40 protein-coding genes and 7 tRNA genes are annotated in these 47079 nt (G+C 68.0%); 15 read left to right on the top strand and 32 right to left on the bottom strand.

Annotated features, from left to right (window positions below):
• From VEC57_09405 to rlmB, 6 genes are all read right to left on the bottom strand, one after another.
• A partial coding sequence (locus VEC57_09405) for a GTP-binding protein (protein ID HYB99330.1) occupies positions 1-138 on the bottom strand: 138 nt, incomplete at its 3' end.
• 40 nt (positions 139-178) lie between these two features.
• Positions 179-254: transfer RNA gene (locus VEC57_09400), tRNA-Thr, on the bottom strand.
• Between the two features lie 49 nt (positions 255-303).
• A tRNA-Gly gene (locus VEC57_09395) sits at positions 304-377 on the bottom strand.
• A gap of 73 nt (positions 378-450) precedes the next feature.
• A tRNA-Tyr gene (locus VEC57_09390) sits at positions 451-536 on the bottom strand.
• A gap of 31 nt (positions 537-567) precedes the next feature.
• Positions 568-640, bottom strand: a tRNA-Thr gene (locus VEC57_09385).
• Between the two features lie 166 nt (positions 641-806).
• Entirely contained in the window at positions 807-1637 is an 831-nt protein-coding gene (gene rlmB / locus VEC57_09380) for a 23S rRNA (guanosine(2251)-2'-O)-methyltransferase RlmB (GenBank protein ID HYB99329.1), read from the bottom strand.
• 205 nt (positions 1638-1842) lie between these two features.
• Here rlmB and lptF point away from each other — a divergent pair, with 205 nt between their 5' ends.
• The 5 genes from lptF to VEC57_09355 all read left to right on the top strand — a co-directional run bounded on the left by lptF (position 1843) and on the right by VEC57_09355 (position 6768).
• Entirely contained in the window at positions 1843-2994 is a 1152-nt protein-coding gene (gene lptF / locus VEC57_09375) for an LPS export ABC transporter permease LptF (GenBank protein ID HYB99328.1), read from the top strand.
• Positions 2994-4073, top strand: coding sequence for an LPS export ABC transporter permease LptG (gene lptG / locus VEC57_09370; protein HYB99327.1), 1080 nt, complete (start codon positions 2994-2996; stop codon positions 4071-4073). The genes lptF and lptG overlap by 1 nt, the downstream gene beginning before the upstream one ends.
• Positions 4074-4107: 34 nt before the next feature.
• Entirely contained in the window at positions 4108-4992 is an 885-nt protein-coding gene (locus VEC57_09365; protein ID HYB99326.1) for a phytanoyl-CoA dioxygenase family protein, read from the top strand.
• A 266-nt stretch (positions 4993-5258) separates the two neighbouring features.
• On the top strand, positions 5259-6140 hold the full coding sequence (locus tag VEC57_09360; protein ID HYB99325.1) for a hypothetical protein: 882 nt from the start codon (positions 5259-5261) through the stop codon (positions 6138-6140).
• Positions 6115-6768 (top strand): exopolysaccharide biosynthesis protein, encoded by a 654-nt coding sequence (locus VEC57_09355; protein HYB99324.1) that lies wholly within the window; start codon positions 6115-6117, stop codon positions 6766-6768. Before VEC57_09360 ends, VEC57_09355 begins: the two co-directional genes overlap by 26 nt.
• 27 nt (positions 6769-6795) lie before the next feature.
• Here the strand turns inward: VEC57_09355 and argC are convergent, their stop codons facing one another.
• From argC to VEC57_09335, 4 genes are all read right to left on the bottom strand, one after another.
• Complete coding sequence (gene argC / locus VEC57_09350) at positions 6796-7827, bottom strand: N-acetyl-gamma-glutamyl-phosphate reductase (protein ID HYB99323.1); 1032 nt, start codon at positions 7825-7827, stop codon at positions 6796-6798.
• A 4-nt stretch (positions 7828-7831) separates the two neighbouring features.
• Positions 7832-8230, bottom strand: a complete 399-nt coding sequence (gene rpsI, locus VEC57_09345) for a 30S ribosomal protein S9 (GenBank protein HYB99322.1) — start codon at positions 8228-8230, stop codon at positions 7832-7834.
• Between the two features lie 23 nt (positions 8231-8253).
• A complete protein-coding gene (gene rplM / locus VEC57_09340; GenBank protein HYB99321.1) occupies positions 8254-8694 on the bottom strand; it encodes a 50S ribosomal protein L13 in 441 nt (146 codons plus the stop codon).
• A gap of 37 nt (positions 8695-8731) precedes the next feature.
• Positions 8732-8808: transfer RNA gene (locus VEC57_09335), tRNA-Asp, on the bottom strand.
• A gap of 158 nt (positions 8809-8966) precedes the next feature.
• Between VEC57_09335 and VEC57_09330 the strand changes: the two genes are divergently transcribed.
• Together VEC57_09330 and recQ are read left to right on the top strand one after the other, a co-directional pair.
• Positions 8967-10592 (top strand): AMP-binding protein, encoded by a 1626-nt coding sequence (locus VEC57_09330; GenBank protein ID HYB99320.1) that lies wholly within the window; start codon positions 8967-8969, stop codon positions 10590-10592.
• 267 nt (positions 10593-10859) lie between these two features.
• Entirely contained in the window at positions 10860-12689 is a 1830-nt protein-coding gene (gene recQ / locus VEC57_09325) for a DNA helicase RecQ (protein HYB99319.1), read from the top strand.
• Positions 12690-12774: 85 nt separating this feature from the next.
• Here recQ and VEC57_09320 read toward each other — a convergent pair.
• The 15 genes from VEC57_09320 to aceE form a co-directional block, all read right to left on the bottom strand.
• Positions 12775-12847 (bottom strand) — tRNA-Val (locus VEC57_09320).
• A 124-nt stretch (positions 12848-12971) separates the two neighbouring features.
• On the bottom strand, positions 12972-15494 hold the full coding sequence (lon, locus tag VEC57_09315; protein HYB99318.1) for an endopeptidase La: 2523 nt from the start codon (positions 15492-15494) through the stop codon (positions 12972-12974).
• 80 nt (positions 15495-15574) lie between these two features.
• Positions 15575-16828, bottom strand: a complete 1254-nt coding sequence (gene clpX / locus VEC57_09310) for an ATP-dependent Clp protease ATP-binding subunit ClpX (protein HYB99317.1) — start codon at positions 16826-16828, stop codon at positions 15575-15577.
• Between the two features lie 16 nt (positions 16829-16844).
• Complete coding sequence (gene clpP, locus VEC57_09305) at positions 16845-17438, bottom strand: ATP-dependent Clp endopeptidase proteolytic subunit ClpP (protein ID HYB99316.1); 594 nt, start codon at positions 17436-17438, stop codon at positions 16845-16847.
• A 49-nt stretch (positions 17439-17487) separates the two neighbouring features.
• The gene (tig, locus tag VEC57_09300; protein ID HYB99315.1) at positions 17488-18798 is read right to left on the bottom strand and encodes a trigger factor; all 1311 of its coding nucleotides are present in this window, start codon (positions 18796-18798) and stop codon (positions 17488-17490) included.
• A gap of 58 nt (positions 18799-18856) precedes the next feature.
• Positions 18857-18940, bottom strand: a tRNA-Leu gene (locus VEC57_09295).
• 64 nt (positions 18941-19004) lie between these two features.
• On the bottom strand, positions 19005-20087 hold the full coding sequence (locus tag VEC57_09290; protein ID HYB99314.1) for a GDSL-type esterase/lipase family protein: 1083 nt from the start codon (positions 20085-20087) through the stop codon (positions 19005-19007).
• A gap of 22 nt (positions 20088-20109) precedes the next feature.
• A complete protein-coding gene (locus VEC57_09285) occupies positions 20110-20325 on the bottom strand; it encodes a DUF5989 family protein (protein HYB99313.1) in 216 nt (71 codons plus the stop codon).
• Between the two features lie 14 nt (positions 20326-20339).
• Positions 20340-20753 carry an SxtJ family membrane protein gene (locus VEC57_09280; GenBank protein ID HYB99312.1) on the bottom strand — a complete coding sequence of 138 codons (414 nt, stop codon included), beginning with the start codon at positions 20751-20753 and terminating at the stop codon, positions 20340-20342.
• 12 nt (positions 20754-20765) lie between these two features.
• Entirely contained in the window at positions 20766-22604 is a 1839-nt protein-coding gene (locus VEC57_09275; protein HYB99311.1) for a carbamoyltransferase, read from the bottom strand.
• A 98-nt stretch (positions 22605-22702) separates the two neighbouring features.
• A complete protein-coding gene (locus VEC57_09270; GenBank protein ID HYB99310.1) occupies positions 22703-23353 on the bottom strand; it encodes an HAD family hydrolase in 651 nt (216 codons plus the stop codon).
• A 63-nt stretch (positions 23354-23416) separates the two neighbouring features.
• Positions 23417-24085, bottom strand: a complete 669-nt coding sequence (locus VEC57_09265) for a TetR/AcrR family transcriptional regulator (protein ID HYB99309.1) — start codon at positions 24083-24085, stop codon at positions 23417-23419.
• 216 nt (positions 24086-24301) lie between these two features.
• Positions 24302-25744, bottom strand: coding sequence for a dihydrolipoyl dehydrogenase (lpdA, locus tag VEC57_09260; protein ID HYB99308.1), 1443 nt, complete (start codon positions 25742-25744; stop codon positions 24302-24304).
• A gap of 3 nt (positions 25745-25747) precedes the next feature.
• Entirely contained in the window at positions 25748-27235 is a 1488-nt protein-coding gene (locus tag VEC57_09255) for a 2-oxo acid dehydrogenase subunit E2 (protein HYB99307.1), read from the bottom strand.
• Between the two features lie 8 nt (positions 27236-27243).
• Positions 27244-29916, bottom strand: a complete 2673-nt coding sequence (aceE, locus tag VEC57_09250; GenBank protein HYB99306.1) for a pyruvate dehydrogenase (acetyl-transferring), homodimeric type — start codon at positions 29914-29916, stop codon at positions 27244-27246.
• A gap of 133 nt (positions 29917-30049) precedes the next feature.
• Between aceE and VEC57_09245 the strand changes: the two genes are divergently transcribed.
• On the top strand, positions 30050-31189 hold the full coding sequence (locus tag VEC57_09245; protein ID HYB99305.1) for an L-dopachrome tautomerase-related protein: 1140 nt from the start codon (positions 30050-30052) through the stop codon (positions 31187-31189).
• A 126-nt stretch (positions 31190-31315) separates the two neighbouring features.
• Here VEC57_09245 and VEC57_09240 read toward each other — a convergent pair whose 3' ends face one another.
• Positions 31316-32224, bottom strand: coding sequence for a fibronectin type III domain-containing protein (locus VEC57_09240; GenBank protein HYB99304.1), 909 nt, complete (start codon positions 32222-32224; stop codon positions 31316-31318).
• A 265-nt stretch (positions 32225-32489) separates the two neighbouring features.
• Here VEC57_09240 and VEC57_09235 point away from each other — a divergent pair, with 265 nt between their 5' ends.
• Positions 32490-34040 carry an acyl-CoA synthetase gene (locus VEC57_09235; GenBank protein ID HYB99303.1) on the top strand — a complete coding sequence of 517 codons (1551 nt, stop codon included), beginning with the start codon at positions 32490-32492 and terminating at the stop codon, positions 34038-34040.
• A 139-nt stretch (positions 34041-34179) separates the two neighbouring features.
• Here the strand turns inward: VEC57_09235 and VEC57_09230 are convergent, their stop codons facing one another.
• Complete coding sequence (locus VEC57_09230; protein ID HYB99302.1) at positions 34180-34770, bottom strand: hypothetical protein; 591 nt, start codon at positions 34768-34770, stop codon at positions 34180-34182.
• A 317-nt stretch (positions 34771-35087) separates the two neighbouring features.
• On the opposite strand from VEC57_09230, the gene VEC57_09225 reads away from it, so the two are divergent.
• Positions 35088-35579 (top strand): SHOCT domain-containing protein, encoded by a 492-nt coding sequence (locus tag VEC57_09225; GenBank protein ID HYB99301.1) that lies wholly within the window; start codon positions 35088-35090, stop codon positions 35577-35579.
• A gap of 11 nt (positions 35580-35590) precedes the next feature.
• On the top strand, positions 35591-36922 hold the full coding sequence (locus VEC57_09220; GenBank protein ID HYB99300.1) for a GH1 family beta-glucosidase: 1332 nt from the start codon (positions 35591-35593) through the stop codon (positions 36920-36922).
• 21 nt (positions 36923-36943) lie between these two features.
• Here the strand turns inward: VEC57_09220 and VEC57_09215 are convergent, their stop codons facing one another.
• Both VEC57_09215 and VEC57_09210 read right to left on the bottom strand, forming a co-directional pair.
• Positions 36944-38290 (bottom strand): FAD-dependent oxidoreductase, encoded by a 1347-nt coding sequence (locus tag VEC57_09215; protein HYB99299.1) that lies wholly within the window; start codon positions 38288-38290, stop codon positions 36944-36946.
• Positions 38287-38448, bottom strand: coding sequence for a hypothetical protein (locus VEC57_09210; protein HYB99298.1), 162 nt, complete (start codon positions 38446-38448; stop codon positions 38287-38289). Before VEC57_09210 ends, VEC57_09215 begins: the two co-directional genes overlap by 4 nt.
• Before the next feature lie 581 nt (positions 38449-39029).
• Here VEC57_09210 and VEC57_09205 point away from each other — a divergent pair.
• Together VEC57_09205 and VEC57_09200 are read left to right on the top strand one after the other, a co-directional pair.
• Positions 39030-41246 (top strand): CHASE domain-containing protein, encoded by a 2217-nt coding sequence (locus tag VEC57_09205; protein HYB99297.1) that lies wholly within the window; start codon positions 39030-39032, stop codon positions 41244-41246.
• 19 nt (positions 41247-41265) lie between these two features.
• Positions 41266-41712: a response regulator gene (locus tag VEC57_09200; protein HYB99296.1), complete on the top strand. Its 447-nt coding sequence runs from the start codon at positions 41266-41268 to the stop codon at positions 41710-41712.
• Between the two features lie 21 nt (positions 41713-41733).
• Here the strand turns inward: VEC57_09200 and VEC57_09195 are convergent, their stop codons facing one another.
• Positions 41734-42345, bottom strand: a complete 612-nt coding sequence (locus VEC57_09195) for a TetR/AcrR family transcriptional regulator (protein HYB99295.1) — start codon at positions 42343-42345, stop codon at positions 41734-41736.
• A gap of 163 nt (positions 42346-42508) precedes the next feature.
• Between VEC57_09195 and VEC57_09190 the strand changes: the two genes are divergently transcribed.
• Positions 42509-43141 (top strand): helix-turn-helix domain-containing protein, encoded by a 633-nt coding sequence (locus VEC57_09190; GenBank protein HYB99294.1) that lies wholly within the window; start codon positions 42509-42511, stop codon positions 43139-43141.
• Positions 43142-43143: 2 nt separating this feature from the next.
• Positions 43144-44277 (top strand): ferritin-like domain-containing protein, encoded by a 1134-nt coding sequence (locus tag VEC57_09185; protein HYB99293.1) that lies wholly within the window; start codon positions 43144-43146, stop codon positions 44275-44277.
• On the opposite strand, the gene VEC57_09180 is transcribed toward VEC57_09185, so the two are convergent.
• Together VEC57_09180 and VEC57_09175 are read right to left on the bottom strand one after the other, a co-directional pair.
• Entirely contained in the window at positions 44249-44989 is a 741-nt protein-coding gene (locus tag VEC57_09180; protein ID HYB99292.1) for an HAD family hydrolase, read from the bottom strand. The genes VEC57_09185 and VEC57_09180 overlap by 29 nt on opposite strands.
• A partial coding sequence (locus VEC57_09175; protein ID HYB99291.1) for a DUF4215 domain-containing protein occupies positions 44986-47079 on the bottom strand: 2094 nt, incomplete at its 5' end. The genes VEC57_09180 and VEC57_09175, both read right to left, overlap by 4 nt.

The following is a 47079-nucleotide window of genomic DNA, read 5'->3' as shown; positions in this document are numbered from 1 at the left end:
GGCCACGTAGCTGCCGAACCCCTTCTTCGACTGCACCAGCGTGATCGCCGCCGTCAGCGTGGTCTTGCCGTGGTCGACGTGGCCGATCGTGCCCACGTTGACGTGCGGTTTGGTGCGCTTGAATTGCTCCTTGGCCATTGCTTCTCCGAACTCCCTTGCGGTCCAGTACCTCTTGTTCTGGAGCCCACGACCGGACTTGAACCGGTGACCTCGTCCTTACCAAGGACGTGCTCTACCGACTGAGCTACGTGGGCTTCTGCCTGGTTCTATCGTCGTGTAACGCGCGCCCTTCTCACTGCAGAAAGCGGGAGACGAGAATCGAACTCGCGACCCTCAGCTTGGAAGGCTGATGCTCTAACCATCTGAGCTACTCCCGCGTAAAACCTTCGGTTCGAGCAGCCCTTCCTCGTGTTCGCGCATCCGTTCGAAGCTCGGTCCAGGACATGGAGATGGTGGAGAGGGGAGGATTCGAACCTCCGTAGGCGTTCGCCGGCAGATTTACAGTCTGCTCCCTTTGGCCACTCGGGTACCTCTCCCCGAACCCAGATCATCTCCCGTACATCTGAAAGCCGATGGCCAGACTCGAACTGGCAACCTACTGATTACAAATCAGTTGCTCTGCCAGTTGAGCTACATCGGCACTCGTTGTTCCTAGCTTCGAAACCGGGCGCGCACATTCCGAGAAGGTGGTCGCTCGACCGATCCCGCCGGCCCGATCCCGCGCCGCAGTGTTGCTACGCCGGTGTCTTCGTGCCGTGTCGGGACCAAACGCAAACGCGAGTGGCTATCAACCATTACGCACGGTGTCAACCTGACTTGCCGCCCCTCGAAGACGAAAAAAGTCGCTGGTCGAGCAGCCGGTAGATGGCCAGCGCCGCGGCCACCGACGCGTTGAGCGACTCCACCCGTCCGCGCATCGGCAGGCGCACCAGCTCGTCGCAGTTCTCGGCCACCAGGCGGTGCATTCCCTCGCCCTCCCCGCCCACGACCAGGCCGACTCTGTCGCCAAGCCGCGGGTCCTCGGCGCTGCCGCGCGGCAGCGCGGCCGACGCCGAGGCGGCCAGGCCCAGAAGGAAAAAGCCGGCCTCGCGCGCGCTCTGCATGGCCCGGACCAGGTTCGTGACGCGTGCCACGGGCAGATAGATGGCCGCGCCGGCCGACACGCGCATGACCGTGGCCGTGACGTGGGCCGCGCGCCGCTCGGGCAACACGACCCCGATGGCGCCGGCGGCCTCGGCCGTGCGCAGGATGGCACCGAGGTTGTGCGGGTCGGCGATCGAATCGAGGAACACGAGCAGGCCCTGCCGGGCCAGGAGGTCGTCGAGATCCGCGTAGGCGTAGCCGACCTCGGCGGCGATGCCCTGGCATCGAGCGCCGGCCAGACGATCGCATTCTCCCGCTCCCATCGTCGAGACCGGTATGCCGCTTTCGCGTGCCTGGTGCGCCAGGGCGTGCGCCCGGCGCGGCGCCGGCTCCTCCAGAAAGACCCGGAAGACCCTGGCGACGCTCGAGGCGCCCCTGGCCGACAGCGCGGCTTCGACCGCGTTAGGACCGGCAACGGCGATGCGGGAGCCGTCGTCGCCGGAGTGCGAAGGACCGCGGCGCGCGCCGCTGCGGTTGCGTTCACGACGAGGCATGAGGGCCGCTGCTATAGCGTACGAGGTCGCACGTACCAACGTACCCGCCCGATCGCCGGCGCCGCCGTGGCCGCGAGCCGCGGACTTGCGGAGGCCTGCGCCGCCGCAGACGCAGCGGACGCCGGCGCCGCGAGGCCGCGCGGGCGCTGGCCTGTGCGTCGCTGCGCGCTTTGTGCGGGGGGATGCTCGTGTACGCTCGCGCTCCGTGGGCCGTACGCTGCGCAGATACCTCCTCGGCGAGATCGGCACAGCATTCCTTGCCGGCATCCTCATCTTCTCCTTCGTGCTGTTCGCCGCGCGGGTCGTCGACCTGATCGAGATGATCGTGGCGCGTGGAGTGCCGGGAAGCCTGGTGCTGCGGCTGCTCGTCTGCATCGTGCCGACCTTTCTCGAAGCCACGCTGCCGATGTCGTTCCTGCTCGGCGTCGTCGTTGCCTTCGGTCGCCTCGGCGCCGACTGCGAGCTGGTGGCGCTGCGAGCGGCGGGCATCTCGCTCTACGACATGCTGCGGCCGGTGCTGGCCTTGTCGCTGGCGGTGGCTGCCGCGACGCTCGCGCTGGCGATGACGGCACGCCCGTGGGGACACCGCGAGCTCGAGCGCACCGTCTTCGAGATCGCCAAGACGCGCGCCACCGCCGCCTTGCGGCCGCGCTTCTTCAACACGGATTTCGAGCGCATGGTCGTCTACGTCGATCGTGTCGACGGCAGCACCGGCACCATCTCCGGCGTCATGCTGGCCGACGAGCGCACGCCCGACAGCCGCACCACCGTCTTCGCTCAAGCTGGCCGCGTCGGCGCCAACGAGCACAACGGCTCGCTCTTCCTGCAGCTGCTCGACGGCACCAGCGTCGTCGCTCACGAGAACGCCAACGACTACGACGTCACCGACTTCCGCTCGCTCGAGGTGCAGCTGGAGCTTCGCACCGTGACCGGCGGCAACGCGGCGAGCGACGAGCCCGGCAGCATGAGCTGGGAAGAGCTGATGGCCGAGCGGCGCGGCGGCGATCGCCGGCGCGCCGTCGATGCGGGCATCGAGATTCATCGCCGGTTCGCGCTCTCGTCCGTTCCCGTCGTCCTGGCACTGATCGGCGCCGCACTCGGCGCGCAGCCGACGCGCTCGGCGCGCGGACGCGGAGCGGCGGTCAGCGTCGTCGTCATCCTGGTCTACTATGCGCTGCTGAGCATGGCGGTGGCAGCCTCTCGCGCCGGCGCGATGCCGCCGGCGCTGGCGATGTGGCTGCCCAACGCGGCGATGGCGGCGGCCGGCCTGTGGATGCTCCTGCGTGCGGCGCGTGACCGCCTGATCCTGCCGCGCCTTTCGCTGCGCCGCGCGCAGCCCGCGTCGAGCGGTCTCTGATGTCGATCCTGTCGCGCTACCTCATCCTTCAGTACCTGCGGGTGTTCGTCCTCGGCATGGCGGCGGCGTGCGGCCTCTACCTGATCATCGACGTCTTCGATCGCGTCGGCGAGGTCGTACCGTTCGCGCCCTCCTGGTCGCGCGTGGTGCTCTACTTCCTGGCCAAGCTGCCGAAGATCCTCTACGACATCTTCCCCGCAGCCAGCCTGCTCGCCGCGCTGCTGTCGCTGGCGCTGCTGACGCGCAATCGCGAGATCCTCGCGCTCAAGGCCTGCGGTCTGAGCTCCTGGCAGCTGGCTCTTCCGATCCTGGCGGTCTCGGCGGTTCTGAGTATCGCCGCGTTGTTCTGGAACGAGAACGTGGTGCCGGTGGCGGCGTCACGCTCACGCTGGATCTGGGACGTGGAGCTCAAGCAGAAGGCGTACCGGGGAGTCTTCGACAGCGCCTCGATCTGGTATCAGAGCGATCGCGGCTTCGTGCACATCCGACGCTACGATGCCGGCAAGCGCGAGATCTCCGGCCTGACCATCTACGAATCGGATGCCGCCTTTCGTCTCCATCGCATCATCGACGTCGGATCCATGCGCTGGCACGACGGTCGCTGGCAGGGCGCGGCCGGCGTGGTCAAGGATCTGCTCTCGCCCGGCAACGTCCAGGTGCGGCCGCTGACTGCGGGCGAATTCGAGCTGCACGAAGATCCCGACAACCTGGCCGCGCGCAAGCGGCGCTCCGAAGAGTTCAGCTTCCGCCAGCTCCGCGAGCAGATCGCGCAGCTTCAGGCGCGCGGATTGGGCGCCGACGAGTTCCTGGTGGATCTGCATCACAAGCTCGCATGGCCGTTCGCGGGTCTGGTGGTGACGCTGATGGGCCTTCCGCTGGCGTTGCGCAGCGGGCCGCGCAGCGGCGTTGCCTCCAGTCTGGGGCTCGGCCTCGTCATCGGCTTCGCCTACTGGATCCTGACCGGCCTGGCTCTTTCCGCCGGACGCACCGGAGCGATGTCGCCAGTGGTCGCGGCCTGGATCGCCAACGCGGTGTTCGGCGTCATCGCCGCCTTCCTCTACATCGGTCGCGATGCTTGAAGCGGCGGCGAGGCGGCGGCCGCGCACGCCGCGCTTGGCCGTCGACGCCCTCCTCGGCTACATCTCGTGCATGCGTCGCGCCGTCGAGGAATGGCTCCAGGCGATCTCGGATCACGGCTACGTCGTGCTCCCCGAGGTGCTGTCGGCAGGCGAGATCGCGCAGATCCGACGGCAGCTCGCGCCGCACCTGAGCGACGACGACATCGGCCGCAACAACTTCGAAGGCCATCTGACGCAGCGGGTCTACAGCCTGGTCGGCGTCGGCCCGGCCCTGGAGGCGCTTGCGGAGCACGCCGCGATCATGGCGCTTTGCGAGGCGCTGCTGGAGCCGAACTTCCTGCTGACCGCCTCACAGGCGATCCGCATCCTGCCGGGCGAAACCTCCCAGCCTCTGCACACCGACGATGCCTTCTACCGCATCGCCCGCCCGCGAAAGGCGATCAGCGTCAGCACGATCTGGGCGATCGATGCCTTCACCGAGGAGAACGGCGGCACGCAGATCATTCCCGGCAGCCATCGCTGGAGCGATGAAGAGGTCGGCGATCTGCTGGCCCGCATCGACTTCCAGACGCGCACCGGCGGCAAGCCGGTGGAACCGGAGCTGCCCGAGGCCGTGCAGCGGCAGCTCATGCCGGTGACGATGCCGCCGGGGTCGGTCGTCGTCTTCCTCGGCACGCTCGTCCATCGCGGCGGCGCGAACCGCAGCCGGGAGCCGCGTCTGGCGCTGTCGAACCAGTACTGCGAGCCGTGGGCACGCCCGCAGGAGAACTACTTCCTGTCGATCTCGCCGCAGCGAGCGCGCGCGATGTCGGAGCGTGTGCAGAGCCTGCTCGGCTACAGCATCCATCCACCGTTCATGGGGCACGCGCTCGGGCAGCACCCTCGAAAGATGCTCGAGGACGGAGCGCAGCGGCGCTGATCGTGGCGCGCCAGTGGCGGCAGGCGCCGCGTCCGTGCGTTGCTGCCAAGCGGAAGCGCCTGGGTGCAGTGCCGCCGGTCGCGGGCATCAAGGGATAGTCCGAGCAGGCGCGGCGCATTGCTCGCCGCGGCGAAACCAGGCGACGGACCCACACGTGAGGGGATTGCGCTCGCTTCTCGAATGACGATCGCCGGCGCCGCGTCCCTACGGGATGCGCGTGTGCCACGGCGCAGGCGCAAGCGGGACCAGAGCAGAGGATCCGGCCAATGAGAAAAAGACGATTATTCCTGTCCGCCCTGGCACTGGCTACGGCTTGCACGCTCGGTGCGACCGCACCCGCGCCGGCCGAAGTTCGTGTAGGCGTCGGCATCAGCGTGCCGCTGCCGCCGCCGATCGTGCTTTCGGCACCGCCGAGCCTGGTCGTGTTTCCAGGCACCTACGTCTACGCGGTTCCGGACTACGGCGTCGATCTGTTCTTCGTGGATGGCTGGTGGTGGCGCCCATGGCAGGGTCGCTGGTACCGCTCGCGCTACTACGATCGCGACTGGGGCTACTACTCGGGAGTTCCCACCTTCTACACGACCATCGGCAGCAACTGGCGCGATGAGTACCGCAGCCGTCGCTGGCGCGGTCGACCGTGGAACTATGAAAGGCTGTCCTACGACAGCGTGCGCAGCAACTGGGACGACTGGAAGCGCCAGCGCCGCTGGGAAACCGGCAGCGTGGGCGGCCGCGGCGCCGGCGGCAGCGTGCGAACGCAGGAGCTGCGCGAGCGCGGCGGAAGCGTTCGCGGCCAGGAGCGGGGACGCCGCGGCAGCATCCGCACGCAGGACATGCGCGAGCGCGACGGCGGCTCCAGCCGCTCCATCCGCTCCTCGACGCCTCCGAGCCGCGGCAAGAGCTCGGTGCGCACGGCGCCTTCCTCGCGCGGCGCGCGCGAAATTCGCGGCGGCGGCTCCGGCCGCTCCGCGCCGCAGGTTCAGCGCTCCAGTGGCCGATCGGGCCGTCCCAGCGGGAACATTCAGCGATCCAGCGGCGGCGGCGCGCGCATGCAAGGCTCCCGCGGCGGTGGCGGCGGTGGCGGCGGCCGTGCCAGTGGCGGCGGCAAGGGCGGCGGGGGACATGGCGGCGGGCACGGACGTCGCTAGAGCCGCGACGTCCGCGGCCTCACCGCACGGACATCGCTTCAGCGAGACGCTGCATCGGATCCGAGAGCGCGCCCGGCACGGCGCGCTCTCGGTCCATGATCTTCTCGAAATTTCCGGACCGCAGGGACACGCCTTTCTGGCGGTGTTCCTCATGCTGCCCTTCCTCCAACCGATTCCGCTGCCCGGCATATCGACGGTGCTGGGCCTCGTCGTGGCGATGCTCGGCGTGTTCGCGGCTCTCGACCGTGCGCCGTGGGTGCCGCGGCGGCTGGCGCGCGTGACCATCGATCCACGCACCATCGACCGCATCTGCAGTGCGCTGGAGCGGCTGCTGGCGCGCCTGGAGCGGTTCATCCGGCCGCGCGCCCGGGACATGCTGGCGATGCGCGGGCTGCGCTACTTCAACGCCGTGCTGTGGGTGCTGCACGCGCTGGTGTTCTCGCTGCCACTGCCCATCCCGTTCACCAACAGCCTGCCGGCCATCGTCGTGATGCTTCTTGCGGTGGGGACGATGGAAGACGACATCGCCGTGATCGCCCTCGCCTACGTCGGCGTGCTGGTCAACGTCGCGTTCTTCGCCAGCATCGTCGTGCTGCCGATGCTGGGCTGGAGAATGATGGCGAGCTGACGTCTCTGCGTGGACGCGAGGCGTGCTCTACGGAAGCGCCGGCAGCAGGTCGAGGCCGCTCGTCTCGGGCGCGCCGATCATGCAGTTCATGTTCTGCACGGCCTGCCCCGCCGCCCCCTTGCCGAGGTTGTCGATGGCCGTCAGCACCACCACGCGCCCGCTGTCGGGCTCTCGCAGCCAGGCGATCTCGATCATGTTGGTGCCGCGCACCGCGCGCGGCTCGGGCATCGCGCCGCCTTCGAGCAGGCGCACGAACGGCTCGCCGTCGTAGCGACGGTGCAGGAGCTCGCCGACGTCGACGTCCTCAGGAATGTCGAGATACATCGTCGTCTGCAGGCCGCGCGCGACCGGCAGCAGATGCGGAGAGAACACGACCTGTCGCTTCTCGCCGGCATGAGCCGACAGCTGGCTGGCGATCTCCGGCTGATGGCGATGCCTGCCCACCGAATACGGCCGGATGTTCTCCGTGACCTCGGCGAAAAGCTGGTCGACCTTGGCGCCGCGGCCCGCGCCGCTGGTTCCCGACTTGGAATCGACGAACACAGGGCCGCGAATGTGCGCGGCCAGCGGGATCAGGCCCATCAGCGCGCCGGTGGGATAGCAGCCGGGATTAGCGACCAGGCGCGCGCCGGCGACCTGCTCGCGTGCGAACTCGGTCAGCCCGTACACCGCCTCTCGCGCCAGCTGCGGCTCCCCATGCTGGCCGTACCACTTCGTGTACAGCTCGACGTCCTGGAAGCGGAAGTCGGCGCCGACGTCGACGACGCGCACGCCGCGGTCGACGAGCGCCGCCACCACGGGCGTGGAGGCGCCGTGCGGCAGCGCCGTGAACGCGATGTCGGCACGCGGCGCGATGGCGGCGGCGTCAACCGCCTCCAGGCTGAGGCCCGTGAACGCGAGCGTGCGGTGCACGCTGCCGAGCGCGGCGCCGGCGGCCTGCTCGGAGGTGACGACGGTCAGCTGGACGTTGGGATGACGCGATAGCAGGCGGACGAGCTCGGCTCCCGAGTAGCCCGTCGCACCGACGACGGCCACTCGGATGAGCGTGGCGCCCGCCATCGGACTATCGCTTGGAGTACTGCGGACGCTTGCGCGCCTTGTGACGGCCGTACTTCTTGCGCTCGACCACTCGGGAGTCGCGCGTCATGAAGCCCGCCTTCTTCAGTGCCGGCCGCAGCTCGGGCTCCGAGCCCGCCAGCGCGCGGCTGATGCCGTGCCGAACCGCGCTGGCCTGCGCCGAGATGCCGCCGCCCCGGACCTTGACGACGACGTCGTAGCCGGACGGCCGCCCAACCACCTCGAACGGCTGGGCGATGATCATCCGCGAGGTTGGACGCGGAAAGTAGTCGTCGATCTCGCGTTCGTTGATCGTGATCTTGCCTAGACCCGGCTTGAGCCAGATGCGGGCGATTGCCGTCTTGCGCTTACCGGTTGCGAGCGTGGGCTGAGGTCCTGCTGCCATCTTGTTTTCCGTTTCGTTGCTGCTCAGACGCTGAGCTGCGCAGGCGTCTGGGCGACATGCGGGTGTTCGCTGCCGGTGTAGATCTTGAGCTTCTTGGCGAGCTGGCGGCCCAGGCGGTTGCGCGGCAGCATGCCGGTTACGGCCTTGCGGATGACTTCCTCCGGGCGGGTGGCCAGGATCTCGCCGGCGGTGCGCTCGCGGATGCCGCCGGGATAGCCCGAGTAGCTGTAATAGATCTTGCCTTCGGCCTTGTTGCCCGTCAGCCGCACCTTGTCGGCGTTGATGACGACGACGAAGTCGCCGCAATCGACATGGGGCGTGAACGCCGGGTTGTGCTTGCCGCGCAGGACGGCGGCCACGCGCGTGGCCAGGCGCCCGAGCACCTGCTCGTTGGCGTCGACCACGTACCACTTGCGGGCCGCGCGCGCGGCTTCGACGGACAGGCTCTTGGTGACCTTCTGCATGCTTCCTCTCGGGCGCGCCACCGGATGTCAGGGAGAATGGCGGGGCCGACGAGACTCGAACTCGCGACCTCTGGCGTGACAGGCCAGCGTTCTAACCGACTGAACTACGACCCCGTTCCTTCCTGCGCAGGTCCGCGACCAGCGCATGTTCGGCCTCCCTTGGAGGCCGTGGCAAACGACCGAGCCCGGCTACCTAACAGCAAAGGAGGACACGGGCAAATCTTGCCACCCAACGCTCGCCTCGGAGGCGCCTCTGTCGTAGGGAGTGCCGCATGAGCACCAGGGGTACGGGTCAAGGAGGGACGCTGCAGCGCACGCTGGAGGTGTTCCAGGTTCTGGGTGACGTCGGATTGCTGTGGCCGCCGGTCCTCATGGGCCTCGGCAAGGCGATGGGCAAATGGGGCTCGACCGTTGCCGGCGGCGTGGCGGCCTCGGCCGCCCGGCGGCCCAACGACGTGGGCCTGGTCGACGAGGTCGGCGCGCCGCTGACGTTCGGCGAGATCGACCGGCGCAGCAACTCGATCGCGCGCGGTCTGATGGCGGCGGGCGTCCGATGCGGCGATGGAGTGGGCCTGTTCGCGCGCAACCATCGCGGCTTCGTCGAGGCCATGATCGCGCTGAACAAGATCGGCGCCAACACGATGCTGCTCAACACCGGCTTTGCGGCGCCGCAGCTGAGCGAGGTGCTCGAGCGCGAGCAGTCGCAGATCGTCCTGTACGATGAGGAGTTCGAGCCGATCGTCAGCGCCGGCGCCGGCAACCGCAAGCGTTTCGTCACGCTGGCGGAGGGAACCAGCCCGTACCCGACGCTCGAGGAGCTGACGCGAACTCACGATTCCTCGGAGCTGCCGGCACCCGCGAAGCATGGCCGCACCACCATCCTGACCTCGGGCACCACCGGCACGCCCAAAGGCGCGCAGCGACCGCCGCGGCGGACGAGCCTGGATACGCTCGTCGGCCTTCTCGGTCGTATGCCGCTGCGCATGGAAGAGAAGAGCTTCATCGCCGCGCCGACGTTCCATTCCTGGGGCGGCGCGCACCTGATGCTGTCGTCGATCCTGTCGTGCACGGTGATCCTGCGGCGCCGCTTCGATCCGGAAGACACGCTTCGGACCATTCACGAGCACCGTCCCGATGTGCTCGCGGTCGTGCCCGTGATGCTGCAGCGGATCCTGGCGCTGCCGCCGGAGGTGATCCGCAAGTACAACACGCGCTCTCTTCGTGTGGTGGCGGCGAGCGGCTCGGCACTGCCGGGCGAGCTGGCGCTGCGATGGATGGATACGTTCGGCGACAATCTCTACAACTTCTACGGATCCACCGAGGTCGCGCAGGCGACTATCGCCATGCCCGACGAGCTTCGCTCGGCGCCGGGCACCGCCGGCCGCGCGCCGCGCGGCACCATCGTCAAGCTGTTCGACGCCGAGGGGCGCGAGGTCGTGGGCCCCAACAAGACCGGCCGAATCTTCGTCGGCAACGACAATCAGTTCGAGGGCTACACCGGCGGCGGCAACAAGGAGGTCATCCAGGGCCTCATGTCCTCGGGCGACGTCGGGCGTTTCGACGAGAACGGATTGCTGTTCGTCGAGGGCCGCGACGACGACATGATCATCTCCGGAGGCGAGAACGTCTTCCCGCGCGAGGTCGAGGATCTGCTTTGCGATCATCCGGCGGTGCACGAGGCCGCCGTGCTCGGCGTGCCCGACCAGGAATTCGGCCAGCGCCTGAAGGCGTTCGTCGTGCTGCGCAACGGCAACAACGTCAGCGCCGAGGACCTCAAGCAGTACGTGCGCGACCATCTGGCGCGCTACAAGATCCCGCGAGAGATCGTGTTCCTGCCCGAGCTGCCGCGCAATCCCACGGGAAAGGTGCTCAAGCGCGTGCTGCGCGAGCAGGCTTGAGGTCCCCATCACGCGCGTGCTGCGCGAGCAGGCCTGACGACCGACATCACCCGCGCGCAGTAGCGAGCCGGTCCTGGTGTTTTGCGCGAAGCCGCTGCACGAGCACGCCGAGCCGCACCAGGCCGAGCGAGGATCTTCCCGATCGTCCGTCGCACGATTCCGACATGACCGTGCAGTCATGACTTCGCCGTCAACGAACGCACCGCGGCGGTCGAGCCTGGACGTCGGGTCCGCTATGTACACACGCGCCGCCACGGTGGCGGTGTCATGCAGGCCGCGCTCGACCACGCCCGTTCGCTTCTGCAATCCGTCTTCGGATTCGCCGACTTCCGTCCCGGACAGGAGGAGGTCGTCGAGGCCGTGCTCGGGGGCGCCGACGTCCTGGCCGTCATGCCCACCGGCAGCGGCAAGTCGCTCTGCTACCAGCTTCCGGCGCTGCTCCGCGACGGCCTGACCGTGGTGGTCTCCCCGCTGATCGCGCTGATGCGCGACCAGGTCGGCCAGCTCCGAGAGTACGGAATCGCGGCGGCGGCGTGGAACTCCTCCAACGGCCTGCAGGAGAACCGGCGCATCGAGCAGGCGCTGCGCGAGAAGTCGCTGCGCCTGCTCTACGTGGCGCCCGAGCGCCTGGTACGCGACGAGACGGTGCGGGCGTTGCGCGAGGCCGGGGCGGCGCTGCTGGCCATCGACGAGGCGCACTGCGTCTCGCAGTGGGGCCATGACTTCCGGCCCGAGTACCTGACGCTCGGCACGGTGCGCGAGCAGCTCGGCGGCGTGCAGGTGATCGCGCTGACCGCCACGGCCGATGCGCCAACGCGCGCCGACATCGAGCAGAAGCTGTTTGGAGCGCCGCCGAGGACTTTCGTACGCTCCTTCGACCGGCCCAACCTGCGCCTGGCGATGCGGCCCAAGGACAACGCGCGCCGCCAGATCGTCGCGTTCGCCGGCGAGCACGCCGGCGCCAGCGGCATCGTCTACTGCGCCTCGCGCCGGCGGACCGAGGAGCTGGCGGAGCAGCTCGCGGCCGAAGGGGTGCGGGCGCTGCCGTACCACGCCGGCCTGGATCAGGAGCTGCGCAGCCGCAACCAGGACATCTTCCTGCAGGAGGACGGCGTGGTCATGGTGGCGACGATCGCCTTCGGCATGGGCATCGACAAGCCCGACGTGCGCTTCGTGTGCCATGCCGACCTGCCCGCCAACATCGAAGGCTACTACCAGGAGATCGGACGAGCCGGCCGCGACGGCCTGCCGGCCGACACGCTGACGCTCTACGGCCTCGACGACATGCGGCTGCGGCGCGCGCAGATCGAGCAGGGCGAGGCATCGGACGAGCGCAAGCGCATCGAACGCCAGCGCTTCAACGCGCTGGTGGCGCTGTGCGAGGCGCCGCGCTGCCGGCGCCAGACGCTGCTCGCGTACTTCGGCGAGCCGTCGGCGACGTGCGGGAACTGCGACCTGTGCATCGGCGGCGTGGAGCTGTTCGACGGGACCATCGAGGCGCAGAAAGCGATGTCGGCCGCGCTGCGCACGGGCGAGCGGTTCGGCAGCGAGCATCTCATCGCGATCCTGACGGGCAACGCCACCGATGCGATTCGCCGGTGGAGCCACGACTCTCTTCCGACGTTTGGCGTGGGCGCCGACCGCAGCGCGAACGAGTGGCGCGCGATCTTTCGCCAGCTCTACGCGCTGGGCGTCCTCTCGCTGGACATCCTCGAGCACGGGCGCTGGACGGTGACCGAATTCGGGCGGCGCGTGCTGCGCGGGCAGGAGAAGGTCGAGCTGCGGCGCGACGTGCTCGTCCCGCGGCCATCACGCGCCGACAAGAAGGCCAGAGGCAAGGCGGCGCCTCCCCTGCTGCAATCGTGCGACACGATTCTGTTCGACGCGCTCAAGGTGCTGCGCCTGGACCTGGCCAAGGCGCGCGGCCTGCCTGCCTACGCCGTGTTCGCGGACCGTACGCTCATCGAGATGGCGGCGGCACGACCGCGGACGCTGCAGGAGATGCGCGGCGTGCACGGCGTCGGCGATGCGAAGCTGGAAAAGTACGGCACCGCCTTCCTCGAGGTCGTGCAGCAGCACGCACAGTCTCCGCGGTGACGAAGGTGGGCGGTGACGGGATCGAACCCGAGTCGGCGCGCGGCGAGTTCGACGGTCGCCTCATGGCCGCGCCGGCGATGGGACGTGGGCGGTGACGGGATCGAACCGCCGACCCGCGGCGTGTAAAACCGCTGCTCTACCAGCTGAGCTAACCGCCCGAAACGAAGCGAGCCGGCTGCTTTGGTGGGCCGGCTCGTTATCTAAGCATCAATGCGTGTAGAGTCGAAGAATGGGGTCTGGCACTTTTCCGCAAAGCCGGAAAAGGTGCCAGACCCCTGCGGATCAGTGAGTGACCACGTCTCCCGGAGCGGGCGTTTCGCCGGCCGGCGCCGGGGGCGCCTGCTGCTGCGTGAGCTCCACTTCCATCGGCAGCGCGCCGAGGTCGCGCGGCCGTGTCATCAGGAAGACCGACTTGCGGCTTTCGGGCAACAGCAGCGCGCCGTCGAGGACCTCGTCCATGTGCTCGACCGACTTGATCTCCAGCGCGCGCAGGATCGTCGTCGGCAGCTCCTGGATGTCCTTGGTATTCTCGGCGGGGATGATCACCTTCTTGATGCCGGCGCGGTGCGCCGCCATCAGCTTCTCCTTGAGACCGCCGATCGGCAGCACGCGCCCGCGCAGCGTGATCTCGCCGGTCATCGCCACGTCATGCCGCACCGGCATGCGCGTCAACGCCGAGACGAGCGACGTCGCCAGCGTGATGCCCGCCGACGGGCCGTCCTTCGGGATGGCCCCCTCGGGAACGTGGATGTGCACGTCGATCGACTGGTAGAAGTCGGGCCGGAAGCCGAGCTCCATGGCGCGCGAGCGCACGTAGCTCATCGCGGCCTGCGCGGACTCCTGCATGACCTCGCCGAGCTGGCCGGTGATGGTCAGCTTGCCCTTGCCCGGCAGCACGGTGACCTCGGTGTTGAGCAGCTCGCCGCCCATCTCGGTCCAGGCAAGGCCGGTGGCGATGCCCACCATCGACTCGTCCTCGGTGCGGCCGTAGCGGTACTTGGGCGCCCCCAGGTACTTCTCGATGGCCTTGGCCCCGATGTTGACGATCTTGGGATTCTCGGTGCTGGCGACCTTGACCGCGACCTTGCGGCAGACCGCCGCGATCTCGCGCTCCAGGTTACGGACGCCCGCCTCCTTGGTGTAGCGGCGGATGATCATCAGCAGCGCCGCATCGGCGAAGACGAGCTGGTTCTCGTCCAGGCCATTGGCCTCGCGCTGCTTGGGCACGAGGAACTCGCGCGCGATGTTGAGCTTCTCCAGCTCGGTGTAGCCGGGGATGCGGATGATCTCCATGCGGTCCTGCAGCGGCCGCGGTATGCGGTCGAGCATGTTCGCCGTGGTCACGAACATCACCTTGGACAGGTCGTAGTCGACGTCCAGGTAGTGGTCGTTGAACGAGGTGTTCTGCTCTGGATCGAGCACCTCGAGCATCGCCGAGGCGGGATCGCCGCGGAAGTCGGTCGACATCTTGTCGACCTCGTCCAGCAGGAAGACGGGATTGCCCTTGCCGGCCTTCTTCAGGCCCTGAATGATCTTGCCGGGAAGCGCGCCGATGTAGGTGCGCCGGTGGCCGCGGATCTCGGCCTCGTCGCGCACGCCGCCGAGCGAGACGCGCACGAACTGGCGCCCGGTGGCGCGCGAGATCGAGCGGCCGAGCGAGGTCTTGCCGACGCCTGGAGGTCCGACCAGGCAAAGGATCGGGCCCTTGATCGAGCCGACCAGCTTGGTCACGGCCAGATATTCGAGGATGCGCTCCTTGACCTTCTCCAGGCCGTAGTGGTCCTCGTCGAGGACGCGGCGCGCTTCCTTGATGTCGATGCGGTCTTCCGAGTAGTCGCCCCAGGGCAGCGCCAGCATCCAGTCGATGTAGTTTCGCACCACGGTGGCCTCGGCCGACATGGGCGACATCATCTTGAGCTTCTTGATCTCCTTCTCGGTCTTCTCGCGTGCCTCTTCGGGCATCTTAAGCTTGGCGAGGCGCTCCTCGAGCTCCTGGATCTCGTTCTTGAACTCGTCCTTCTCGCCGAGCTCCTTCTGGATCGCCCGCATCTGCTCGTTGAGGTAGTACTCCTTCTGCGTCTTCTCCATCTGCTTCTTGACGCGGGAGCGGATGCGCTTTTCGACCTCGAGGATCTCCATCTCCGAACGCATGAAGCCGAGCACCTTCTCCAGGCGCTCGGAGACGTCGAACGTCTCGAGCAGATCCTGCTTGTCCTCGAGCTTCACGGTCAGATGCGAGACGACCGTGTCCGCAAGACGTGACGGGTCCTCGATCGAGTTCACCGTCATCACCATCTCGGGCGGAATCTTCTTGTTGGCGCGAACGTAGGCCTCGAACGTCGAGTTGACGCTGCGCACCAGGGCCTCCAGCTCGGGGCCGGTGGCGGTGTTCTCATCGATGGACTCGATGTGCACCGAGAAGAAGCGCTCCTCCTGGGCGAAGCTGGTCACGCGCGCGCGATACTTGCCTTCCACCAGCACCTTGACCGTGCCGTCGGGCAGGCGAAGCAGCTGAACGACCTGACCGAGCGTGCCGACGGCATGGATGTCGGCCTCGGTCGGATCGTTCGTCTTGGCCTCCTTCTGGGCGGCCAGGAGGATGGCGTGGTCTCCGGCCATCGCTGCCTCGAGGGCGGCGATGGACTTCTGCCGGCCCACGAACAGGGGCACGACCATGTGCGGAAAGACGATGATGTCGCGCAGCGGCAGCAGCGGAATGGCGGCAGACTTCTTGTTCTCGCCTTCCCCTTCGCCTCCCGACCTCGGGTTGCGGAAGATCATCGGCTCTCTCTCTTTACTGCTCATTGGAATTCCTTCCCCTCTCTCCTGCCCCCACCAGGGCCACCATCCTCTCCTGCGGCGAACGACAGTTTTCGCGGCAGCAGCTAGCTCGCGCGGGTCGCACTGGCATAGACGATGATGGGGTTGTCCTTGCGCTCGACGACCTCTTCGGAGATCACGACTTCCTCGATCTCCGACTGCGAAGGAACATCATACATCACTTCCAGCATGATCTCTTCCATGATGGCGCGCAGGCCGCGAGCCCCCGACTTGCGCCGGAAAGCCTCGCGCGCGATCGCGCGCAGCGCCCCCTCGGTGAACTTCAGGCGCACATTCTCCATCTCGAAGAGCTTCTGGTACTGCTTGGTGAGCGCGTTCTTGGGCTCCTTGAGGATGCGCACGAGCGAGTCCTCGTCAAGGTCGTGCAGGGTCGCGATCACCGGCACGCGGCCGACGAACTCCGGAATCATGCCGAACTTCAGCATGTCCTCCGTCTGGACCTCGGTCAGCACGGTGACCCCGTCGGCGTCGCGCTTGGCGCGGATGTCGGCGCCAAAGCCCATCCCCTTCATGCCGATGCGGCGCCGGATGATGTCGTCGAGTCCGACGAAGGCACCGCCGCAGATGAACAGGATGTTGGTCGTGTCGACCTGCAGGAATTCCTGCTGCGGATGCTTGCGGCCGCCCTTGGGCGGAACGCTCGCGGTCGTTCCTTCGATGATCTTGAGCAGCGCCTGCTGCACGCCTTCGCCCGAGACGTCGCGCGTGATCGACGGGTTGTCGCCCTTGCGCGCGATCTTGTCGATCTCGTCGATGTAGACGATGCCGCGCTGGCACTTCTCGACGTCATAATCCGCGTTCTGCAGCAGCGACAGGATGATGTTCTCGACGTCCTCGCCGACGTAGCCGGCCTCGGTCAGGCTGGTGGCGTCGGCGATCGCGAACGGCACCTGGAGGAACCGCGCAAGCGTCTGTGCCAGCAGCGTCTTGCCTGACCCGGTCGGGCCGATGAGAAGGATGTTGGACTTCTGCAGCTCGACGTCGCCGGTCACCATCGAGGAGTCGATGCGCTTGTAATGATTGTGGACGGCGACGGCCAGGACCTTCTTGGCACGCTCCTGCCCGACCACGTACTGATCCAGGACCTTCTTGATGTCGGAAGGCTTGGGCACCGAGGAGACGGCGCTGATCGCTTCTTCCTGATCGCACTCCTCGGCGATGATGTCGTTGCAGAGGTCGATGCACTCGTCGCAGATGTACACCGTCGGACCGGCAATGAGCTTGCGCACCTCTTCCTGTCCCTTCCCACAGAAGGAACACACCAGATCCTTGGTCTTGTCGTCTCCCTGTTTGCGCATCTCTGGCTCCGGACCCTTATGCGGCCGTCGGCCGGCTCGTGATCACCTGATCGACGATGCCGAACAACTTCGCCTCCTCCCCCGTCATGAACCGATCCCGGTCGGTTTCCTTGTCGATCCGGTCCAGATCCTGACCGGAGTGCTTGGATAGTATGACATTGAGCTCCTGCCTAATCCGCAGGATTTCTCTGGCCTGGATCTCAATGTCGCTGGCCTGGCCCTGAACCCCGCCCATCGGCTGGTGGATCATGATGCGCGCGTGAGGCAGGGCGTAACGCTTCCCGGCCGCGCCCGCGGCCAGGAGGATGGCGCCCATGCTGGCGGCCTGTCCGATGCACAGCGTCGAAACGGGCGGGCGGATGTACTGCATCGTGTCATAGATCGCCAGACCGGCCGTCACCGACCCGCCGGGTGAGTTGATGTACAGGTAGATGTCCTTGTCGGGATCCTCGGCTTCGAGGAAGAGAAGCTGAGCCGTGACAAGGGATGCAGTGAGATCGTTGACGTCGGAGGTGAGGAAGACGATTCGCTCCTTGAGGAGCCTCGAGTAGATGTCGTAGGCCCGCTCACCGCGACCGGTGGTCTCAACGACCATGGGAACCAGATTCATGTACACCTCGCGGGCGTGGCCCTCCGAACAGGAAGGGAGGGTATAGGGTTTAGGCATGGTCGGCAACTTGGCTTTCGTCCACTTCCCGCTCCTGCACGGTCGCGCTCTCGAACACTTTTTGCGCCGCTTTTTCGCGCATTAAGCCGCGCCTCAATTCCGCCACGGCGCCCGGTCGCGAGTAATGCTTGCGCAGTTCGTCGGCGCGCCTGCCGGCCTGCACCATCTGGGCACGGACGCGGGTCTCCATCTCATCCTGAGTCACCTCGATGCCCTCGGCCGCAGCGATCGCGTCCAGGATGAACTGCGCCTTCAACTCGCGCTGCGCCCGCGGCTCCAGCGCCTTGTGCAGCTCCTCGGCCCTGGGGTCGTCGCCGTGCGCCTCGACTCCCATCTCGTGCATGTACCCGTGAATGGTCTGGTGCAGGAGGGCCTTTGGCAACTCGAAGTCGTGCGCATCGACCAGCGCCGAGAGCAGCGCACTGTGCATGCGCCGCTCCCCGTCGCGGCGCGCGCGGTCGCGCAGGTCCTGGCGAATGCGCTCGCGCAGGGCCTCGAGCGTCTCGATCCCCTCCAGCCCCGCCTCGAGGGCGAGGCTGTCGTCGACCGGCGGCAGGACCTTGGTCTTGACCTCCTTGACCGTTACGTCGAAGCGGATGGTGCGGCCACGCAGCTTCTCGTCGCCATGATCCTCGGGAAAGGCGACGACGAGAGAAGTCCGCTCGCCCCGGCGCACGCCCACGAGTTGCTTTTCGAAGTCCTCGGGAAAACGCCCCGACCCCACCTCGAGCGCGAGATCCTCGCCGCTCGTGCCCGGCACCGGCTCGTCACCGTCGAAGCCGTACATGTCGAAGACCACGACGTCGCCGTTCTGCACCATTTCCCGGTCGCTTTCGGTCTGCAGCACCGCCATTCGCTGGCGCAGCAGCTCGAGCTGGGCATCGACGTGCTTGTCCTCGACTGCCACGATCAGCAGATCCGCGGGCAGGCCCTGGTAGCGGCCGAGCCGCACGTCGGGCCTCACCTCCACGCTGGCCTCGAAGGAAAGGCCGCCCTCGCCTTCGTACTCGTGCTTGAGCAGGCGCGGCTGGCTGACGATGTCGAGCGAGTGTTCGCGGATGCTCTGCGCGCACCCCTCCTCGATCAGCTCGGTCAGCACTTCGCGCTCGACCTCCTCCCCATAGACCTTCTCGAGCATGGGCCGGGGTGCCTTGCCCTTGCGAAAGCCCTTGAGCTGGGCGCGCGACTGCAGACGGCGATAGGCCTGATCGAAGCGGCCGCGCACGTGCTGCGGCGACACCGAGACCTTGAGCGTCCGTGCTGCCGGGCCTGACTCTTCGACGGTGGATTGGATCTCTTCCATGTGGCGGTGACTTTTCCCTCGGTGACTACGGCGTTGCACGCCGGCGCGGTGCGAAGAGTGCGAGAGGGGGGACTCGAACCCCCAACCGCCGAAGCGGGCTGGATCCTAAGTCCAGTGCGTCTGCCAATTTCGCCACTCTCGCCCTTTTGCACGTGCGGCCGGCAAGCCGCGATTGCAGCGGCGACGGTTCCACCGCCGCCCCGGATTTACAAGTCAGGTTTTCGCGACAGCCTCTCGGCCAGGGGAGCTCGCAGCAGGTCGGCGAGCACGCGGTGGCCGGCCTCGTTCAGATGACCGTCGACGGCGAAGTAGAGGGCTGCACCCGAGCTGCGGTGCGCCTGGTCGAGCGCGGGCGTGGCGTCCAGGAAGTCGATGCCCAGGGCGCGCAGCCGCTCGCCGATCTCGCGCGCAGGCCGCGTCAGGTCGTAGGCGGAGTCGAGGTCGGGGACCTTTGCCTTCAGGCTCTCGCGCGCCTGCGGCTCGACCATCGAGCGGTACGGCAGCAGCACCACCAGCAGCGGCGCATCGAGAGCTGCGACGCGGTCGCGAAGCTCGGCCAGCAGCGCGGCCGACAGGTCGTAGTCTGCGCGCGCGGCCGGCGTCAGCTCGCGTGCGCACAGCGCGAGATAGCCCTCGAAAGGCAGCCATTCGCCGCGCTCCTCGCCATGCCGCATACGCATTCCGTAGCGCAGGTTGCGCGCGAGCTGCAGGAGCTTGATCTGACGCGGCTGGCGGGTCGGATACTGGCGCACGAGGCTTGTCAGCGAAGTGCCGTCGCCGCTGCGCTGCCACTCGTCGTTCTGTGCCAGGTCGTTGCCCAGATAGAGAACGTACACGACGGCGTCGGGAGCGAGCTTCCTGCCGTACTCTTCGACCACCTGAACCTGGTGAACGATCTCGTAGCCGCCCGTGCCGGTGTTGACGACGTCGGCGCCGAGATTCTTTTCGAGCAGGTCGGTGAAGATGCTCCCGCGTTCGACGCCGTAGCCCATCGTGAAGGAATCGCCGAGGGCCAGAATGCGGTCGCGCTGCGGATCGGCGGCGGGCTCCTCATCGCGGAAGCCGAGAGAGTTGGTGACGATGCGCACGCTGTACTCGGGCGTCGTCATCGGCATGTCGATGTTCGGCGCCAGGCGAAAGCCCAGACGCTCGCTACGGATCCACGGCGAGAAGCTGGTGGGCGGGTGATCGGCGAACCGCAGCACCAGCTCCACCGCCAGCAGGCAGACCAGGGTGGCGAGCGCCGCCGCCGCCAGGGCGAACAACGCCAGACGGCGCCGCGAAGCCATCGATGTCAAGACCCGGTCCCGATCAGAACAGCGTGTAGATGAACGGAGCTGCCGCGCTTCCGCCGAAGACGACGAGCGCGCCAACCATCAGGAGCACCACGATGATGGGCGTCAGCCACCACTTCTTGTTCGATCGCAGGTAGTCGACGAACTCGGCGACCAGCCCCGTCTGTCCGAGCTCGGACTGGCGCTCGAACTCGCTGCGCTCTTCCTTTCGTGGTGCGGTGGGATCAGCCATGGAACTCCTCGAGATCAGAACTGCCGGAAGTAGCGGCCGACCTCGACCTTGTCGTGCTCGATCCAGTAGGACTTGGCCTGGCGATCGAGCTTGCGGTTCATGGGGTCGTAGCCGAACGCGCGCATCAGCAGCCCCAGCGGCGTCAGCAGCAGGTAGTAGATCGCACCGAGCAGCAGGTGCGAGATCGTCCAGCCGATGGGAAAGGCGGCGATCATCCATCCGACGAAGATCGGCCGCAGCGCCTGCGGCGCGAGCAGCCCGAGGACGCCGCCCGCCACGGCCGCGCCCGCCAGGATCTGGCTGCCGAGCGTCCAGCCGTTCTTCCACCACAGGGAGGCTGCAATGGCGCCGAAGATCAGCAGGCAGAGCAGGCCGAAATCGCGCAGCGTCTTGCGCGGTGGGTTCCAGTCGATCTCGATCATCGCCATTGCCGCGTCTCCTCAGTCCAGCTGAAACTGCGACAGGTAGGCTTCGACGTCGATCTCGGGTGCGTTCGTCTGCTCTTTCTTGAGCAGGACGAAGTCTTCGAGAACGAGCACGTCCATGTTCGTGGCCAGGAAGCAGCGATAGGCATCTTCGGGCGTGCACACGATGGGCTCGCCGCGCACGTTGAAGCTCGTGTTGATGACGACGGGGCAGCCGGTCTTCTGCTCGAACTTCTCGAGCAGCTTGCGGTAGCGCCCGTGGCGCTCGGCGTGCACGGTCTGCACGCGAGCCGAGTAGTCCACGTGCGTGATGGCCGGAATGCTCGAGCGAGGGACTTTGAGCTTCTCGATGCCGGTCAGCCCCGCCTCGGCGCCGTTGACGGCCAGCCGGTGCTCGTCGCGGACCGGCGCCACCAGCAGCATGTACGGGCTCTCGTCGACCTCGCGCAGCGAGAAGAAGGCGTGCGCCTTCTCGGCCAGCACCGACGGCGCGAAGGGCCGGAACGACTCGCGGAACTTGATCTTGAGGTTCATCGTGGACTGCATCTGGCGGCTGCGCGCGTCACCGAGAATGCTGCGCGAGCCGAGCGCGCGCGGTCCGAACTCCATGCGCCCCTGAAACCAGCCCACGACGTTTTCGCCGGCCAGCAGCTCGGCCACTGCTTCGCAGAGGTCCTCGTCGCCACGGTACTCGTGGTAGGTCGCACCGGCACCGTCGAGGAAGCTGCGGATCTCCTCGCGGCCGTAGCGGGGCCCGAGCAGGCTGCCGTACTGGCTGTCGCTGGCGCCGACCGCGCGCGGCTTGTCCAGCAGCTGGTGCCAGACGAACATCGCCGCGCCGAGGGCGCCGCCTGCGTCGCCCGCCGCCGGCTGGATCCAGATGTTCTCGAACGGCCCTTCGCGCAGCACCCGCCCGTTGCCGACGCAGTTGAGCGCGACGCCGCCGGCCAGGCACAGGTTCCTGGCGCCGGTGACCTTGGCCACGTGCCGCGACATGCGCAGCATCACCTCTTCGGTCACCTTCTGGATCGAGGCCGCGATGTCCATGTGCCGCTCGTCGAGCGGCGTCTCGGGCTTGCGCGCCGGCCCGCCGAACAGCTCGTCGAACTTCGACGAGGTCATGGTCAGGCCCTGGCAGTAGTTGAAGTAGGACATGTCCATGCGGAAGGAGCCGTCCTCCTTCAGATCCAGCAGGTTGTCCATGATGAGGTCGACGTACTTGGGCTGGCCGTAGGGAGCCAGGCCCATCAGCTTGTACTCGCCCGAATTGACCTTGAAGCCGCAGTAGTAGGTGAACGCCGAGTAGAGCAGGCCGAGCGAGTGCGGAAAGCGCAGCTCGCCGAGAAGCTCGAGCTTGTTGCCGCGGCCGATGCCCCAGCTGGCGGTCGCCCACTCGCCGACGCCGTCCAGCGTCATCACCGCGGCCTCTTCGAACGGCGATGGGAAGAACGCGCTGGCCGCGTGCGACTCGTGATGCTCGGTGAAGATGTAACGCTTTTGGTATTCGCCGCCGAGCCCGCGCTTGAGCTCGCGCGGGATGTAGAGCTTCTGGCGCAGCCAGATCGGCATCGCCTTGACGAAGGACGGGAAACCCTGCGGCGCGTACGCCAGATACGTCTCCAGCAGGCGCTCGAACTTCAGCAGTGGCTTGTCGTAGAAAGCCACGTGGTCGAGATCCGCGATCGAGATGCCCGCCTCCCTGAGGCAGTACTGGACGGCATTGGCCGGGAAGTTCGCGTCGTGCTTCTTGCGGGTGAAGCGCTCCTCCTGGGCCGCCGCGACGATGCGCCCGTCTACGAGAAGCGCTGCTGCCGAGTCGTGATAGTACGCCGAAATGCCGAGAATTGCCGTCATGGAACTCGCTGGGGGTGTTGCCGCGCCGCCCTCCCCTGGGCTGCGCGACGGGGGACCACTATAGCGACCGAGCCGGCAACTTCCAGCGCCAGATTCACTCAAAGCAGCCGAAGAACCTCGCCGGGGCGCGCGACGAGCGTCGATGCCCCCGCCTGCACGAGCTCGTGGGCGTCACGGAAGCCCCACAGGGCGCCGACGGCGGTCATCCCGGCGCTGCGGGCGGTGGCCATGTCGGTCGCGGTGTCGCCGAGAAAGAGGACGCTGCGGGGGGATACGGCAAGCGCCTCGGCGATTTCCAGCGCCGCATGCGGATCGGGCTTTCGCGGCACGCCCGCTCGCTCGCCGAGAACCGGATGGAACGACCAGCGGCCGAGCATCGAGCGCACGAGCGAGACCGTCAGGTCATGCGGCTTGTTGGAGAGCACGGCCTTGGGCAGGCCGCGACGCTCGAGCGCGTCGAGAAGCGCCGGCAGACCCTCGTAGACGGCGGTCCTGACGGTCGCGCGGCTGGCGTAGATCTCGCGCATGCGGGCCGCCGTTTTCGCCACCGTTGCCTCGTCGGCGCGCTCGGGCGGCAGCGCACGCCGCGCAAGCATGACGACACCGTCACCGACGAAGCCGCGGTAGCTCTCGAGCGGGTGCACGGGCATGCCGAGCTCGTCCAGGACGGCATTCATCGACTCACCGATGTCGGCAAGCGTATCCAGCAGCGTTCCGTCCAGATCGAAGATGATTGCGGAAAATCTCACGGCGCGGCGCTTATGGCGTCGCTCCGGAACGAAGTCGAGCCTGCGGGCGGCCAGCGCCGCGCTTCAGAACGATGCGCAGCTGAACGTCGTCGAATCCCCGCCCATGCCGCCGCCCGAGGAGCCTTCGTCCTCTTCGGCGACGCGGTCGACTCCGCCGACGATCATCGAGCTCACGAACCGCGTGGCCGCATCGGCGTCGGGCGCCTCATCTTCCAGAAGGCGCAGCGCCGTCTCGATCGTGATGCCGATGAGCGAGGCGGCCAGAAGACGTGCATTGACCGCTGGCATCGCCCCGCGTTCCATCGCGGAGCGCAGCTCCGCCTCGACCTGCCCCAGCTTCTCGCGCACGGCCGGCTCCTGCACCAGCGAGCGCAGCTTGTGCGTGTTGCGCGCCAGCAGCTTGCGCAGCGCCTGGTCGCGCACCGCCTGCCGAAAGCAGACTCGACAGACGCGTTCGATCATCTCCTGCAGGCCCTCGGCGCTGCGCACCCAGGCGTCGATCTCGGCCAGCACCGGTGCGACGGCATCGGCAACCAGCGCTAGAAAGACCGAATCCTTGTCGGGGAAGTAGTTGTAGAAGGTGCTCGTGGTCATCTCGGCTCGTCGCAGGATGTCGCTGATGGTGGCGCGCTCGTAGCCGATATCGGCGAACGTGCGCAACGCCGCTTTCAGAATGATGCGGCGTTTCTCGAGCCGCGCCCGTTCGCGCCGTTCTGCTCCAAGCTCGGTCATCGCTCTCCTCCAACCTCAAGCACCGTGGGGGGCCTCTCAGCAAGGTGTTTGCCAAAGTTGAGGAGCGCCAAAAATTGCGTGCCGATCGCAGCTTGGGGAGGAGCATCCGGCAGGACGGGAACGCTGCCGTACCAAAGCGTTCCGATGTGTGCAGTTGCGGGCGCTTCCGCACGACAGGCCGAGCCGAGCTGCGGGTTCAGCCGCGACGAAGCTTTTTTAGGACCGCCGCCGCCTGGCCGGCGGCAGATGAACGGAGGCGCCGCAGGCCGCGGCCGCCGCTTCCATGAAGTTCTCGGAGAGGGACGGATGAGGGTGAATCGTCGCCATCACGTCCTCGGCCAGCGCGCCCATCTCGATTGCAAGCGCCGCTTCCGAGATCAGCTCCCCCGCCCCGCGTCCGACCATGGCAGCGCCGAGGATGCGGCGGCTGCGCGTCTCCACCGTCAGCTTGGTCAGGCCTTCGGCGGCGCCGAGCGTCCGGGCACGGCCCGAGCCGGCCCACGAGTACCGCACGGTCTCCGCCTCGATCCCGATCTCCTTCGCTTCCTGAGCGCCAAGTCCGCACCAGGCGATTTCCGGATCCGTATAGACGACGGCCGGTACGGCGTTGGGCTCGAATGCGGACGCATGGCCTGCGATGGCTTCGGCGGCCACGATGCCCTCGTGCGTGGCCTTGTGCGCCAGCATCGGACCGCCGACCAGGTCGCCGATCGCATAGATGCTGGGCTCGGCGGTGCGGCGCGTGGCGTCGACGAGGACGAAGCCGCGCTTGTCGACGGCGACGCGCGTGGAGGACAGACCGAGCCCGCTGGAATTGGGCAGGCGGCCAACGGCCACCAGTACGGCGTCGAAGCGTTCGTCGGCGGCCGAGCCGTCGCTCTCGATGTGAGCGATGACGCCGCCGTCGCTCTCGGCAAGGTCGGTGATCCTGGCCGACGTGACGATGGCCTCGAGGCGCGGCGCGAGCTGCTTCTCGAGAACGCGCGCCAGATCACGATCCATGCCCGGCACGATCTCGCCGGTCGCTTCGACGACGCGCACGCGGGAGCCGAGGGCGGCGTAGACCGTCGCCAGCTCCAGACCGACGTAGCCGGCGCCGACGACCAGCAGCCGCCGAGGCACGCTCGCCAGCTCGAGCGCATCGGTCGAGTTCATGACGAGCTCGCTGTCGAGGTCCAGCGGCGCCGGCAGCGCCGGGCGCGAACCGGTGGCCAGCAGCAGGTAGTCGAACCTGCGCGTGGAGATGTCACCGTCCAGGCGCTGCAGCTCCACATCGTGGCCGCCTCGGACCACCGCACGCGCCTGCACGCGCTCGATGCGGCGCGCCTTGGCCAGCGAGTCCAGCCCACCGGCCAGCGCACCCACCACCTCGTTCTTCCACTGCCGCATGCGATCGAGGTCGATGTCCGGCTGCGCGAACGAAAGGCCGTACTCGCGCGCGGCGCGCGCTTCCTCGAGAAGATTGGCCACGTGCAGGTAGGCCTTGGAAGGAATGCATCCGCGATGCAGGCACACCCCTCCCAGCGACGGCTCGGGATCGATCAGCGTGACCTGCAAACCGAGATCGGCTGCGCGAAACGCGGCGGCGTAGCCCCCCGGGCCGCCGCCGAGCACCGCCAGCGTGGCCGGCCGCTGCCCCTCGCGTTCCCGTTCCGCCACGGCTCAGTTGCCTTCGAGGTCCATGACGAACGGCTCTTCCAGAGCCTCGCACACCCACCGTACGAAACGTGCGGCGTCGGCGCCGTCGATGAGACGATGATCGTACGACAGCGACAGCGGCAGGATGCGGCGCGGCTCGAAGCGGTCGACGACCCAGCGCGGCTCCACCTGCGAGCGTCCCACGCCGAGCACGGCCACCTGCGGCGGCGAGATGATGGGGCTGAAATGCGTGCCGCCGATGCCCCCGAGATTGCTCAGCGTGAACGTGGCGCCCTCGAGCAGCTCCGGAGTCAGGGCGCGGCCGCGCGCGCGCTCGGCGATCTCGCCGAGCGCGCGCGCGATCTGCATGATGTTCTTCTCGTCGACGTTGCGGATGATCGGTGCCACGAGGCCGCGGTCGGTGTCGACGGCGACGGCCACGTTGACGTAGCGGTGATAGACGATGCGGCCTCCGTCCAGGTCCAGGCTCGCATTGAGCTTGGGGAACTTGCGCAGCGCCGATCCGAGCGTCTTCAACAGGATCGCGGTGACGGTGAGCTTTCCACCGCCGTGCGCAGCGCGGGAGCCATACTGCTCGCGCAGGCGCTCGAGCTCGGTGACATCGGCGCCGTCGTTGTGCGTGACGTGCGGGATCGTCGTCCATCCGGCCGTCATGCGGTCGGCGATGCGGCGGCGGATGCGATCGATCGGTTCGTACTCGACGGCACCGAAAGCGTCGCGCTCCCCGGGCGCTTCGCCGTCTTCGGCGGCGCCCGGCGGCGTTGCGGCCTGATCGGTGCGCAGCAGCGCCCGTGCATGCCGTTGCACGTCGCGCTCGCTGATGCGGCCGCCCGCTCCCGATCCGGGAACACGAGTGATGTCCACTCCGAGCTCGCGCGCCAGGCGGCGCACCGATGGCGCGGCGGCCACCGGCCCGGCCGCTGCGGGCGGCGGCGCCGGCGCACGCGCGGCCTGGGCCGCGCGCGGCGGCGGCAGGTCGTTCTGCTCGCGTTCGGGGCGCGCCGAAGGTTCGCTTGCCGAGCGGCCGGCGCCGCTGCCGCTCGCGCGTTGCGAGTCGGGCGCGGCAGGCGGCGCCTCTGCGCTCTCGGCCGCTCCCTCGGCCTGCGTTTCCTCTTCATCCTCGCTGCGCGCACGCGCCGCCGAGGGTTGAACGGGCGCCGTCCTGGCTGACGCGGGCCGCTCGGCTGCGCTGGCAGGAGCGTGCTCCGGCTGCGCCGCGGCCGCCGCCGGCGCGGCCTTTCCGGCACCGTCGCCGCCTTCGTCCACGCGCAGCAACGCCTGCCCCATCTTCACTTCGTCGCCTTCCTTGACGAGAATTTCGGCGACGGTCCCCTGCACTGTCGATGGCAGCTCGAACTCGGCCTTGTCGGTCTCGAGCGACAGCAGCGGCTGATCGACGCTGACGGCATCGCCTGCCTTGACCAGCACCTCGACGACCACCGCCGTGTCGATGTTCTCGCCGAGCTTGGGGAGGACCAGATCACGCGACATGGCGCACCTCAGGCAACCTCGAGCGGATGGCGTTTTTCGGGGTCGATCTGCAGCTCCTGCACCGCGCGCTCGACGATGTCGTCCTGGATGCGGCCGATGCGCGCGAGCTCGACCAGAGCGGCCAGCGCGATGTATCGCCGGTCGACCTCGAAGAAGTCGCGCAGCGCGGCGCGCGTGTCGCTGCGGCCGAAGCCGTCGGTGCCGAGCGCGTGGAAAGGCTTGGGCGACCAGCGAGCCACCGACAGCGGCAGGGCGCGTGCGTAGTCGGTGGCGGCCACGACGACATCGCCGCGGTCGGACAGGCAGCGCGAGACGTGAGCGGTGCGCGGCTGCTCGCCGCGATGCAGGTAGTTCCATCGCTCGACCGCGACCGCATCGCGATACAATTCCTTGAAGCTGGTCGCGCTCCAGACGTCAGCGGCGATCGCGTGCTTCTCCTCCAGCCATCGCGCCGCAGCCACGACCTCGTTCAGGATGGCGCCGCTGCCGAGCAGCTGCACCGAAGCTCGCGCATCGCCGAGCTGCGAGCGCTTCAGGCAGTACAGGCCCCGGACGATGCCGTCCTCGGCGCCTTCGGGCATCGGCGGCATCTCGTACGGCTCGTTGCCGACGGTCAGATAGTAGAAGACGCTGTCGCCTTCGGCGTACATCCGCTGCAGGCCGCGCCGCACCAGCACCGCGATCTCGAACGCGTAGGCGGGATCGTATGCCAGCAGGTTGGGAACCGGCAGCGCCAGGATGTGGCTGTTGCCGTCCTGATGCTGCAGGCCCTCGCCTGCCAGCGTCGTGCGGCCCGAAGTCGCACCGACCAGGAACCCGCGGCAGCGCATGTCGGCGGCCGCCCACACCAGGTCGCCCACGCGCTGAAGGCCGAACATCGAATAGAACAGGAAGATCGGGATCGTCGGCACGCCCCAGGTCGCATACGCGGTTCCCGCGGCGATGAAGGAGGAAATCGAGCCGGCCTCGGTGATGCCTTCCTCCAGGATCTGCCCGTTCTTGGCTTCGCGGTAGTACAGCAGGCTCTCGCGATCGACGGGCTCGTAGAGCTGCCCAACGTGCGAATAGATCCCGGATTGCCGAAACAGCGTCTCCATGCCGAACGTGCGCGCTTCATCGGGAACGATCGGCACGACGTAACGGCCGATGTCGTCGTGGCGCATGAGCTTGCCGAGCAGGCGCACCAGCACCATCGTGGTCGAAACGCTGCGGCCGCTGCTGCCGGTCATGAACTCGCCGAAGACGTCGTCGCCGGGAACGCTCAGGCGCGGCGCGCGATCGACGCGCGCGGGGATGGCGCCGCCGAGCAGCTTGCGCCGCTCCTGCAGGTACTGGATCTCCGGGCTGTCCTCGGAGGGCCGGTACAGCGGCGTGCGGACCATCTCTTCGTCCGAGATCGGAATGCCGAAGCGTGCGCGGAACTCGCGCAGCTCGTTCTCGTTCAGCTTCTTCTGCTGATGCGAAACGTTGCGTCCCTCGCCGGCCTCGCCGAGCCCGTAGCCTTTGATCGTGCGCGCCAGGATGACGGTGGGCGAGCCGCGGTGCTGCACCGCCGCGTGATAGGCCGCGTAGACCTTGACCGGATCGTGTCCGCCAAGGCGCAGGCGGGCCAGCTGCTCGTCCGAATAGTTGGCGACCAGTCCGGCAAGGCGCGGGTCGGCGCCCCAGAAGTGCTTGCGGATGTATTCGCCCGAGCCGGTTGCGTAGCGCTGCACCTGGCCGTCGACCGTCTCGCGCCAGCGTTCGGCGATCAGCCCATCGACGTCGCGCTCGAGCAGCGAGTCCCAATCGCTTCCCAGCACCACCTTGATGACGTTCCAGCCGGCGCCGCGGAAGACCGCCTCCAGCTCCTGGATGATCTGACCGTTGCCGCGTACCGGTCCGTCGAGGCGCTGCAGGTTGCAGTTGACGACGAAAATGAGGTTGTCGAGCTGCTCGCGCGAAGCCAGCGACAGCGCGCCGAGGCTTTCGGGCTCGTCGGTCTCGCCGTCGCCGAGGAAGGCCCAGACGTGCGCACGCGACGTCGACGCGAGCCCGCGGTCCTCGAGGTAGCGGTTCATGCGCGCCTGGTAGATCGCCATGATCGGGCCAAGCCCCATCGACACGGTCGGGAACTGCCAGAAGCTCGGCATCAGCCACGGATGTGGATACGAGGACAGGCCGCCTCCGGGCGACAGCTCGCGCCGGAACTTCTCGAGGTCGGCCTCCGAAAGCCGCCCTTCCAGGAATGCGCGCGCGTAGATGCCGGGCGAGGCGTGGCCCTGAAAGAAGACCTGGTCGCCGGGATGGTCGGCGGTCGGAGCATGGAAGAAATGCTGGAACGCCACCTCCAGCAGCGTCGCCGACGAGGCATAGGTGGAGATGTGTCCGCCAATGCCCTCCTCTTCACGGTTGGCGCGGACGACCATCGCCATGGCGTTCCAGCGCACCAGGCTCTTGATGCGGCGCTCCAGCGCCAGGTTGCCGGGATACTTCGGCTGGGCGCTGGCGGGGATCGTGTTCAGGTAGGGCGTGGTCAGCGGCTCGGTCGGCGCGGCGCCGCTGCGCGTGGCGCGCTCCTGCAACCGCGCCAGCAGATAGGAGGTCCGCTCGGGGCCGTGGTGCTTGAGGACGTACTCGAGCGACTCCAACCACTCCTGCAGCTCGACGTCCTGTTCGACTGGCGCTTCTGGTACTGCCACGGGATTGCTGCCGCCGACGCTGGACGCTAGCCCATTTCCCTGGCGGCGGCGAGACGCGACAGGCGCATCGGAGCCTGCAGGACGTGCCCACGTGGCGCTGGCCACGCTCGTTTGCGTGATCGATACTTCGCCGATGAAGACATTCTCTCGCATCGCCGGCGTGTTGGTGGCCGTGCTCCTCGTTCTGGCGCTCGTCGTGCGTCTGACTCTCGGCGGGGGCGGCCGATTGGAGGACCGCAGCACTGCGCCGACGATGTCGTTCGACGTCGTCGAGAAAGTCGTGGATCTCGACTACCCACCTGGCAACATCGCCGTGTCGGCCGAAGGGCGAGTCTTCTTCACGCTCCATCCCGACGGTCGCCCACCGGTCAAAGTGGTCGAGCTCGTGGACCGAAAGCTCGCGCCCTGGCCGAGCGCGGAGCTTCAATCGGAAGGGCCGCTCGCGTTCCAGACGATCCTGTCGATCCGCATCGACCGGCAGAACCGGCTGTGGGCACTGGACTTCGCCGATTTCGGTCGCGGCCAGCCGCGCATCCTCGCCTTCGATCTGGCCGACGGAAAGCTCGTCCACCGGTACGACTTCCCCTCCGACGTCGCCGGCTTGGGCTCCATGCTCAACGACTTCCAGGTCGACGCCGGCGGGCGCTACATCTTCATCGCCGAAACCAGCCCGGTCCTGCAGACGCCGGCGCTGATCGTCTACGACGTCGAGACACAGACGAGCCGGCGCGTGCTGGACGGACATCCGTCGGTGCAGAGCGAGGATCTGATCATCCAGGCGCCGGGGCGCGACATGACGCTGCTCGGCGGCCTGGCGACGATGCGCATCCCGGTGGACTCGATCGCGCTCTCGCGCGACGGCAAGTGGCTGTACTACGGTGCGGTCACGGGCAGCCGCCTCTACCGCATCGCGGCCGCCGACCTCATCGATGCGTCGCTCGACGACGATGCTCTGGCGGCTCGGGTGCAGGACTTCGCGGCCAAGACACTGAGCGACGGCCTGACCACCGACGATGCCGGCGGCATCTACCTCTCCGACATGGAGCACTCGGCCGTCCACCGCATGGACCCGCAGGGAAAGCTGACGACGCTGCTCGCCGACGACCGCCTCCGATGGCCCGACGGCTTCAGCTTCGGGCCCGACGGCTGGCTCTACGTCACCTGCAGCGCGCTGCAGCACGTGCTGTTTCTCGGCGACGACGACATCCGGTCGCACGCCCCGTATCAGATCTACCGATTCCGTCCCGGCCACACGGCGCTGGCCGGCCACTGATCTGCGCCGGGGACGCCTGCGAGGGAGGCGTCCTGCCTTACCGGGCCGGGCCGCCGCGCGGGGCGCAAAGAAGAACGGCCATGCGCGCGGCATGGCCGTTCCCTTCGTACCGGTGCGGAAGGCTGATCAGTCGCGATCGCGCCTGAACACGGCTCCCACGGTCTTGTCCGCCGTCATGTGAATGGTGCAACGCCGACGGTCGCTCTCCTCGCAGTGCTGGGGGCCGATCCAGGTGCGGAAGTCCGAGTTCTCCGTCGAATCGGCGAACAGCGTCACCTCTTTGTCGAGCGGGAACTCGGCGAAGCAGACACGCTCCTTGGGGCCGCAATGCATGCCCTCGGGCTCCGAGCGCACGGTGCCGCGGCCGACGCCGCTGAGCTCGACCGTCAGGATGCGGACGCCGCCCTTGGTCGTGACCGTCCGCTCCTCGGACGGTCGCGAGTGGCCGATGCAGCGGTTGGGACGTCCGAGCGCCCGGACGCGGTAGGTGTAGGTCTGCGCAGGGCTGAGGGTATCGTCGTCATACACCTCCGTGTTTTCATCGACGATCGCGATGGTCTTGAAGCTCTCGCCCTCGGCGGCGCGCTGGATCGCGAAGCCCCCCTCGCCCGTCGATCGGTCGAACCAGGAGACGCGGACGACGTACAGCGCGATCAGCCGCGCCTCCACGTCGGTCGGACGCAGCGGCGGATTGCGGTTGACGAAGCACTCGTTGCTCTCGTCGGACTCGCCGTCGTCGTTGAAGGCGACGACCTGATAGATGTAGACGTGGTCGGAATCAAACGTGTCGAAGAACTCTTCGACATCGGGCCCGACCGTCCCGCGCGACTGAAAGTCGTCCGAGCCCTGCCGAAGGCGGAAGATCTCGAAGCCGTCCTCGTTGTTGCTGCGATCGCGCCAGGTCAGGCGCACCTGCGAGTCCGTGATCTTGTCCGAGCGCAGATTCGTCGGGTTCTCGGGCTCCGCGGCCCGAGCGACGGACGCGGCGGCAAGGCAAAGCAATACACTCAAAACCGAAGTGAATGGACGTTTCATGCGCGTCTCGTACTCCTGACCACAAAAAGGAAGGGACTCCCCCCTTCGACTTGCCGCGCCGCGCGGCCCCACGCAAGGCAGCTGCGCAGGCCAGAGGCCCCCAGGCCTCTCCCCAACCGTGCGACGAAGGCATGCATACTATCCACTGCAGTCAGGCAAGGACAGCGCCGAGGCGGCGGCGGGGCGCTGGATTGGTAACCTCGTCCTGTCCATACAGGCGCCGCCACTGCGACACGGGCGCTCAGCGCCCTCCGAAGGAGGGGTCATGTCCGAATATGGTTTCTGGAATCTGGCCGCACGGCACGCCGAGGCCCTGGCGCTGGTGACGCCGGACGGCCAGCAGATTCGCGCTGGCGAGCTGGCGGCCTCGTCGAACGCGCTGGTCCGCGGGATGCGCGCGCTCGGCCTGGAACGTGGAGATGCCGTTGCCACCGTCCTTCCAAACGGCCGAGCCATGATCGAGCTGTACCTGGCCGCGTTTCAATCGGGCCTGTACTTGACGCCGATCAATCATCACCTGACGGGGCCCGAGATCGCCTACATCCTCAGCGACTGCGAGGCGCAGCTTCTCGTCGGCGATGCGCGCTTCGCCGCGGCCTGTGCGACCGCGCGAAAGGAAAGCGGAATCGCCGGCGAACGCTGCTTCGCCGTCGGCAGCATCGAGGGCTTCGGTGCCTATTCGTCTCTGAGCGAGGGTCAGCCGACCACGCCGCCGGCCGATCGCACGGCGGGCCAGGTCATGAACTACACGTCCGGCACGACCGGGAGGCCCAAGGGCGTGCGGCGGCGCCTGATGGATTTCGACCCGGACATGGTTGGCTCCATGTACGCGATGTTCCTGTCGATGTTCGGCATCGAGCCGCTCGCGAACAACGTCCACCTGGTCGGGTCGCCGCTGTACCACACCGCAGTGCTGATGTTCACGGCCGGCTCCCTGCACTACGGCCACACCGTGGTGCTGATGGACAAATGGACGCCCGAAAGCGCGCTCGAGATGATGCAGCGCTACCGCGTGACGACGAGCCACATGGTGCCGACGCAGTTCCACCGCCTGCTCGCGCTGCCCGAGGAGACGCGCAAGCGTTACGACCTGGCCAGCTTGCGGCACATGATCCACGCGGCCGCGCCCTGCCCGGTCGACGTCAAGACACGCATGCTGCAGTGGTGGGGCCCGGTGGTCTACGAATACTATGCGGCCAGCGAGGGCGGCGGCACGCTCGTGACGCCCGAGGAATGGATGCAGAAGCCGGGCACGGTCGGACGTGCGTGGGCAGGCTCGTCCATTCGCATTCTCGATGACGACGGCAACGAGTGCCCCGCCGGCACGCCGGGCACCGTCTACATGGCGATGGGCAGCGCCGACTTCGAATACCACAAGGACAAGGCCAAGACCGAGGCCAATCGAAAGGACGGCTTCTTCACCGTCGGCGACATCGGCTATCTGGACGAGGACGGCTACCTGTTCCTGTGCGATCGCAAGATCGACATGATCATCGCCGGCGGCGTCAACATCTATCCGACCGAAATCGAGAACACGCTGCTGTCGCACCCGATGGTCGGCGACGCCGCGGTCTTCGGGATCCCCAACGAAGACCTCGGCGAAGAAGTCAAGGCGGTCATCGAGCCCGCCGCCAACGTCGCGCCGGGGCCGCAGCTCGCCGCCCAGCTCGACGCCTTCTGCAAGGAACGGCTGGCCAAGTACAAGTGCCCGCGCTCCTACGATTTCGTCACGGAGATGCCACGCGACCCCAATGGCAAGCTCTTCAAGCGCAAGCTGCGCGATCCGTACTGGGAAGGCAGAGAGCGCCGGATCTAGATCGGCCGGCGTGGCCGAGGACTCCGCGACTGCGTCGGTGCGCGCCGCTCGGTCGCCCGGGCGCAGGCGAAACGCGCCTGCGCTCCCGTCACCGGCGCAGTGGGTTTCCAGCATCGTCGCCGGCGCGCTGGCGCGTCTTCTACCCTTTTGGCAGCGTCTCGACGAGGGCGCGGGCTGCGTTGACGGCGGCTTCGTACTGGCGCGAGCCGCGTGCGAACACGGTCAGGACGCCGCCGAGATTGCTGCTTGCCGAGGCGACGTCGCGCCACAGGACGCGGCGGTGATCGCGGTCGACGAGAACGGCGGAAAGCCGGGCGTGGTAGCCCTCGCCGTTGGAGTCGAATTCCGGATCCAGGCGTTCGATCTGCACGACCATGAACACGCGCGCATCCGGCGGTGCCAGTGTTGCCAGGTACTCGTACGTCTCGCGATCCAGATCCATGGGTGCCGGCGGGCGGCTGGCGAAGCGATTGCTGGAGACCGCGAAGTAGCCGCGCTGGCGCAGGAACATCAGCGTGGCGTCCTCGACGTTGCGGCTCACTCGCACGTAGTCGAAGCGGTCCGGGCGCGCATCGATCACGGGCAGCAGCACGATCTCTTCGACTTCCTCGCCATTGAAGGCCGGGTCGACGCTCAGCGGCGTGCGGTGCCAGTTGCACGCGGCAAGCGTCGTCGTCAGGGCAATGGCCGCCAGGAGGGAAGGAAGGACGGGGCGCATGAATGTGTTCACCGGGCGTTCAGATTAGCCACCGGCCTCGGCCGCGCGCAAGCACGTCGCTGTCACGACGGTGAGCCGTGCCCCCGCGCCGCCTCGCACATCGGCCGGTGGCGGGCCGGCCACCGGTGGGCTATAGCGCGGCAATGAACAAGTCGTTCGCACCGTGGGCGGCTGCGACCGCCCTACTCGCGTGCATCGCGCCCGGCTCGGCAGCCGCTCACACGGGCGGCGCCCTCGACTCGCACGGCTGCCACGACGATCGCCGCAGGGGCGAGTTTCATTGCCACCACGGCGATCTTCGCGGCCGCAGCTTCACCTCACGAGCCGCGATGCTCGATGCCGTCGAAAGCGGGACCCTGCCCCCGCGCAAACAAAGCAAGGGCTTCCTGTCGCGCTGGCTACCGGGCGGCGACGATACCGACGACCACGGCGCGGCGCAGAGCGCACGGCCTGCGCCCGAGGCGGATTCGCCGGCGCAAGCGCGGCCAATGCCGCAAGCCGCCGATGACAGGGATCGCGACATGTCGGCCGCACCTGCCGCGGCCGAGGAAGCGCAAGACCGGCCGGCCCTGGAGACCGGTCGCACGCCGGAAACCGCAACACCGCATCCAAGTGCAGGCGCGCCGCCGCGCGCACCTGCCGCCGACGAACCACGCCCCGTTTCCGGTCGGGGCCCGGAAGCGAGACCGGTGGCGCCGGCGACCGGGCGCGAACGCAGCTTCGAGGAGCGGCTCGAGATTCTTTCGCGCCTGCGCGACAAGGGCCTGATCACCGATGAGGAATACCGCGCGCGTCGCCGCGCGATCCTCGACGAGATCTGAGGAGAACAGCGGTGGCCGTCCTGCGATTTCCCGATGGCTTCCTGTGGGGCACCGCCACGGCGTCCTATCAGATCGAGGGATCGCCGCTGGCCGACGGCGCCGGCCCCAGCATCTGGCACACCTTCTCCCACGTGCCCGGCAACATCACCGGCGGCGACACCGGCGACACCGCGTGTGACCACTATCATCGCTGGCAGCAGGACATCGCGCTGCAGCGCGCGCTCGGCCTGAAGGCGTATCGCTTCAGCATCGCCTGGCCGCGCGTGCTGCCGAGCGGGGCAGGCAAGAGCAACGGCGCCGGCATCGCTTTCTACGACCGCCTGGTCGACGGGCTGCTCGAAGCCGGCATCGTGCCGATGGCGACCCTGTATCACTGGGACCTGCCGCAGGCGCTCGAGGATGCGGGCGGATGGCCCGAGCCGCAGACGGCGGAGCGTTTCGCCGACTACGCCGAGATCATGTTCAACGCCCTCGGGGACCGCGTGCCGCACTGGATCACGTTCAACGAGCCCTGGGTCTTCTTGTGGCTGGGCTACGGGATCGGGATTCACGCGCCGGGACGCAACGACATCCCGGCGGCGCTGGCCGGCGGCCACACCGTCCTTCGCGCGCACGGCCTTGCCGTCGAGCGCTTCCGCAGCCTGGCTCCGAAGGGGCAGATCGGCATCACGCTGAGCGTGCAGGCGCACCTTCCCGAAAGCGACGATCCGGCCGATCGTGCCGCCGCCGACCGCGCGCGCGCGTTCAACAACGAATGGTTCACCGATCCCATCGTGCGCGGCGACTATCCGCCGGCGCTGCGCGAGCAGTTCGGCTCGATGCTGCCGGAGATGCACGAGGCCGACCGCGCGGTAATCGCGCAGAAGATCGATTTCCTCGGCGTCAACTACTACACGCGAACGGTCAGCGGGCACGATGCCGGCGGCTTCTTCCAGGCGCGAACCTGCCGTCCGGTCGGCGACTACACCTCGATGGGCTCCGAGATCTATCCGGCCGGCCTCTACGTGGTGCTCAAGCAGTTCCACGAGCGCTACGGCCTTCCGCTGTACGTCACCGAGAATGGCGCCGGCTACGAGAACGAGGTGCCCGGCGCCGACGGGATCGTGCACGACGACCGCCGCATGCGGTATCTGCAGAGCCATCTGGAGATGTGCCATCGCGCGATCAGCGAAGGCGTCGATCTGCGCGGCTACATGGCGTGGTCGCTGCTCGACAACTTCGAGTGGGCCTTCGGCTACGGCATGCGCTTCGGGATCGTGCGCTGCGACTTCGACTCGCTCGAGCGCACGCCCAAGCTGAGCGCACGCTGGTACGCGCGCGTCATCGAGGAAAACGGCATCTGACGCTCGACCGCGCGCCTCGCATCAACCATCGAGCAGGGAATCGGTGCGGCGATCCACGGCCTCGAAGAAGCCGTTGAGCGCACGGAACACCAGCACTCGCAGCGGCTCGGGCGGCAGCGGCACCGTGCGACGCTCCCACAGCGCGGCGCCGGGTCCGCGGCGCCCGCCGATCAGGTCGGAGATCATCGTTCCGGCATAGCTGGCCATTGCCAGACCGTGGCCCGCATACGCCATGGAGTAGTAGATCGAGCCGTGCGCGCCGGTGCGGCCGACGGTTGGCAGGAAATCCAGCGCCAGCCCGATGCGTCCTCCCCACGCCGATTCGACCTGCACGTCGGGAATCTGCGGGAAGCGACGGCGCAGCACCGCCTCCAGCTTGAGCGTCACGCGCGCGTCACGGTCGGGAAGCAGCCCGCCGCCGTATCCGTACCGAATGTGCTTGGAGCCGCCGACGATGCGGTCATCGTGCGTCAGCCGCCAGCTCTCGAGAATCTCGTGCGCGGTGTAGATGCCCTCCCTGCCCTGCCAGCCGATGCGCGCCAGCTGCTGAGGCGTCAGCGGCGCCGTCTGCACGAGCTGCACGTAGATGGGCAGCAGCCGGGACCGCAGCGGCGGCGGCAGCTCGAGGTCGAGCGCGTAGGCGTTGGTGGCCAGCACGAGCGCGCGACCGCGAGCCGAACCGGCCGCCGTGACCGCCCGCGGCTGTCGCCCGTCCTCGATGCGCACGACCGGCGAGGATTCGTAGATCCCAGCGCCGGCATCGATGGCCGCCTTGCGAAGACCCTGCACATAGGCGCCCGGATGCAGGATGCCGCCATGCCGCTCATGATAGCCGCGTAGAAACGCCGGCGGCAGACCGCGAGCGCGCATGGCAGCCTCGTCGAGCAGTGCGCCGGGCAGCCCGCACTCGCCGGCCGCACGCGCGGCACGATCGATGGCGCCGAACTGGCGCGAGTGCACGGCCGCAACCACGTTCCCGACCGGCTCGTAATGGCAATCGATCGAATGCGCCGCGATCAGCCGCTCGACCTCGTCGATGGCAACCTCGGCCAGGTGCACGAGCGCGTGCACGCGCGCGCGGCCGAATAGCCGTGTCAGCGTCGGGAGATCCTTGCCGATGGTGGGCGTCAGATGCCCTGCATTGCGGCCGCTGGCGCCGAAGCCGCAGAAATGGCCCTCCAGCAACGCGACGGTGGCGCCCTGCGCGCGCATCGCGAGCGCCGTCGAAAGGCCCGTGTAGCCGCCGCCGACGATGACGATGTCCGCTTCGACGTCGCCCGACAGCGGCGCCATTGCGCGCGGCGCGGCAGCCATCCATGGGCTGACGGCGGCGGAGCCGGCGGTGGGATCGGCGGTGTGGCCGGTCACGACGGCCGCGCCGGATCGAGCATCGCGCCGGCCAGCTTTTCCCGCCGGGCCTTCCGCCGCTCGGTGTCGGAGGCGGGAACGCAGCGGCAGCGCAGAACGCGGCTCCTGGAGGCCGCATCGGCCGCCGCATCGACAAGGGGCACGAACAGGATCTCCATGCGCGGAACCTACCCACACAGGCCCTCCGACGACAGCGGCGCCGCGCCTCCGAGACGGAGCCGACGGGCGCCGGGTTTGCGCCGGTGCCGCAGTCGGAACATCAAACGGGAGTCCATGCCCGAACAACCATCGAAAGCGCCCGCCTCACCGTGCACCGGCGTCTGCCAGATCGATGCGGAAACCGGCCTTTGCGCGGGCTGTCTGCGCTCGTTGGCCGAGATCGCTGCCTGGGGGGCTGCGTCGGCCGACGAGCAACGGCGCATCCTGGAGGCGGTACGAGTGCGCAGAGAGCGGATCGGGCGAGACATGGGCCGGCGCTGACGCTACCTTGCCGCGGCCGGGGTCCGTTTCTCGCGGCGGCGAGCCGATCTTGGACCATTCCTTGCTTTTTCAGCGCGAGGAAAGCGATTAAGCTTGCTCGACCGCGCGCCAAGGGGGCGCATGAGCGTGGGGGTATTTGGTGGCGCTTTCGATATGGCGCAGTGAACGCATCGCCGACATCGCAAAGTCGGAAGATCAGCGAACGAGCACGCTGGCTCCTCGCAGCTGGACGGTAGGGACCGTCCTGCTGGCAGGCGCCTTGAGCACGGCGCTCGCATTCTCCTACTCGTTTCTTCAGCAGCGGCGCGATCTGGAAACCGAGCTGACGCGGCGCACGGGAACCATCGCCGTTTCCTTCCAACGACGCATGAGCCACCGGCTCTCTCTGCTCGACGCCGTGGCATCCTTCGTCGTCACGACCAATGCCGGCGACCGAACGGTGCTTCGCTCCTTTGCCGCCGATCTTGCGCGCAATACGCCCGGCGTCGTGGCGCTGGACTGGGTGCCTCGCGTTCCGGCACAATCGCTCGCTTCGTACGAGGAAGCGCAGTGGGTGACGGGGCTCGGCGACTTCCGCGTCCACCGCAGCAAGGAAACGCTCGCCCCCGCAGCCGAATACTTCCCGCTGCATCTGGGGCTTTCGGGAACGACGCGCGTCGACGGCATCGACATGACCCCCGGCTCCGATCTCAGCGCCGTGCCGAGCCTGAGCGCCACGCTGGCTGCTGCACGCACGCGCGCCGCGATCGTCGCAGCACCGCCGGTCAAGCTGACGCGGCCAGAAGGCAACGCCCCGGGAGTCGTGCTGGTCGCTCCGGTGTTCGCGCGCGCACGAAGCAGCGGCGAGCCGGCTCGCGACAGCGATCTGCTCGGATACGTCCTCGGAATCTTTGACATCGCACTGCCATTCGAAGAGGCGCTGACCGAGCTCGACCGCGCCTCCATCGGCATCGAGCTGCGGGATGCGGCAGCCGGGCCCGAGGCGCGCACGCTGTATCAGCGCCAGGCGCTCGCGAATCACATCGACAGCGCGCTGCTGTGGCTGTGGCAGGCTTTCGGCGGCGGGCAGGTTCAGCACACGATGGGGCTGGATCAGGTCGGCCGCCCCTGGGCCATCGCCACCTGGGCCGGCCCCCGCTTCCTCGATACGCGACTGCAATGGACACCGTGGGCGGTTCTCATCTGCGGCCTTCTGACGACCGCGCTGGCGGTGCTGTCGAGTCAGGCGTTCGTGTCTCGCGGCGCGCAGCTCGGACTGGTGCGCGAGCGTCTGGCACGCGAACGCGCCGAAAACATGGAGCGCCTCAACCGCCTGAACGAAGAGCTCGAGCGCGAGCGCCTCGAGCAGCGGCGCACCGAAGAGAGCCTGTTCCGCGAGAAGCAGCAGTTCCGCCTCATGTTCAACGCCGTCCCGGCGATGATCTGGTACAAGGACACCAAGAACCGCTTCCTGCTCGTTAACGAGGCTGCGGCGGCGTCGATGGGTCGCACCGTCAAGGAGATGGAAGGAAAGCCCTGCTCGGAAATCCTGCCGGCCAAGGCCTACGATCTGTATCGCGATGATCTGGAGATCATTCAGTCGGGCAAGCCCAAGCTCGGCGTGATCGAGGAGCTCGACCTGCCCTCGCGCAAGTCGATCTGGATCCGGACCGACAAGCTGCCCGAGTACGATTCGATGGGACGCGTGGTGGGCATCCTCGTCTTCGCGCAGGACATCACCGAACGGCTGACGGCCGAGAGCGAAGTGCGGCGCCTCAATGCCGAGCTCGAGCAGCGCGTGGCGGCCCGCACGGCCGAGTTGCGCGCGGCCAACCACGAGCTCGAGTCCTTCGCGTACTCGGTCTCGCACGATCTGCGGACGCCGCTTCGCACCATCGACGGGTTCAGCCAGCTCGTCCTGGACGAGTTCGGCAGCAAGCTCGACGCCAGCGGGCTCGAGTATCTGGAGCGGGTGCGGTCGGCCAGCCAGCGGATGGGGCATCTCATCGACGACCTGCTCAAGTTGACGCGCGTCAGCCGCTCCGAGCTGCGCCGCGAGCCTCTGGACCTCAGCGCCCTGGCGCGTCAGGTGTGCGACGACCTGCGGCGCAACGACCCGGGCCGCCACGTCGAGGTCGTCATCGACCCCGTCCCGGTGGCCAAGGGCGACCCGGTCCTCATGCTCAACGTGATGCAGAACCTGCTCGGGAATGCGTGGAAGTTCACTTCCCGCGCCGAAGCCGCTCGCATCGAGTTCGGCTCCCTGACCACGGGCGAGGGCAGGACGGCCTATTACGTTCGCGACAATGGCGTTGGCTTTGATATGGTGTACGTCGAAAAGTTGTTCGGAGCCTTCCAGCGGCTGCACGCTCAGGAAGACTTTGAGGGCTCGGGAATCGGTCTGGCCACCGTTCAGATGATCCTGCGGCGTCATGGCGGCGAAGTCTGGGCCGAAGGTGTGCCGGGCAAAGGCGCCACGTTCTATTTCAGTATTTGATCGGAGCAGGTGACTGACGATGGCTGAGCGGATCATTCTCCTTGTCGAAGACAACCCGGACGACGCGGTCCTGACGCGGCGAGCGCTCGAAAAGAGCGACGTTTCGCACCGGGTCGAGGTGGCCCGCGACGGCCTCGAGGCGCTGGACTACCTGTTCGCGTTGGGTACGCACGCCGATCGCAAGGCCAGCGAAATGCCGGCCCTCATCCTGCTCGATCTAAAGCTCCCCAAGGTCGACGGTCTCGAGGTGTTGCGCCGCCTGCGCGCCGACCGCCTGACCAAGCTCATACCCGTGATCGTGCTGTCGTCGTCGGACGAGCCGGCCGACGTCATCGAGAGCTACAGCCTGGGAGCCAACAGCTACATCCGAAAGCCGGTGGACTTCTCCGAGTTCACCGAAACGGTGCGGACCCTGGCCCACTACTGGCTGCGGCTGAACGAGCCGCCGCCCTCCGAAACCGCCTGATTTTCGGGGCCGAAGGCCCCTTCAGCTGCCCGATGGACCCGAGCCGGCGTCGCGCGCGCGCAGCGCGGCGCTCAGCATCCGTGCGGCAAAATCGACGGCGCCGGCCACGTCGGCGTTGGGCCGCGTCAGCAGGCTGATGCCGATCTCCAGCGCGGCCGCACGCATGGCCGCGGTGGCGTAGTCGATCTCGGCCACCTCGACGAGCCCCTGGGAGGCCGCACCCTCGAGATCCCTGCGGATGGCCGTGTAGACCGGGGCAAGCGCCTTGCTGTCGATCATGGAGCGCAGCAGCGGAAGGTTGCGCTTGAGCAGCATCGCGTTGGTCTTGTCCTGCACCATGGCCGCGAACAGGCCCCTGCAGGCCATGCGAACGTATTCTTCAACCCCCTGCGCCCGGCGCCGGATGGTGGCCAGACCGGCGACCATCTGCGAAGCGACCGTCTCCAGGAGCTCGTCGCGAAGGGCGTCCTTGTCGCGGTAGTAGTTGTAGAAGGTGCTGGGCGTCATTCCCGCCCGCCGGACGATGTCGCTGACCGTCGTGTTGTCGTAACCGGCTTCCGTGAAGGCTTCGATGCCGGCCTTGACCAGCCGCTCCCTCTTCTCGGCCCTGTTCTGATCGTGCTTCGTGGCCAAAACTGTCTCCGTCCGCAGGTTCCCCAGGGCATGTCTTGGGGGAAGCGGGGTCACCCTACTATCTTCCCCACCCCGGCTCCAAAGGCTGACCAGAAAGTTTGTGCGCCGGTGCATGAGCGCTATTGACTCGGCCGGCGCACTGACGTTAACGTCAGCCACTGACATGAACGTCACATCGGCCGCCGCTTCGGCGCCAGCCCGCAGCCGCCTCGCCACGCGGGAGCGCCTTCTCGAGAGTGCCACCCGCCTCTTCGCGCAGCGCGGCCTTCACCGCGTCACCACCCACGACATCGCACGCGATGCCGGCGTCGCCGCCGGAACGTTCTATCTGCACTTCAAGGACAAGTCGGATGTGTACCGGCACATCCTTTTCACGGCCATCGAGGATCTGCGCGCCGCCGTCATCGCCGCCGTGTCCAACGCCGCCACGCAGCGCGATGCGCTGCGCGCACGCGCTGAAGTGATCGTCGGCTTCGCCGAAACCAATCGCGACCTCGTCCGCATCCTGTTCAGCCACGACTCCGAGACCGCCGCCATCGAAGCCGACGTGCTCACGCATCTCGCTGCGGGGCTGGAAGCGCGCTTTCGGCGTGAGATGACGCAGGGAATCTTCCCCTCCGACCTCGACCCGGCCGCGACGGCGCAGGCTCTGGTCGGCATGACCGCGAGGCTCATCGACTGGTGGACCGAGGACCCGAAACGCGCGCCGCGCGAGCAGATCCTCCACACCATCGTGCGCCTTCAGATGAACGGCATCCGCAGCGACGACCACGCCGGCGAGGACCGACAGGAGTGACCATGGCCGACCACATCACCCACGACTCCATCTACAACACCGTCGATCGCGACGACTTCAACTCGATGATCGAGGTGCCGCGCTACGGCGACCGCACCGATGCGTTCGACCAGATCATCTCCGCCACGCACGATCATTTCTGGGATCCGACCGACCCTGTCTACATCGACTTCGACGCCGAGCCCTTCGACCTCTCCGAAGACACGCTCATGCCGCGCGACTTCGCCATCGAGCTGAACTGCGCGGTGGCCGACAGGCTCGACGAGGGTCAGAAGACCCGGCTGGCCAACGAGATCACGCGCTGGAGCCTGTCGAGCATCCTGCACGGCGAGCAGGGTGCGCTGTCGCTGTCGGCCAGCCTCTGCCAGATCCTGCGCGATCCGGGGGCGCAGGAGTACGCGGCCAACCAGGTGCGCGAAGAGGCGCGGCACGTCACCGGGTTCAGCCGCTACATCACCAGGCGCTTCGGCACGCCCTATCCCTGCGGGGTCACGCTCGGGTCGCTCATGAACGAGCTGGTGCTGGCGCCCGAGGTCTACAAGAAGCTGGTCGGCATGCAGATGCTCATCGAAGGCCTGGCGATGGGCGCGTTCGCGACCCTGCACGTCAAGACGCGCGACCCGCTGCTGCGCCGCCTCGTCCAGCTGGTGATGACCGACGAGGCGTTTCATCATCGCTTCGGCAAGATCTGGGCGGACCGCACCGTGCCCAAGCTGACCGAAGAGGAGCACGAGAAGGTCGAGCAGTGGGCGGCCGACTGCTTCCAGAAGATCTTCTTCAACCTCGTCAACGCCGAGCAGAAACAGGTCATCTACGGCCAGTTCGGTCTCGACTGGAAGTGGGTGCGCGACGCGGTGCAGGAGGCGTTCACGGACAACGACCGCCGGCGCCTGCTGCGCGAAGGCACCAACATCTTCCGCGTGCTGATCAAGACGCTCCTCAACGCCGGCATCATCACCGACCGCACCAAGTCCATGTATGCGATGTGGGTCGACATGGACGAGCTGAAGAGGGAAGGCACGGAGATGATCGGCGATCCCATCGCCGAGGAAGGCATCGCCTATCTCCGCGAGCTCAACTCGGGTCGCAAGAAGATCGGTCGCGCGTTCAAGACTCCTGCGCCGGCGCCGGTCTGAGCGCAGCGGCCGCCGGCACGCGCGCCGGCGCGGCGCACTGCTCGAGCGCGGCAACGAAGTCGTCGAATCGCTCGTAACCGTCGAGCACGCGCGCACCGCAGGTCTGCAGCCGCGCTGCGCGCTCCGGGCTGCCGATGCCGACGAACGCCACGCCGGCGGCGTCGGCCGCAGCCTTGTCCCAGGGCTGATCGCCTACATACACCACGCGCTCAATGTCGCCGCGCGCGCCGGCCTGAACACGGCCGATGGCGGCCGTCAGAACGTCGACGCGCGTATGTCCGTCCTCGGAGTAGGCGCCCACGGCGCCGCCCGTCTCCACCCCTGCCGTCGCCAGCTTGAGCAGCGCGGCGCGCCGCCAGTTGCCCGTGGCGATGGCGACGCTCCAGCCATGCTCCTGCGCAAGACGCGGCAGCACCCTCTGCGCACCCGGAACCGGCCGATACGCCTGCGGCGCTCGTGCGATCTCGGCGGCGAGGGATGCCAGATAGACGTCCTTGAAACGCTCGACGTGCGCGGGACCGGCCGGCGCGCCGAGCACGCTGGCGAGCGCCTCGAGAGCGATTCCCGCATCGGTCGATTCCCGGTAGGCGGTGAGGCGACAGTCGATCTCGCACGGACCGAAGACGCGCTGGAACGCATCGAAGAAACAGCGCGTGCCCAGGCCGTCGCCGAGCGTGAGCGTGCCATCGACGTCGAATATCGCCAGCTTCATCGCGCCGGCCTCGTCGAGGGCTTCGGCGTGGTTGTCGGTTTGGCCGCGGGCTTGGCGGCAGGCTTGGGAGCGGCTTTGGCTGGTGCTTTGGCTGCCGGTTTCGTCGTCTTCTGCGCCGGCTTCGTTTCGGCGGGCTTCGCCGCTTTCCCGGCTGGCTTGGCGGGCGCCGGCCGCGTCACCTTCGCAGGCTTGGGCGCAGGCGGCGGTGGCGGCGGCGTGCAATCCATCCAGTGCCAGCGTGCAACCCGATAGGCGGGCGTGCCGCCGACGCCGACGAAACGTCCGCCGGCGAACAGCGACTGCCCGTCGTGCGCCAGCGCGCTGACGGTGGAGTTGAAGCCGCCGCCGAGCTCCGACCATGCATTGTCGCGCCAGCTCGCGATGCGTGCGGTCTGCAGGCCGCCGGCGGTCAGGAAATCGCCGCCGACGAACAAGGTGGAGTCGCCGAAGGCCAGCGCGGCGACGCGACCGACGGTGCCGCCCGAGACGCTCGACCAGCCTTCTTCGGTCAGGCGTGCGACGTTGCCGAGAAACGTTCCCTTGCCGGAGGTGAGGAACTCGCCGCCGGCGTAGAGCGTCCCGTCGTTCCAGGCCAGCGCACGCACCCTGCCGCCGATCCCGTCGCCGGCTTCCTGCCAGGCGCTGCCGTCCCACCGCGCCACGCCTCGCACCACACGCGCGCCGCTGCTCTGGAAATCCCCGCCGGCAAAGACTTCCTGCTCGGTCGACAGCAGCGTCCACACCGGAGCATTGAGCCCCTCGCCCATCGGTTGCCATGCCGTACCGTCCCAGCGCGCGACGTGCGCCATCGCGCGTCCGTCGCTGGTGCTGAAGTCGCCGCCGGCGATGATCGCGTCGCGCGCAACGGCGATCGCTCGGACGGTCGAGTCCAGGCCGTTGCCGACCGGTTGCCAGCTCTTGCCGTCGAAGCGGGCGATGCGCGACAGGATCGTGCCGCCGCTGCGCACGAAGTCGCCGCCGGCGTAGATCTGGTCATTCCCTCCGAGTGCGAGCGCCAGCACCCGATTGTCGAAGCCGTCGCCGATGGCGCTCCACGCGTTGTCTTTCCATCGTGCGATACGCGCAGCGGGTACGCCGCCGGCTTGTGTGAAGTCGCCGCCGACGATGGCCGCGCCGTCATGGACGAGCATCGCGCTCACCGCCGTACCACCAAGCTGCACTGCCGCGCCTTGCGCCGATCCGACGCCGGTGCCGAGAGGGCTCCAGCGCCACTGCGGCGGCGGCTGCGCGGGGGCGCAGGCGGTCGTGCAGCAATCGCCGTCGACGATGTTGCCGTCGTCGCACGCCTCGCCGGCGTCGATGCGGCCATCGCCGCAGCGCGGGCCCGTCTGCGAGACCAGCCGGCGGCGCTCCGCTTCCGCCTTCGCTTCGGCGGTCTGCTGGCTCGGAATCGGCAGGCGGGCCAGCTCGCTGGCCGCACTGGAGAGCTCGGCGGGCGCGCCGGCGAACGGATCGCTGCCCGAATCGGCGGGCGCAGGCTGCGCGCGCGGCGCTGAGCCGTAGAGCACGTCCACGTGGGACGGTGCGTGGGCCTCGGGCTGCTGCTGGGCACCGCCGCCGGCCTGCGCGGCGAGCAGGGCGAGCTCCTTCTCTCGCGCGCCGTCGCCTGCGGCGGCAGGCGCGTCGGGTGCGGCCGGAGCCGACAGTCCGGTAGCTTGCGCACTGGCCTGCTCGCCGGCGGCTGGCGAGTCGGATGGCTGCTCCAGCGCCGGCGTCGCCGGCGCTGGCTCGAGTTTGCAGCCGGCGCTGCAGCCGTCGCCGGCAGCGGCGTTGCCGTCGTCGCACTCCTCCGTGCCGGCGTTGTTGACCGCGCCGTCGCCGCAGCGCTCGCGCCGGCACTGGCCGGTGCAGCCGTCGCCGGCGGCGGCGTTGCCGTCGTCGCACTCCTCGGTGCCGGCGTTGTTGACCGTGCCGTCGCCGCAGCGCTCGCGCGTGCACTGGCCGCTGCAGCCGTCGCCGGCAGCGGCGTTGCCGTCGTCGCACTCCTCGGTGCCGGCGTTGTTGACCGTGCCGTCGCCGCAGCGCTCGCGCCGGCACTGGCCGGTGCAGCCGTCGCCGGCGGCGACGTT

This window comes from Candidatus Limnocylindrales bacterium (genome assembly GCA_035626395.1).
Lineage (GTDB): Bacteria > Desulfobacterota > Binatia > UBA1149 > CAITLU01 > DASPNH01.
This window is presented reverse-complemented; position numbering and strand designations above follow the sequence as displayed.

What these genes read in the sequence shown, in the direction of transcription:
- VEC57_09240 (HYB99304.1), bottom strand. Translation starts at nt 32,224, where the DNA reads ATGAAACGTCCATTCACTTCGGTTTTGAGTGTATTGCTTTGCCTTGCC.
- rpsI (HYB99322.1), bottom strand. Translation starts at nt 8,230, where the DNA reads ATGGCAGCAGGACCTCAGCCCACGCTCGCAACCGGTAAGCGCAAGACG.
- VEC57_09190 (HYB99294.1), top strand. Translation starts at nt 42,509, where the DNA reads ATGAACGTCACATCGGCCGCCGCTTCGGCGCCAGCCCGCAGCCGCCTC.
- rlmB (HYB99329.1), bottom strand. Translation starts at nt 1,637, where the DNA reads ATGCCTCGTCGTGAACGCAACCGCAGCGGCGCGCGCCGCGGTCCTTCG.
- VEC57_09330 (HYB99320.1), top strand. Translation starts at nt 8,967, where the DNA reads ATGAGCACCAGGGGTACGGGTCAAGGAGGGACGCTGCAGCGCACGCTG.
- VEC57_09275 (HYB99311.1), bottom strand. Translation starts at nt 22,604, where the DNA reads ATGACGGCAATTCTCGGCATTTCGGCGTACTATCACGACTCGGCAGCA.
- VEC57_09245 (HYB99305.1), top strand. Translation starts at nt 30,050, where the DNA reads ATGAAGACATTCTCTCGCATCGCCGGCGTGTTGGTGGCCGTGCTCCTC.
- VEC57_09225 (HYB99301.1), top strand. Translation starts at nt 35,088, where the DNA reads ATGCTCGATGCCGTCGAAAGCGGGACCCTGCCCCCGCGCAAACAAAGC.
- lon (HYB99318.1), bottom strand. Translation starts at nt 15,494, where the DNA reads ATGAGCAGTAAAGAGAGAGAGCCGATGATCTTCCGCAACCCGAGGTCG.
- VEC57_09360 (HYB99325.1), top strand. Translation starts at nt 5,259, where the DNA reads ATGAGAAAAAGACGATTATTCCTGTCCGCCCTGGCACTGGCTACGGCT.
- VEC57_09180 (HYB99292.1), bottom strand. Translation starts at nt 44,989, where the DNA reads ATGAAGCTGGCGATATTCGACGTCGATGGCACGCTCACGCTCGGCGAC.
- VEC57_09285 (HYB99313.1), bottom strand. Translation starts at nt 20,325, where the DNA reads ATGGCTGATCCCACCGCACCACGAAAGGAAGAGCGCAGCGAGTTCGAG.
- recQ (HYB99319.1), top strand. Translation starts at nt 10,860, where the DNA reads ATGCAGGCCGCGCTCGACCACGCCCGTTCGCTTCTGCAATCCGTCTTC.
- VEC57_09185 (HYB99293.1), top strand. Translation starts at nt 43,144, where the DNA reads ATGGCCGACCACATCACCCACGACTCCATCTACAACACCGTCGATCGC.
- VEC57_09265 (HYB99309.1), bottom strand. Translation starts at nt 24,085, where the DNA reads ATGACCGAGCTTGGAGCAGAACGGCGCGAACGGGCGCGGCTCGAGAAA.
- VEC57_09255 (HYB99307.1), bottom strand. Translation starts at nt 27,235, where the DNA reads ATGTCGCGTGATCTGGTCCTCCCCAAGCTCGGCGAGAACATCGACACG.
- VEC57_09355 (HYB99324.1), top strand. Translation starts at nt 6,115, where the DNA reads ATGGCGGCGGGCACGGACGTCGCTAGAGCCGCGACGTCCGCGGCCTCA.
- rplM (HYB99321.1), bottom strand. Translation starts at nt 8,694, where the DNA reads ATGCAGAAGGTCACCAAGAGCCTGTCCGTCGAAGCCGCGCGCGCGGCC.
- clpP (HYB99316.1), bottom strand. Translation starts at nt 17,438, where the DNA reads ATGAATCTGGTTCCCATGGTCGTTGAGACCACCGGTCGCGGTGAGCGG.
- lptG (HYB99327.1), top strand. Translation starts at nt 2,994, where the DNA reads ATGTCGATCCTGTCGCGCTACCTCATCCTTCAGTACCTGCGGGTGTTC.
- VEC57_09235 (HYB99303.1), top strand. Translation starts at nt 32,490, where the DNA reads ATGTCCGAATATGGTTTCTGGAATCTGGCCGCACGGCACGCCGAGGCC.
- VEC57_09200 (HYB99296.1), top strand. Translation starts at nt 41,266, where the DNA reads ATGGCTGAGCGGATCATTCTCCTTGTCGAAGACAACCCGGACGACGCG.
- clpX (HYB99317.1), bottom strand. Translation starts at nt 16,828, where the DNA reads ATGCGCAAACAGGGAGACGACAAGACCAAGGATCTGGTGTGTTCCTTC.
- VEC57_09280 (HYB99312.1), bottom strand. Translation starts at nt 20,753, where the DNA reads ATGGCGATGATCGAGATCGACTGGAACCCACCGCGCAAGACGCTGCGC.
- VEC57_09290 (HYB99314.1), bottom strand. Translation starts at nt 20,087, where the DNA reads ATGGCTTCGCGGCGCCGTCTGGCGTTGTTCGCCCTGGCGGCGGCGGCG.
- VEC57_09210 (HYB99298.1), bottom strand. Translation starts at nt 38,448, where the DNA reads ATGGAGATCCTGTTCGTGCCCCTTGTCGATGCGGCGGCCGATGCGGCC.
- tig (HYB99315.1), bottom strand. Translation starts at nt 18,798, where the DNA reads ATGGAAGAGATCCAATCCACCGTCGAAGAGTCAGGCCCGGCAGCACGG.
- argC (HYB99323.1), bottom strand. Translation starts at nt 7,827, where the DNA reads ATGGCGGGCGCCACGCTCATCCGAGTGGCCGTCGTCGGTGCGACGGGC.